Below are 56,277 nucleotides of genomic sequence, written 5' to 3'. Positions count from 1 at the left end.
ACGGCGTCCTGCAGCGGCACAAGCAGTTCGTCACCTGCGACGTGTGCCGCCGCGTGTTCTGGGAAGGCACGCATTGGCAGCGGATGCGCGCGTTGATGGACAGCGTCGCGGCAAGTCCGGCAGTTTCGGACGCGTGCGGCGCAGGCGCTGGTGGAGCCGATGGGACAGACAGAGCTAATGGAACTGGTATCGCTGGAAAGGATGCGGCGGCTGGAAGGGCTAGTCGGCGTAAAGGCGTTGATGGCTGATGGCTGATGGCTGACGGCTGACCGCTGACGGCTGACGGCTGACGGCTGACGGCTGACGCTAACGGCTGACGGTTGATGGCGTTGACGCCGTTGACGTCATGATCGCTCTGCCCGCACCGATACCCCACCGCTAACGCCGTCGACGGCTCACCCTCCCCCCGCGCCGTGACTCGGCTCCCGGCGCGCTCGCCCGTCACAACGCACCCTGCGTACAATGCAGGATTACCTATCTGGCAGAGGCCTGACGTATGGCGATGAAAAAGACCGACCTTGAAAAGAACAAGGCACTCAAGCTCAACAATGCAATGAAGCAAGGCACCGCCGAGCGCTTCGGCAAAGCCGCGGCCGCAGCGCCAAAAATCGACCGGCGCGAACAGCGCAAGCTCGATCAGGCGCAGGGTCTCGTCCCGTTCGCGTGCAAGCTGAACAGCGATCTGGTGGAGCAGCTCAAAGAGCGCGCCGCCGAGCATCCGCAGGGCATGACCGGGCTGCTGAACGAAGTGATCACGCGCGGTCTCGCGCAGTGAGCGTCGCTGGCTGATGCCGTACGCGCGTAGCATGCGCGCTCGCGGTGGACATGCGTTGGGCCGGACGTTGCCACCCTACCGTCAACTGCCGCGGCGAACGGACCCATAAAACGAAAAGGCCAGAGCACGAACTCTGGCCTTTTTGCTTGCTGCAACTGCATTCAACCCGGCTGACACGCGCCGCACGAGCGGCACGCGCAAGCGGCGAAGCAGTGCTTGCGGCAGGACACGCCTGCTTAGTTCTGCGTGCCCTTGTCGTTCGTGCCCGCTGCCGATGCCGCTGCTGCGACCGGAGCGCGCTTGCCGTGCGTCTTCAGCTTCTTGACGTGGTGCTTCTTCACTGCGCTAGCTGCAGCAACCGGAGCGGCTGCGTCCGATGCCTGCGCGAAAGCCTGAACCGAAACCAGCGCGATAGATGCAGCTGCGAGCGAGACGATAACTTTTTTCATGTGTTGTTCCCCAAACCTCAACGACTGAGTCAGTGTGAATGAAATAGCTGCACGGTGAAGCAGGTAGGGCTCAGGAGCCTTACCGCTCCCCGCGGGAGAGTATTACCTGGCGTAGGCGGTTTGTCATGCCCAAAACCGGATATGTATTTTCCGGGAGACAGCTTGCTTTCGACATGCTTTCACTCATAAAACTGGTATACGGGAAATCACCTAACCGACGTCAGACGAGGTTGCGCAGCAGGCTGGCGGTGTCGAGCAGCGTCGGCAGAACACGGTGCAGAGCGGCGTTTGCCGACTCTTCGCCAATCGGCATGCTCACGCTGATCGCGGCGACCACAGTGCCGTGCCGGTCACGCAACGGCACCGCGACGCCGCGCACGCCGAGTTCGAGTTGCTGGTCGGTGACCACATAGCCGTTGCGCCGGATTTCGCCCAGCACTTCGCGCAGCCGTTCGACGGTGGCATACGTGTGCGGGGTGAACACCTTGATCGGATACGACGCCAGCCATTGCTCGATGCTCTCCGGCGCCTGGAATGCGAGCAGGACCAGCCCCGCCGACGACAAGGGCGCCGGCACACGCGAGCCGAGCACGAAGCCGACCGCCATCGCGCGATTCACGCCGTTGCGGGCCACGTACACCACGTCGTGTTCGTCGAGGATCGCGACCAGCGCCGTTTCCTGAAGCGTGGCCGTAATGCGCTGCAGGAAGGGCTGCACGGTGCGCGGCAAACGCGCCGAGTCCAGATACGACTGGCCGAGGCGCAGCACACGCGGCGCAAGCCAGAACAGCTTGCCGTCGGTATCGACATAGCCGAGCTCGCGCAGGGTCAGCAGATAGCGGCGCGCCGCCGTGCGCGAAAGCCCCGCGCGGCCGGCCACAGCAGTGGGCGTCATGCGCGCGTGTTCTTCGTCGAATGCCTCGATGATCGCAAGGGCCTTCGCGGCGCCGGCGATCCAGTCTTTGTCGTCCATCGGGTTGCCTGAGATGTGGCCGGCTGATGAGGTGTTTGCCGCTTGCGTGGTCGGCGTCGTCGGCGTCGTCGGCGCGTTTGTCGCGGCGTCGGAGCGCCACGTCGTCACGTTCGCCGTGTGCGTCGGGTGGCGAGGCGACGGCAGCCAATGCGGGAGGCACCGGTCATTGCGCGCAATTGTGCCCGAAGCCGGACCGCCGTTGCGCGGTTATCGCGCGCAAAGGGCTAAGGTAGGGTGACGGTGCGGCTCGCCGTGATGGGAACTGGCGCGCTTCTTACCTGCGAGGTCCGCAAGACGGCGGGCAGGACGCCCGTCGCTTCTGCCGCGCTGGCGGCGCTCAGGCGGCCTGGGGATGCGCGTACAAGTGGTGCTGGGCGTCGCCAGTCGGCGGGAACACGCACCAGCAACCGTCGTCATGACGGAAGAAGAAAAGCCCGCGTGAGCCGCTGCCAGCAGAGGTTTCCACGCGAACGTAGCGCCGGCCGCCCACGCGAGTGCGGCTGAATTCGGTGACATGCACGACCGCGGAAGGCGCGGGCGCTAGCCACTTCTCGACCAGGAAACGCAACGACTGTTCGTTCGCGCCTCTCATGACCCGCTCCTCGTCGGCTTGTTTACGGGTGCTTCGCGCGTCGCGTCCGGGGTGTCGTCAGCTTCGTGACTGTCGGTCGGGCTGTCCTGCCGCTCGGCCGACGCAAGCGCCATCTCCCGGTTAGTGGCTGCTGCCCGCAGCGTGCTGCAATGAGCCGCATGCCGGATATCCGAAAGGAGACGGACCAACTGTCGTGCTGTTCTGCGCTTCATTCCACACCCCCGCACTGCACCAATCACTTCAGAAAACACTTTAACTCTATGCCCAGGTCGGGCATTACCAAAGCTGATTTGACTAAATAGCAACAGCTGCGCTTGCAAAAAAGAGAGACGCAATCTTCGTACCGTCGGCTCTCACCTTGCGCTCGGCGCGGAAAGCCATCTGTTCGCTCACGAGCAAAGGGCAGACAAAAGCCCAGGCCGTCGGCAACGGACGCTGCGTGTCACTTATCCACACTGGCCTTTGCATAACGTTGGGATAGCGCAAGGAACAGCCTGTGAGCCGAATCTTGATAAATGGGCTCCGGCGTCGGTATCGGCGAAACTTATCCCGGTCTGGTAGCTTTTCTACAGAAACGTCCCTTACGGTTATCGGCTTCGCATTACCTTGAAGTAACGGAAGAATCCGTCGTTATCCACAGGGCGGGCTTTCCCTTGTTAACTACTACTACGTATATATATGAAGAAAGTAAACGACATAGGACAACTGTGGCCGCGCGCCGCTTTTGCAAGCGGAACGCGCTGCGCACGGGCGATACCGATTGAGGCCGTGGCTTAGCGAACGGCGCCGGTTTCGCTGGCTGGATGGACAGCGGCGGCTTCGCCGATCAGGTCCGGTGTGTCTGTCGCGTTAGACAATGACGTCGGCGTCGGCGTGGAAGAGGAAGTTGGAGTAGACCCAGGCGCCGTAGCTGTTACCGGCGCCGACGTCGGTGCCGGTGCCGGTTCCGGTGCAGCCACCTCGACGGGCATCGGCAACAGACGGGTCTCGACGCGGTCGTTCACGACAGGCTGTGTCCGCACGACCGTCTGCAGATAATGATCGACCAGCCCGAAGAAGCGGTCGTAGAACTTGCCCGAGGGAATCGTCTCGCTGGAAATTTTCACCATCGCGTCGCTGTTGGAGCGGATGGGTAGCGACAGGGAACCGAGCACGCTCAACCCGACGCTCGCCGACGTATCGCTCTTCTTCAGCGCGAAGCCGTTCTGCACCGCGTTCACGTAGACGATGCTCGTACTGCTCGCCTCCTCGCCCGGCGTGCACACCACGTGAAATTCGACCACCACGTGCGTATCGCCGGATGGCTGGAAATTCTTCGTGCCGTCGACGGTATCGTTGCGCGTCATCGTCGTCAGATAACCCTGACTCAGCAACGCGCGACGCGCGGCTTCGCAGGTGTCGGTCACGCTCGAATTGAAATTGCGTGCATAGGGGCTCGCACCCGTTTCAAACAGCTCCTGCTGGAACTTGGGGGTGGGCGTGCTGCTGCAAGCGGCGAGCATCATCAGGCCGCAGAACGAGGCGACGGTGGTCTTGAAAAGCGAGATAGACATGGTCAATCGAGAAAACGCTGCTTAGGTGCGCGAGGAACCGCGGAGGAAATGCATTGTAGAGCGGTTGAGGTGCGTGCGTAAAAAGCGTGCAGCGAAGCCGACGGCGCGCGCATTGCGCCATCTTTCAAAATGCAGTGCGTGGCGAGATGGCAACCCTCAATGCGAACGAAGTGGGCGAAATCTGCGTTGCGGGCGTGGCTGCTGCCGTGTGCAACGCGAGGTGGCACGCGACGGGCAGCGCGTGAGCGACCTGCCGATGCGAAAGGCTGCCGCTGCTCGAATGGTGACCAGGCAGGCGTCCGCCGAAAAAACAGATCGCCGATGTTCAGTTCGACGGCGCAGCAAGCGGGGCCGACGTCTGCGCGCCAGGCGAAGCTTCATTGCCGCCCGCCTCGCGAGCGGACGGAGCGGCGAGCGCACTGGTCCGGTTGCCGACCGCGTCCGGGCAATGCGCAGCCACGCGGGCGTCGCAAACATCCGTCTGCGCGTTAGGCTTTTTCGCCAGATCGGGATGGGGCGCGACGTTCGAGAAGTCGCCAGCACGTAAGCTGACTTTCTGCGCGTAGGCTTGGGATCCGCCGTAGCTCTTGAGCGCGGCGTTCATGTCGCCGTTGGCCGAGCGCATGTATCCGTACAGGATTGCGGACCCGACCTCGATGTTGGCCGTCGGCTCGGTGAGATCTTTTACGTTCCTCAACAGCCCGCGATGCGCGCTCGGCACGACCTGCATGAGCCCGGTCGCGCCGTTTGCGCCCTTGGCCTTTTCCTTGAAGCGCGACTCGATAGAAATAATCGCCAGCAACAGCGCAGGCGGCAACGAATATTTCGATGCGGCGGATTGCACGGCATCCGAGATTTTCTCCGCCTTTTCCTTCGCGATGCCGAACTTCTGCGTGAGATACGCGGACACGCGATCGCCGTTTTCCTCAGCCACCGCGGATTGGGCGAGGCCGAGCGAAAGCAGAAACAGGCAGAGTAACCGGCTCATGGGAAAAGGTCTGAGGAAAAAGTCCCGGCATTATAACGCTGCCTCAAAAATAGGCACCTACTGGGTTGAATGCGGAATCAGACGGTCGGAACGACTGGCGGCGCCGCATGGCGCGCGCTTGGGCCCCCAGCGCGGGTTGCAAGCAGGGCTCTTGGAGGCTGCACCGCACGTCAGTTAGTTGCGATTCGGCTCGTGCGGTTGTACGTCGACACCGGGCGCGGGGCGAAAAGATGCGGCTTCCGCGGATTTGAGACAATGGCGGTCGCACGGCCGACGAACAGCCGTTCGCGACAATTGCAGGTTTATCGAACGAGACGTCCTTTGTATGAGCAAGACCGCATTCATCCCCAGTGTCCCCGCAGCGTCAGAGGACGATTTCGAGATTTCCGCTATGTCGAGGCTCGTCGGCTATCGGCGCTTTTTCGGCGTATTGAAGGTGGTCCGTACCACGGACGGCCGCGTGCTGTTCCCGTTCGACGGCGCGCCCGAACTCGGGCCGTACCCGACCAAGATGGAAGCGATCGCTGCCGCTCAGGTGTACGGTGAGCATATCGTCGCTAGTGACCTGGCTCGGCCGGAGTTGTGAGTCGACGCTCTGCGTGGAGTGTGGGCGGTCGGAAGCACGCGGCGGTGTTGTGTCGTGGTTGGCGGCGGGTCCTTTCATTTGCCCATCGCTGGTAAGCCCCGCCGGCTGCATATTGCAATAAAAGTACAGATGCCCCGAGGTCGGACCCGGCGATATAAGCAACGGACCGACAGCCGTCGAGAAAGGCAGTCCACGTTGCGCCGATCCTTTAGTCCGGCGCAGTCAGGTCGAAAACAACCTGCCCGGAAGATACACAACCACGTCGTATGCCTCTCGAGCCGGGCCGCAGTCGCCAGAGTCTTCGCGTAACCGCAAAGCGCCGACCTCGCTCAAGTCTTTCCCAGTTTTGCCGACAAAGAATTGCCGGACACTACAGGGAAACGTTCATTGTGGTCATTAAAGCTGTTCTCGCATCCGCGTATGCCGCGCTGATGCTATCCGCTTGTGCACCGTCGATACCGGTACAGAGCACAACTCATACCGGTGACCGCGACGCAGCAGCGCTTTCGGGTGGCCAGGTCCGTTACCGTCAAGCTCTCGTCGGGCTATTCGCGCGAGGTGCATGGCGGCTCTTTGTGGCAGCCCGTCGGAACGATAAAGCAGGGCGTTGTTCTCCGGCCGATGGGCGAAGTGTTCACCATTGAAGGCCGTCAGGTTCACGAGGCGTACCTGGTGACAAAGGAAAACACCGTAGTGGGGTTCTTCCTTCCCGGCGAGTCCAATTTTTCACCGCTTGTCCCCCCACAATCCATAACAATCGAGAGAATCAATGACTAAGTTGCTCAAGGCATTAGTAGGCAGCGCCCTCGTGGCGCTCGTCGCGTCCGGCTGCGCGAGCGGTCCTCAGTACAAGGAGGTCGCGTCCTCTATCCCGACCTTGAAAGAGGCACAGGGCCGAATCTATTTCTATCGATCGAACTCAATGTTTGGCGCTGCCTTGCAGCCGGCCATCAACCTGAACGGCACACCGGTCGGGAAATCCCAACCGGGTGGTTTCTTCTATGTCGATGAGCCCGCCGGCCAGTATGTCGTATCGACCGCCACGGAGACGGAGAAGACGGTGTCATTCAAGCTTGATGCCGGCGAAACCAAATACGTCAAGACAAGCGTTGGGTTTGGCCTGCTGGTGGGTCGGATAATCCCATCGCTGGAGTCCGCTGACGAAGCTGTGAAGAATCTGGAAGACCTGCATTATGTTGCTACCCAGACCACTGCAGCAGTGAAGAAAGGCGGCAGAAACGCAGTGGGCACCACCGAATGAGCTAACGGCCAACGGTTTCGGGTCTGCTGAAACCTTTTGCTGTTCGTCAAGGCACCGCAGACTGCTGATGCGCTTTAGTCGGAAAAACAAATCCTGCGGGCGGGGAGCTGCGAGGTCTTTGTTTTGGGCTCCGCGCGCGCAGGCATCGTCGCTGCGCGTCTGCATCTTGCCGCGCCGTCGTCAGAGACGCTTCTGTGGCGGCTGACTTTCTGCGATTGCTCTCATAAGCGGGGGCGCGATTTTTTGCTGGATACACGCAGCACAGTAAAAGCGTTCCGCGCTTGGTCCTGCACGGGTCTGATGGGATTTTGCCCCCTTCACGGGACGCTTCTAAGAGCGGGTACCGAACGCTTTCATTTGCTGCCAACAACACACACGCTCGCCCCCTCCCCTCACTCCACCGTCACCGACTTCGCAAGATTCCGCGGCTTATCCACATCCGTCCCCCGCGCACAAGCCGTGTGATACGCCAGCAACTGCAGCGGCACCACATGCAGAATCGGCGAAAGCAGCCCATAGTGCTCCGGCATGCGAATCACATGAATGCCGTCGTCGTTGACGATCCTGGTATCCGCATCCGCAAACACATACAGTTGTCCACCCCGGGCGCGCACTTCCTGAATGTTCGACTTGAGCTTCTCGAGCAACGCGTCGTTCGGCGCCACAGTCACTACCGGCATCGCCTCCGTCACGAGCGCGAGCGGCCCGTGCTTCAACTCGCCAGCCGGATAAGCTTCCGCGTGAATGTAGGAGATCTCCTTCAGCTTCAACGCGCCTTCAAGTGCAATCGGGTAGTGCATGCCGCGTCCGAGGAAAAGCGCATGTTCCTTGCGCGAAAATTCCTCCGACCACGCGATGATCTGCGGCTCCAGCGCCAGCACGCTGTTCAGCGCAGCGGGCAGATGGCGCAGTTGCCGCAAGTATTCGGCTTCCTGCTCGGGGCTCACGCGCCCGCGCAGCTTCGCGAGCGTGACGGCCAGCACGAACAGCGCGACCAGTTGAGTGGTAAACGCCTTCGTGGATGCAACCCCGATCTCGCGGCCCGCATGCGTGAGAAACGCCAGTTCCGTCTGGCGCACCATCGCGCTCGTGCTGACGTTGCACACGGCAAGCGTGTGCCGATGCCCCAGCTCCTGCGCGTGCTTGAGTGCGGCGAGCGTGTCCGCCGTTTCGCCCGACTGCGAGATCACCACGACCAGCGACTTCGGATTAGGCACCGACTCGCGGTAGCGATACTCGCTGGCAATTTCCACCTGCGTAGGAATCTTCGCAATCGATTCGAGCCAGTACTTCGCGGTGAGCCCTGAGTAGTAGCTCGTGCCGCAAGCGAGAATCAGCAGATTGTCGATGTCCGCGAACACCTCGTCGGCGCCTTCGCCAAACAACGACGCATCGAACGAATCTGATTGCGGAATCGTGTCCGAGATCGCGCGCGGCTGCTCGAAAATTTCCTTCTGCATGAAGTGACGATACGGGCCGAGCTCGACCGCGCCGCCATAGGCCGCAACCTGGCGCACTTCGCGCCGCGCTTCGTTGCCCTCGCGGTCGGCAATGCGCACACCGTCGAGCGTCAGCTCGCACACGTCCCCTTCTTCGAGGAAGATGAAGCGCTCGGTACTGCCCGCGAGCGCCAGCGCGTCCGAAGCGAGGAAGTTCTCGCCATCGCCGAGTCCCACCACCAGCGGCGAGCCCTGCCGCGCGCCGACCACGGTATGCGGCTGATCCTTATGCAGCACTGCAATCGCGTAAGCGCCGTGCAGCTGGGCGACGGCCTCGCGCACCGCGGCGAACAGATCACCGCGATACAGGCTGTGAATCAGATGCGCAATAACCTCTGTGTCGGTCTGCGAGACGAACGTGTAGCCCTTGCCTCGCAGCGTTTCGCGCAGCACTTCATAGTTTTCGATGATGCCGTTGTGTACCAACGCAAGCGCATCTTTCGAGAAGATCGGATGCGCGTTGTCGGTCACCGGCGCGCCATGCGTGGCCCAGCGCGTATGCGCGATTCCGGTGATGCCGCCCAGGTGGCTGTCGCGCACCTGTTCGTCGAGGTCGGCAACGCGCGCCACGCTGCGTGCACGCGCCGGACCGCTGTCGCCGAGCACCGCGACGCCGCACGAGTCGTAGCCGCGATATTCGAGGCGCCGCAGTCCTTCAATCAGGACAGGGACGATATTACGTTGCGCTGCCGCGCCAACAATGCCGCACATGGTCTATTCCTATTCAGTGCTGGAATCTCGCGGGGCACGCGTCGCGCCGCCCTCGCCTCTTCGTCAACTCTTCTTTTTGGTGGGGCGCACGTAGCCCGTCTTGCTGGTTTGCGTCTTGTCGTTCAGCACGAGCGCGTCGGCTTCGACGTCCTTCCAGACCGTCGTGCCCGCCGCGATCGTCGCGCCGCGCTTTACGCGCACCGGAGCGACCAGTTGCGTGTCGGAACCGACGAACACGTCGTCTTCAATGATCGTGCGGAACTTGTTCGCGCCGTCGTAGTTGCAGGTGATGGTGCCCGCGCCGATATTCACGCGTGCGCCGATATCCGAGTCGCCGATATAGGTGAGGTGATTGGCCTTCGAGCCGTGCCCAAGCACCGCGTTCTTCACCTCGACGAAATTGCCGACGTGCGTTTCGTCTTTCAGCGACGCGCCAGGCCGCAGCCGCGCGTAAGGCCCGAGCACGACGTTCGCGCCGACTTCCGCGCCTTCGATATGCGTGAACGCATCGACCCGCGTGCCGGCGCCGATGCTGGCATTGCGGATCACGCAGTTCGGCCCGATGCTCACGTTATCGGCCAGCGTAACGCGGCCTTCGAACACGCAGTTCACGTCGATTGAGACATCCCGGCCGCAGTCGAGCGCGCCGCGCACGTCCACGCGCGCGGGATCGGCAAGCGTAACACCGGCCACCAGCAGCGCATCGGCCACATTGCGCTGATGAATCCGCTCGAGTTCGGCGAGCTGCTGCTTGCTGTTCACACCGAGCGTTTCCCACTCGTCCTGCGGCTGCGTGGTAACGACTTCGAGACCTGCCTCGATTGCCATTTCCACAGCGTCGGTCAGATAGAACTCGCCTTGCGCGTTGTCGTTCTTCAGCGCGGCGAGCCAGCCCGACAGCGGCTCAGTCGGCGCAACCACGATGCCGGTATTGATCTCGTCGATGAGAAGCTGGTCGGCGCTCGCATCTTTCTGTTCGACGATGCGCGAGACGTTGCCCTGCGGATCGCGCACGATGCGGCCGTAGCCGGTGGGGTCAGCGAGCGTGACCGTTAGCACGCCATAGGCGCGCTCACCCGCGCGCTCCACGAGCGCCTGCAAGGTGCTCGCACGCGTAAGCGGCACGTCGCCGTACAGCACGAGCGTGGGCACGGACGGATCGAGAAGCGGCAGTGCCTGCTGTACCGCGTGGCCGGTGCCGAGCTGTTGCTCCTGCACGGCGAATTGCAGGTCGGGCGCGGTAACCGCTTCGCGCACCGCTTCGGCACCGTGGCCGATTACCACGACGAGGCGCGTGGGCTTCAGCGTGCGGGCAGTGTCGATGACATGAGCGAGGAGCGGCCGGCCAGCGAGAGGATGGAGCACCTTGGGCAGCGCGGAACGCATGCGCTTACCGGTGCCTGCCGCCAAAATCACGATGTTCATGGCGTCGGCAAATAGACGAGTTTGGAGCCGACGATTCTATCACGCACCCTCTTGTGGAAATGGCCGCGAAAGCGGCCATATTGCAAGCGCAAGCAAGTGCCGAAACGCCCTTTTTGCGGGATTTCCGGTCAGATATCGTCGAACTGCACGATCGAGATCGGCCTCGCCGCGCCAAGCGTGGCGCCCTCGTTCACATCGGTGGAACACGGTTCTTCGTCGAATGCGATGTCACCCTGCGGATCGGCCTCGCCGGTCGCGCGCAGGCCCGCAAACGGAAACAGCTTGTGATCCATCAAATGCGAAGGCACGACGTTCGACAACGCATTGAACATGTTCTCGATGCGGCCAGGAAAGCGCTTCTCCCAGTCGCGGATCAGCGCCTTCATTTCCGCGCGTTTCAAATTCGGCTGGCTACCGCACAGATTGCACGGAATGATCGGGAATTCGCGCAATTCCGCGTACTTTTCCAGATCCGTTTCCTTCACGTAGGCGAGCGGGCGGATCACGATGTTCTTGCCGTCGTCCGACTGCAGCTTGGGCGGCATGCCCTTCAGCTTGCCGCCGTAGAACAGGTTGAGCAGCAGCGTTTGCAGAATGTCGTCGCGATGATGGCCGAGTGCGATCTTGGTCGCGCCGAGCTCGCCCGCCACGCGGTACAGAATGCCGCGGCGCAGTCGCGAGCACAGCGAGCAGGTGGTCTTGCCCTCGGGCACCAGCCGCTTGACGATGCTGTACGTGTCCTGATTCTCGATGTGAAACGGAATGTCGAGCTGCTTAAGATACTCGGGCAGCACATGCTCGGGAAAGCCCGGCTGCTTCTGGTCGAGGTTCACCGCGACGATATCGAAGTCGATCGGCGCGCGCTCGCGCAGCCGCATCAGAATGTCGAGCATCGCGTAGCTGTCTTTGCCGCCCGACAGGCACACCATCACCTTGTCGCCGTTCTCGATCATGTTGAAGTCGCCAATCGCCTGGCCGACCAGGCGCGCAAGCCGCTTGAAGAGCTTGTTGTTCTCGTACGCCTCTTTCTGTTCGCGGCGCGTGAGCGGTGACTTCTGGCGTGCGGCGGACGTGGCGTCGTCCATGATTTCGGGAGCGTTCATGCTCAGTCCTCCTTGATGCGGAAAACTTCGACGCCCACCGCGTCGCAGTCGGGATAAACGTCGGGCTTTTCGGTCGAAACGCGCGCGGCCCGCACTTGCGGATGTTCCAACATGGTCTTCACGAGGTCGTCGCAGAGCGTTTCCTGCAAGTGAATGTGGCCTTGCTCGACGCGGCGCGAAATGGTCGAACGCATGAAGTCGTAGTCAACCACCTCTTCGAGCTTGTCCGCTACCGGCGTGGAAAGCGCGAGCGGCACGTACAGTTCGACGTTGATCACGACGCGCTGTTCGCCGCGCTTTTCGAAATCGTGCACGCCAATGTTGATGTGCACTTCGTAATTGCGCAGAAAGAGCCGGCGGCAATCGGCGAGCCGGGGATGCGAAAGAGCGGCAAACATGTTCGTTCCAGTCGAAAAAAAGCGTGCGTGGCACGCAAAGGGGCGCAGATGTTTCAGGCGCCCGTCAAAAACATTACGTCGCGCGGCAGCGGCACGAGGTGCTGCCCGCCGTCGACCACCAGCGTCGTTCCGGTGACGCCGGTTGCATCCGCGAGATACAGCGCGGCGGCGACAATATCCTCCGGTCGCGACGCACGGCCCAAGGGCGTCACGCGGTGAGCCGCGGCGAAACTTTCCGCCGTCTGGTCGGCGGACTGCATCGTGAGACCCGGTGCGAGCCCAACCACCCGGACCTTCGGCGCCAAGGCCTGCGCGAGCGCAACCGTCGCAGTCTGCAAGGCCGCCTTCGACAACGTGTACGACAGGTAGTCGGGGTTCATGTTGTACAGCTTCTGGTCCAGCACGTTGATCACGACGCTGCGCTGGCTTTCGTCGGCGAGCGCGGCCTGCGGCGTCGCGTCGTACAACATGCGCGCGAGCACGAGCGGCGCGCCGAGGTTCATCGCGGTCAGCTTCAGCAGCAGCTCGTAGCCGACGTTGTGGGGCGTGTCTTCCTCGAAGCGCGACGCATTGTTGATGATGCACACCGGCCGGCCAAGCGCCGCGCTGCAGGCCGGCAACAGACCCGCGACTTGCGCCTCGTCGCTCAATTCCGCGTGCAGGGCCACGGCCTTGCGGCCCATCGCGAAGATTTCCTCGACCACCTCTTCTGCTTCGCGCCGCGAGGCGCCATAATGCACTGCCACGTCCCAGCCTCGCGCGGCAAAGCCGAGCGCGAGCGCGCGTCCGATGCGGCGCGCGGCGCCGGTAATCAGCACGACACGCGGCGTTTCAGGCGCTCGGGCGGCGGTGTACGTAGAAGCGGTCATTTACAATGGGAATGAATCCGAAAGCTCACCAACCTGATAGTTTACCTGCTCCCGGCCCGAGCGCGCTGGCGCAGTCCGAAACACTCGTCGCGCGGATTCGCGCCGAGTTGCAAGAGGCCGGCGGCTGGATGCCGTTCGACCGCTACATGGAACGCGCGCTGTACGCGCCGGGACTCGGCTATTACAGCGGCGGCGCCCGCAAATTCGGCCTGCGCGGCGACGACGGCAGCGACTTCGTCACGGCGCCCGAACTATCGCCGTACTTTGCAGCGGCGCTCGCGCGCCCCGTTGAAGAAGCGTTGCAGGCAACCGGCACGCGCGAGGTGATGGAGTTCGGCGCCGGCACCGGCAAGCTCGCCGCGGGTTTGCTGAACGCGCTGTCCGCGAAGGGCGTGGAGTTCGACAGCTACTCGATTGTCGATCTGTCAGGCGAATTGCGCGAGCGCCAGCGCGAAACTATCGAAGTCGCCACGCCTGAGCTCGCGAATAAAGTGCGCTGGCTCGACGCGCTGCCCGAGCGCTTTGAAGGCGTGGTGATCGGCAATGAAGTGCTGGACGCCATGCCGGTCCGGCTTTTCGCTTCGGTCAACGGCGCGTGGCATGAGCGCGGCGTGGTCTGGCGCGACGGGTGGTTCGCATTCGAAGACCGTCCGGTGACTGCGCCCGCCGATCTGGCGCGGCTCTGCGAAATCGACACGGGGGGCGGCGACTACATCGCCGAAATGCACGACGCCGCGTGCGCCTTCACGCGCACCGTTTGCACGATGCTCGCGCGCGGCGTGGCGTTTTTCATCGACTATGGCTTTCCGCATCACGAGTACTACCATCCGCAGCGCGCCGAAGGCACGCTAATGTGCCACTACCGGCACCGCGCGCACGGCGATCCGTTTGTTTATCCGGGCTTGCAGGACATTACCGCGCATGTGGAATTCACCGGCATCGCCAAAGCGGGTGTGGAAACCGGCGCGGACCTGCTGGGCTTCATGTCGCAAGCGCGCTTTCTGATAAACGCCGGCATTACGGATGCACTCTTCGAAATCGACCCCGCCGACACCGCCCGCTTTGTGCCGGCGTCAAATGCGGTGCACAAGCTGCTGTCGGAGGCCGAAATGGGCGAGCTCTTCAAGGTGATTGCGTTCTCGCGCGGCCTTGTGGCCACGCTGAAGACATTCCTCTACGGCGACCGGTCGCATACGTTGTGATGCGAGGACTCGCGCGATGATCCGCTGGCTGCTCACCACTTTCGTCGCCCTGGCCGTGCTGTCGGCCTGCTGGCCGTGGCTTCGCAAACTGGGCATTGGGCGCATGCCCGGCGACGTGACCGCGCGCCTCTTTGGGCGCGAATATCATTTCCCGTTCATGTCGACACTGTTGCTGTCGATGCTGCTATCGTTTATCGCGAGGCTTCTTTAAAGCGGAGTTTCCCGCCCGCGAGCGGCGCCACTCACGAGTCGCCGCTCACTACGCCCTCCAGCGCCGCGGCCACCGCCCGCACACGCTCCTTGTGCACGGCGTCCTTGATGCCGGCCGGCGCATCGGCGAAGCGCTTTGCAACCGCGCCGGCATCCACGCCCCGCGCGGCGACGAGCGCAACTCTCAACCGTTCGGCCTGCGGGTACTCGCGCGCCTCGAAACCCAGCCGCCCGCGCGCGTCGGCCTCGCAAGCCTGCAACGCTTCGGCAAAACGCGAAGGCTTGCGAATCGCGTCGCTGCGCTCGAGCAGGCGTACGAGCGCAGCAGCCCCCATTTCCATCACGCGATGAATGTTGCCGTGCTCACGCGCCACCAGCAAAGCCAGATCGCGGCACTCGTTCGGCACGCGCAGGCGCTCGCACAAGGGCTTGAGCAGACCCACGCTGCGGCCTTCGTGACCGATATGGCGCGGCAGAACGTCTTGCGGCGTACTCGCCTTGCCGAGATCATGCGTGAGCGCGGCAAAGCGCACCGGCAGCGCGTAGCCCTGCTGCGCGGCGTGGTCGACCACCATCATCACGTGTACGCCAGTGTCGACCTCGGGGTGATAGTCGGCGCGCTGCGGCACGCCGAACAGTGCGTCGATTTCCGGCAGAATTCGCGCCAACGCGCCGCACTCACGCAGTACCGCGAACATGCGCGACGGCTTCTTTTCCATCAGACCGCGCGACACCTCCTGCCACACGCGTTCGGCGACGAGCGCGTCCACCTCGCCGTCGGCGACCATCTTGCGCATCAGCGCGAGCGTTTCCGGCGCGACCGCGAAGTCCGCGAAACGCGCCGCGAAACGCGCGATCCGCAAGATGCGCACGGGGTCTTCGAGAAATGCGTCGCTGACATGGCGGAACAGCTTCGCCTGCAAGTCGCGCTGGCCGCCGAACGGATCGATAACCGGCCCGGTCAGCTCGCCGTCGGGGCGCACTTCGCGCGCCATCGCGTTGATGGTGAGATCGCGGCGCGCGAGGTCCTCTTCAAGCGTCACATCAGGCGCGTAGAAAAACTGGAAGCCGTGATAGCCGGCCGCGGTCTTGCGTTCGGTGCGCGCGAGCGCGTACTCCTCGTGCGTCTGCGGATGCAGGAACACCGGAAAGTCTTTGCCCACCGGACGATAACCCTGCGCGACCATCTGCTCGGGCGTAGCGCCCACCACCACGTAATCGCGGTCCTGCACCGGCACGCCCAGCAATTCGTCGCGAATCGCTCCGCCTACTGCATAAATATTCATGGGCATTCGTCTAGATACGCGACGGCGTGGGTCTCGCGCAGCGCGTCGTCAATCCACGCTTTTACCGCCGGCTGCTCCGCGAGCCGCTCTACATAGGCGCGCGATGTGTCCGACAAAGCGGGCTGCCAGGTGTTGAAGCGCATGGCCACCGGCGCATACATCGCGTCGGCAATGCTGAATTCGCCGAACAGAAACGGGCCGCGCGAGCTGTTGAGGCAGTCGCGCCAGATCGTCTCGATACGCGCGATATCGGCCAGCACGCCCGGCGTCGCATTCTTGCCGGGAAACGACGCGCGAATGTTCATCCACATGTTCGAGCGCAATTCGCCGAAGCCCGAATGCATCTCGGCGCTGACGCTGCGCGCACGCGCGCGCGCCGCAGCGTCGCGCGGCCAGAACGCGTGTTCGGGAAAGCGCTCGGCAAGCGTTTCGGCGATGGCGAGCGAGTCCCATACGGCCAAGCCTGCGTCGTCCACCAGGCACGGGATTTTGCCCGGACTGTCCGGCGCATGTGCGAGCACCGCCGCATTGGTGCCGGGCTGATTCAGATCGATCAGCACTTCGTCGAATGCAATGCCGAAATGCTTGAGCAGCACCCAAGGCCGCATCGACCATGATGAGTAGTTCTTGTTGCCAATAAGCAGCTTCATGCCTGTTTGTCTGAAGAGTGAAGTTGAGTAGACAAAGGATCAGCGGCCCGCGCTCGCGCGAAACGCATCGAACCGCGAGCGCGACGACGCGCCTGTCAGATACACAGGCGCGATTGTTTCGATGCTGGCCGGCTCGATCCCAAGCTCGGGCGCGAGCGGGCGGCTCAACACGTTGTCGTGTTTCATCGAGTCGAGATTGTCGCGCGTGATGACCGGTTCGCCCGGCGCCATTTCGAAGGTCATCGCCTGCATGCGCGCGAGCGCGTGAGGCAGGCGGATGATGCTCGCGTGCCGGCCGATCACGTCGCCGCAGTATTTGACCAGTTCTTCCAGCGTATAGACGCTCGGGCCGCCGAGTTCATAGGTCTTGCCACTGGCCGCGTCGAGATCGAGCACGTTGACGATCGCCTTGGCCACATCGCCGACATAAACCGGCTGGAACTTGGCGTCCGGCATGGCGAGCGGAATGACCGGAAAGATGCGCTGCAAAAACGCGAACTTGTTGAGAAACTGATCTTCGGGACCGAATACCACGGACGGCCGGAATACCGTCCACGCAAGATTGGCCGCGTGAACCGCCTTTTCGCCATCGCCCTTCGAACGCGAATACATGCTCGGGCCGTTCGCGTCCGCGCCGAGCGCGCTGAAATGAATCAGCCGATGCACCCCCTTGCCTTCGCAAGCCGCGACAATGCGCGTAGGCAGCTCGACGTGCGCACGCGCGAATTCGGGACCGTAGGGCGTGCGGCGTTTGCCATGCAGCGTGCCGACCAGATTGATCACGCAGTCCGCACCTTCGACAAAGCGCGCGAGCTGCACCGGATCGAACACATCGGTTTCGATCACGTCGATGGGCAGGAGCGTGAGGTGGCGCGCGTTGTGGCGCCGCCGTGTGGCGATGCGTACGTCTTTGCCCACTTCGACGAGGGCGTTGACGAGGTGGCTTCCGATAAACCCGGAACCGCCAATGATCGCAATGGCTTTGTGTCGCATTTTCGACTCCCTGGTGGAAGCCGCGGCAACGGCTGGCGTGGCGCGCCGCTGCCGTGGCAGCGGCGGCACGGCGCTTACGGTGCGATATAACCCAGACGCGCCTTCAGCGATTGCGGACGGCCTTCGAACAATGCCGCATAGTAGACCGTGTTGGACAACACATTCTTAACGTAGTCGCGCGTTTCCTGGAACGGAATCGACTCGGCGAAGATCGCACCTTCAACCGGCCGCTGCAATGACTGCCGCCAGTTGCGCGGCCGGCCCGGACCGGCGTTGTAGCCCGCCGTGGCGAGTACGGCCGAACCATCGAACTGATTGTAGATCATCGACAGGTAGTTCGTGCCGAGCAGGATGTTGGTGTTGATGTCGTTCATCTGCTCGCGCGAAATCGGGCCGAGACCGATCTTCTTGGCGACCAGTTGCGCGGTGCCCGGCATCAGTTGCATCAATCCGCCCGCGCCGACTTCGGAGCGCGCGTTGATGATGAAGCGCGACTCCTGACGAATCAGCCCGTACGCCCACTCCACGTCGAGTCCGGTGGACTGCGCATCGCGCTCCACGATGTCGCGGAACGGCGACAGATAACGCAGCGAAAAGTCGTGTTCGGTTTTCGTGCGGTCCGCCGTGTTGACGGTGCGGTCGTACAGCTGGATACGGCGCGCGTATTCCGCCGCCGCGAGCAACTGACGGTCGCTCATGCCGCGCAGCGGCCAGTTCCATTCGCGATTGCCTTCCAGCCGCAGATTCAGCGCATAGAAGCGCCGCGCGAGGTCGAAGCCCGGCGTCTCGCCGGCCTGCTGGATTTCGGAGTCCGTGACGGTGGTTCTCGGCGGCACCGCAATCTTCTGGCCCAGTTCTTCCGCGGCAAGCTGGCCGTAGAAATTAAAGCCTTGCGAGATCGACTCGAATTCCTGGTTCGCGGTGACAGTGTCGCCCGCCTGCTTGAGCGCGCGGGCATGCCAGTACACCCACGACGGCTGGCTACGCAGCGCAGCCGGCATCTGCTCGATCGACCAGCGCACCATGTTCCAGTCGCCGGCGAGAAGCGCCGTGCGCGTGCGCCATTCGTAGGCGGGGTTCGAGAGCGGCGCGTTCGCCGACAGTCTGTACCAGTCCACCGCACTCGGCATCTGCTTGGCGGCCGCCTGATAGGCAATCGTGCCCCAGCCAATGGCGCGCTCCGGCGAATTCAGCGAAGGCGCGACCGACGCGAACGTGGCCGCGGCCATCGCCGGGTCGTTGCGCGCCATGCGCGTGATCGCGAGCAACGCGAGTTGATGCGCTTGCGGATCCGCGCCGACACCGCGCGCGAGCAGCAGTGGCGGTGTATTCGCGGCCTGCCCGAACAGCACCGGATCGGGCGCCTGATTGCCGAGCGCATCGACGAGCTTGCTGCCGGTGTTCGTATAGTTCTGTTCGTAAGCGAGACGGATCTGCTGCCAGATGTCGTCGCTACTGAACTGCTTGTTGACGCCAAGCACAGTGATCAGATCGACGCAGCCGTCGCCGTACCACTTCGGATCCACGAGCAGCGCGCGCGCCGCATCCGCCACGTTTTCGCCGCGCGACGCACGCGATTCCAGCGCGTAGCATTTCACCTGCGTGTCGTCGTTCAGCACGAAACGCGCGTATTGCTGATCGAAGTTGCGCCAGTCGTGGCGCGCGCCGAGCACGGTGAGGTAGTCGTTGCGCATGCGGTCGGCAATGGCCTGACCGTCGTATTTCTGCAGGAACGCGAGCACCGGCGCGTCGGGCGCGTCGACGCGCGCGTGGCCGGACGAATCGAACAGTTGCGGCTTGATCTGGAAGTACTCCAGATACGAGGGCGCCGGGTAGCCCGGAATCATGCTTGCAAGCTGTGCCGCACGTGCTGCGTCGTTATTGCGGGCGGCTTCGCGCAACTGGACGAAAATCTGATCGTCGTTGGTGAGCTGCGAAATGGGAAGTGGCTTGACGGCTGACGCGGTGCTGCATGCAACGAGCGCGGCTGCGGCAAGCGCCATACCGGCCGCGCGATATACTCGATAAAGACTTTTTGACATCGTTGTTTCTGGAGCGCGAATTGAACCCAAGCATAGCATGCAACCCTGTGACGGAATCGAAAAAGGCGCTGCGTAGAATGCTATTGGAAGCAAGGCTGCAAGCGGCTTCCGAGCCGGCGAACAACGCCGCGCTCGGGCGTCGCGTGCTCGACGCGTTGAAGCATTTCGACGTGATGAGCGTGGGGTTCTACTGGCCGCTCGCAGGCGAGTTCGATGCGCGCGCAGCGATCTCTGTGTGGCTCGCGGGCGGCTCGCGGCGCGAAGCCAGTCTGCCGATCATCAGGGAACGCGGCTTGCCGCTCGAGTTTCACGCATGGTCGCCGGATACGCCGATGAAGATCGGCCATCACAAGATCACGGAGCCCGCAACCGAACGTCTGGTGATTCCCGAACTGCTGCTCGTGCCCTGCGTGGGTTTCGACGCCGACGGCTACCGGCTCGGCTACGGCGGCGGGTACTATGACCGCACGCTCGCCGGCTGGCCGGGCGCGGCGCGGCCGATCACCGTGGGCGTCGCATATGAAGCGTGCCGCACGCCGGCGCTGCAGCGTGAGGCGCATGACATTCCGCTCGACATGATCGTCACCGAGACGGGTCTGCACGCGCGGGCGGCTGGCTAAGCGCAGGCGAACCACATGGCGCGAGCGCATTCTCCAGAGTCGCGCGAGGCGCGCGATGCACGCCGCAACGCACGGCCGGGCGCCGCCGCGTAGTCCTTTGTTATAGCGACGCCGCCGCGCGCGCGGCCGTGTCGTACATGCCCGACGCATTGCGCATCAGCTGCGCGGCCTCGCCGATCTGTTCGTTGGTGAGGCCGCTTTCCTTGAGCGTCGAAATCAGGCAGCTCTCGCGCACCTCGCGGTACTTCAGGCACAGCGCGCGGCCGGCCTCGGTCGCCGAAAAGAACACTTCCTTGCCGGTCTTTTCGCTTTTTACATACCCTCTAGCTACAAGCTTCTTCAACGCATAGGTCGCGACGTGCGTGTCTTCGATGTTCAGCACGAAGCAGATGTCGGCGAGCTTCTTGCGGCGTTCGCGATGACTCACGTGATGCAGCAGCGAGACTTCGATGGCGGTCATGTCCTTCTCCCCAGCCGCCGACATGCAGCGCACCATCCATCGGTTGAATGCGTTGCCGGCCATGATGAGCGCGTATTCGAGCTCGGACAGCTCCGCGCTCGTATCGGACACGAGATGTTCCGACGAGACGATCTTGGTGGGATGCCGCGACATGTGAATTTCTCAGGAAACAGGATGGAGAGTGTCCGGAGTGTACGACGAGCGGCCTCGGGCTGCGAGCCTGGCGAAAACTCTTATTGAGAAATTGTTGATATTTTATTGACAATGTATGCTCCAAACACCGCCTAACGGTCTTCCAATGCTTTTGCCGACGGTCGCGGTGCCGAACTCTTCGACTTCTTCGGGTCTTCTAGCCATGAGCCAACCCAAAATCTTTCCGCTCGGCGACGCCGCGCTGGTCTGCGAGGCACCGCCGCCTGCGACGCTCGATTGCCAGCGCCGCGTGTGGGCGGCCGCTGAACTCGCGCGTGACTGGCCGCATGTGCTGGAAGTGGTGCCGGGCATGAACAACCTGACGCTCGTGTTCGATCCGCTGGAAGCCGACCACGACGCGCTGTCAAGCCGCCTGCAGCACGCGTGGGACGCCGCGGGCGAGGCGCCGGCGGCGGGCCGCGAGGTCGAGATTCCGGTTCAGTACGGCGGCGAGTTCGGCCCCGACCTCGGCGCGGTGGCGAACCACACCGGCCTGAGCGTGCGCGAAGTGATCGAGCGGCATTCTGCTGGTCAGTACGTGGTGTTCTTTCTCGGCTTCCAGCCGGGCTTCGCCTACCTGGGCGGGCTCGACGAGGCGCTGCATACGCCGCGCCGCGCGTCGCCGCGGCTCGAAGTGCCGGCGGGCTCGGTCGGCATTGGCGGCGAACAGACGGGCATCTATCCGGCCACTTCGCCCGGCGGCTGGCAACTGATCGGCCGCACCGAGCTGCCGCTTTTCGATCCCGCGCGCCGCCCGCCCACCCTGTTGCAGCCCGGCGACCAGGTGCGTTTCACCATTGCGGGGATACACGCATGATCGACGTGATTCGCGCAGGTCTTCTGACCACCATCCAGGACCTCGGCCGCCACGGCTACCGGCATCTCGGCGTGGCGATGGGCGGGGCGCTCGACCGGCTGTCGCTGGAAGTCGGCAACCGGCTTGTCGGCAACCGTCCTGACGCGGCGGGGCTTGAAATCACCTTCGGCCCGACCGTGCTGCGGTTTCTGCGCGCGACGCGGGTCGCCATCACCGGAACGGAATTCGGTGCGACCCTCGACGGCAAGCCGGTCTATTCGTGGTGGAGCCTGCCGGTGAAGGCCGGCCAGGAACTCGTGCTGAATGCAGCCAGGCGGGGCATGCGCGGCTACGTGTGTATCGCCGGCGGCATCGACGTGTTGCCGATGCTGGGCTCGCGCAGCACCGACCTCGCCGGCCGCTTTGGCGGCCTCGGCGGCCGGGCGCTGCGCGACGGCGACCGCGTGCCCCTCGGCGCGCCGCCGCAGCGTGGTCACGTCGGCTTTTCGCCCGAGGCGCCGGAGTTCGGCGTGAAGGCGCCCGCGTGGTGCAAGTTCGTGCTCGTCGACGAGCCGCTGCGGCGCGGCCGTCATCCGGGCGGCGTGCCCTGGGCGGTGCCGATTCGCGTGCTGCGCGGCCCGGAATACGACAGCTTCACCGAAGAAGCGCACGAGTCGTTCTGGTCCGACGAGTGGCTCGTCACGCCGAACAGCAACCGCATGGGCTACCGGCTTGCCGGCAGCGAACTGAAACGCAAACAGAAGGCCGACCTGCTGTCGCACGCGGTGCTGCCGGGCACGATCCAGGTGCCGCCGAACGGCCAGCCCATCGTGTTGATGAGCGACGCGCAGACCACCGGCGGCTATCCGAAGATCGGCGCGGTCATTCAGGCCGACCTGTGGAAGCTCGCGCAGGTGCGGCTGAACGCGGCTGTGCGCTTCATCCCGACCACGATTTACGAGGCGCGCCAGGCGTTGCTCGAAGAGCGCACCTATTTGCGGCAGATCGACGCCGCCATCGCCATGCATGAAGAACGTTGCGCACGCCAAACGGCCGTTGCGACGTTGTGACTGGCAAGAACCGAGTAGAGGAACATCATGGAAATCGATTTGAACGCCGATCTCGGCGAAGGCTGCGGCTCCGACGAGGCGCTGCTCGACCTCGTCAGCTCCGCGAATATTGCCTGCGGCTGGCATGCGGGCGGCGCGAAGGCCATGCGCGACTGCGTGCGCTGGGCGGTGCAGAAAGGCGTGTCGATCGGTGCGCATCCGAGCTTTAACGATCCGGAAAACTTCGGCCGCAAAGAGATGGACCTGCCCGCGAGCGAAATCTACGCGGGCGTGCTGTACCAGCTCGGCGCGCTGTCGGCGATCGCGCAGGCCGAGGGCGGGCGCATCGCGCACGTCAAGCCGCACGGCGCGCTCTACAACCAGGCCGCGCGCGACCCGAAGATCGCGGATGCGATCGTTTCGGCCGTGCATGACTTCGACCCGTCGGTCGCCGTGTTCGCGCTCGCCAACAGCGGGCTCGTGACGGCCGCGCGCGAGGCGGGCCTGACCGCCATCGAAGAAGTGTTTGCCGATCGCGGCTATCGCGCCGACGGCTCGCTCGTGCCGCGCAAGGAACCGGGCGCGCTGCTCGACGATGAAGACGAGGTGCTGGAGCGCACCCTCGCGATGGTGCGCGAGCAGCGCGTGCGCGCCGTGGACGGTCAATGGGTGCCGCTGCACGCGCAAACGATTTGCCTGCACGGCGACGGCCCGCACGCACTTGCGTTCGCGCGGCGCATTCGCAGCGCGCTCGAACAAGCCGGTATCGACGTGCACGCGGCCGGTGCCGCGAGCGTCTGACGCTGGCGAGCGCCTTCTCCCGTCATGCCTTGAAACGCCCAGACGCCCCGCTCCACGCGGGGCGTTCGCCAGGTGCGGGAGGCTTTGCCGTGCCTTCGGCCCGTGCTTTCCATTTAACGCAGTAGCAGTAGCAGTAGCAGTCGTAGTAGCAGACGAAGTTGCAGTGCGTAGCAACGCGGTCGCCAAGAGCCGCGGGAAACAAGACGGCGCGCGGATCGCCACGCGCCGGCCCATGTTAGCCGCCACGAGCGGCGAGGTATGAAACCTGTTTGGAGATCCAGATGCAGACAACAGTCAGTTTATGGCCGCTCATCGGCGTGGCCATCATCATCGTTGGCTTTTTATTGCGGTTCAATCCGATGCTGATCGTGGCGGTTGCCGCCATCGGCACCGGTCTCGCCGCGCACTTTCCGCCCGAAAAGATTCTGGCCGAGATCGGCACCGGCTTCATCAAGACACGCAACATTCCGTTGATCATTCTCCTGCCGCTCGCGGTGATCGGCCTGCTCGAACGGCACGGCCTGCGCGAGCGCGCGCAGACGTGGATTAGCGGCATCAAGGCCGCCACGGCCGGGCGTCTGCTGATCGTTTATCTGCTCGTGCGCGAACTGACCGCGGCGGTCGGCCTGACGGGTCTCGGCGGACATCCGCAGATGGTTCGTCCGCTCATCGCCCCCATGGCCGAAGGCGCGACCGAAACGCGCTTCGGCAAGATCAGCGACGCGGTGCGCTTCAAGCTGCGCGCGTTCTCGGCGGCCACGGACAACGTGGGCCTGTTCTTCGGCGAGGACATTTTCGTCGCGTTCGGCGCGATTGTGCTGATGACCACGTTCCTGAAGGAGGCCGGCATTATCGTCGAGCCGATTCATGTGGCGGTGTGGGGCATTCCCACTGCGATCTGCGCGTTCCTGATTCACGGCTTCCGTCTGTATCTGCTCGACCGCAAACTCGACCGCGAATTGCGCGGCAACGCCAGCGCGGGTAACGCCGCCGTATCGCCGGCACAATCGGCTGCAGGAGACAAAGCATGACGCTCACGATTACCTATCTGTTCTGGTTGCTGGGCGTGGTGCTGCTGATCATCGGCGGCATGATCGTCACCGACAGGGAGCATCCGCGCCGCCTCACGGCCGGCGGTTTCTGGATTCTCTACGCGCTGATCTTCCTGATCGGCGACAAGCTGCCGCCCGCCGTGGTCGGCGCCGCGGTGATCGTGATGGCGCTGATCGCCGGCTTTGGCGGCGTCACGGCGGGCAAGCCGAAAGTGCTGTCGCTCGAAGCGCGCAAGGCGAGTGCCGCGCGCCTTCGCAACAAGCTTTTCGTGCCCGCGCTGACCATTCCGGTGATCACGGTGATCGTCACGTTGTCGGCCAGCCACCTTGTGTTCGGCGGCATGCCGCTGATCGAAAAAGCCAACGTCACGCTGATCGGCTTCGGCATTGGCTGTGTGATCGCACTTGCCATTGCCTGCGTGCTGACGCGCGACACGGTCGGCCAGTCGATGAAGGAAGCGCGCCGCCTCGTCGACGCGCTCTCGTGGGCCGCGGTGCTGCCGCAGATGCTCGGCATGCTGGGCCTCGTCTTTTCGGACGCGGGCGTGGGCAAGGCCGTGGCGCACGTGACGACCGCGTACATCAGCCTCGACTACCGCTTCATCGCGGTGGCCGTGTACTGCATCGGCATGGCGCTCTTCACGATGGTCATGGGCAACGGCTTCGCCGCTTTTCCGGTGATGACGGGCGGCGTCGGCGTACCGATTCTGGTCGGCGTGTTCCACGGCAACCCGGCGGTGATGGTGGCGATCGGCATGTTCTCCGGCTACTGCGGCACACTGATGACGCCCATGGCCGCCAACTTCAACATGGTGCCGGCGGCGCTGCTCGAACTGCCGGATAAGAACGCGGTGATCAAGGCGCAGATTCCGACCGCGCTGACGCTGCTGGTGGTGAACATCTTCCTGCTCAATTTCCTGATGTTCAGATAAGACATCGAGCAAGGAAAATCAGCAGTTTCCGACGTGCCGCGCGACGTTTCCGCGGCACATCGACGAAGTCCCTCGAACCGGAAAAGCCTGCAATGGAAATGGGATGCATCCGAACGTCGGCCCGTGAGACCGACCATAAGATGCTGGACGATCTCCCATCCACACGCGCGGGCGCGTGCAACGCGCGCCGCCGTGATTCTTCCTGCAGGACTCCATGGAACGCCAATCACAGCGTCCCGGCGGGCGCACCGCGCCGCCACCGTCGTCCAACGTCGCGTCGCTCGTCGATGCCGCGCTCCGCGCGCATGAGGCCGGCCGCTTCGACACGGCCGACTCCATCTACCGTGAAATACTCACGCTGGATCCCGCCAACACCCGTGCCTTGCACTACTTCGGCGTACTGCATTATCAGCGCGGACAGCACGAGGCAGCCGCCATCCTCATGAGCCAGGCGCTCAAGCACGACCGTCAGGACGCGGCGTGCTGGAGCAACCGCGGTCTTGCCGCCGCCGCGCTCGGGCGTCTGGACGAAGCCACCATCTGTTACGACCAGGCGTTGCAGCTACGGCCCGATTTCGCCGATGCCCGCAACAACTTCGGCGTGGCCTTGCAGGCGCAAGGTGCGTTCAATGAAGCGGTCGAACAATACCGGCTAGCGATCGCGTCGAACCCCGCGCTCTTCGACGCGCATCTGAACCTCGGCACGGCGCTCGGCAAGCTCGGCCGTTTCGCCGAAGCGCTAGCCTGTTATCACGACGCGCTGCAGCTCGATCCGGCTTCGGCAGAAGCGCACTTCAACGCGGGTAATGCGTATAACGCTCGGGGCGAGCATGAGGCCGCGGTGGCCAGCTTCGAGCGCGCGCTCGCGCTGCGGCCGGATTACGCCGAGGCGCACGTCAACCTCGGCAGCGCGATTGGCAAGCGCGGTGACTATGCGGGCGCCGAGGCGCATTACCGGCGCGCGGTCGAACTCAAGCCGAATCCGACTAATCTGGTGTGCGTGGGCGGCTCGCTCGGCGCGCAGGGACGGCTAGCCGAAGAAGAGAGGTTCTATCGCGAGGCGCTGGCGCAAGATCCGAACTACGCCGACGCGCATCAGAACCTGGCATGGCTGCTCCTCAAGCAGGGCGACTACCGTCAGGGCTGGGCCGAGTTTGCGCGGCGCTGGCGCAAGAGCGATTACGACGCGCTCGCGGTGCGTGGCGTGGCCGAATGGCATGGCGAGCCGCTCGAAGGCCGGCGCTTGCTGATTGTCGGCGAACAGGGCTTCGGCGACCACTTCCAGTTTCTGCGCTACGCACGCGTGCTGCACGAACGCGGCGCGACCGTGGATGTGTGCGTGCGCGAGCCGTTGCTGCGTCTTGCGCAGCGCGTGCCCGGCGTGCGCCGCGCGTTCGCCGGCAAGCCGGGCGCGCAATACGACTTCTGGGTGCCGATGATGAGCGTGCCGTCATGCGTCGGTACGGAACTCGCCACCATTCCGGCGGAACTGCCGTATCTCTTTGCGGACACCGCGAAGGTTGAAGCCTTGCGAAAGAAGCTGCACACAAGCGGCAACGCGAACCGCAAGGTCGGCCTTGTATGGGCGGGCAGCCCCACCTTCGGCAACGACCGCTACCGGTCGATGGCGCTTTGCGACCTGCATCCGCTTGCCGGTGTAGCGAACGTCAATTGGTATCCGTTGCAAAAAGGCCCGGCGCATGCGCAACTGGCCGACGCGCCGCAGGCGTTGCGCGAGCATGACTTCAGCGGCGAACTATATGACTTCGAGGACACCGCAGCGCTTGTCATGAACCTAGACCTGGTCATTGCCGTCGATACCGCTGTCGCGCATCTGGCCGGTGCGCTCGGCAAACCGGTGTGGCTGCTGCTGCCGGCCAATTCCGACTGGCGCTGGCTGCAAGCACGCAGCGACTCGCCGTGGTACCCGGGAATGCGGCTCTTCAGGCAGCAGGAGTTGGGAAATTGGGCGGGGCTGGTGCGGGAAGTGGTGCAAGCGTTGGAAGCTTTAGAGCGAGCTTGAGCAATCGCGCTGGCGCGGTTGGATGAGCTGGGCCGGCCAGTATTCGCCGCTCCGGTTTAATTCGATTCTGTTCCGTCGCGCCAGCGCCGCCGCCCTGGCCCCCTCCTCCTGTCATCCCGCCTCCACCACGAAGCCGTGCTGGCGCAGCAACTGCAGCACGCCCTTGCGTCCGCCCAGATGCAATGCGCCAATCGCGACGAACACGGGCTTGTTGGGCGCGGCGATCTGCAGCATTCGGGAGACAAAGCGCCGGTTGCGCGCATAGACGATTCTTTCGTCGATCGAATTTGACACGCGCTTGTCGCGCGCCAGTTTTTCCCCTTTCGCGGCCTCCCACGCGGCGATGGCATCCGCATCGCCCACCCGCCACAGGCGGTGCAATGTGCGTACGTCTTCCACATTCTGCGCCGGCGTCTGCACGAGGTCCTGCGCGAGCATTTCGCGTTGCTGTGCGAGCGTGAGGCCGGTGAACCCGCGCATCTGCTGCGGCAACGTTTCCAGGCCGACAATCTTGCCGCGCGTGCGCAGATAGACATTCTGCAATTGCGCTTCCGTGCCGTATTCGGTCTGCAAACCGGCGCTCAGCGAATCGTAGGTTTCCACCAGCAGCGAGGCGAGCCACGGCCGCATTTTCTTGATCTCATCCAGCGCCGCGGGATTGCCGCGCAGACGCAACGCGAGCTTGCGCCACAGCGGCTCCGGCAACAGGCCAGGCAGACAGTCGCGCCGGCATACGCCGTACTTGGAGACGTCGTCTTGCGAGACCAGCAGTTCGTCGGGCGAAAGCTCCAGCGCAAGCGTGGGCGAGGCGGCCAGCGCGCCCATGATCGGCGGACGAAACGGCTGGGCCGCCGGATAGTCGACGGGGTCGCCCACATGCAGCGTGCCGAGCACGTAAACGGTGGTATTGCCGCGCGTTGCGACATAGAACGGCATGCGCGCCGGTTGCTGGCGCACGGGACCGCTCGCGGTCGTGCCCGGCGTGGCGGGCGGCGGATTGAAGCCTGGCAGCGCGGCGCGAGGCGGTGGCGGCGAATGCGGCAGCGGCGCCGTCGGGCGAGCGCCTTTGGCGTTCGCATCGGTGGATGCCGCGGCGGTATTGGCCGAGGCACCGGCCGCATCGGCGGTGTCGGGCAGCAGGGCACAACAGCAGAGAACGCCGACGAGCGCGGCACCATTCAGTGCACGCGCCCGCAAGCGTCGCATGAAGGCAGCGCGGCGGCCGCCTTCACGCGAGCGGCGCGCAGGACGACGCGCCGCCAGCGCATCAGGCATCCACGTCCCCCACCTCCTCGGCGCGGTGACACGACACCTGACGGCCATCCACTTCGCGCAGCTTCGGCTCCTCGCTGCGGCAGCGGTCGATCACATACGGGCAGCGCTGATGGAACGTGCAACCCGACGGCGGATTCAGCGGCGAGGGCATTTCACCTTGCAGCTTGATTTTGATGGTGCGATCCGCCTCGAAGATGGACGGCGTCGCCGACATCAGCGCGCGCGTGTACGGATGCCGCGGCTTGGAGAAAATCCGCTTCTTGTCGCCGAGTTCCGCCACGCCGCCGAAGTACATCACCATCACGTCGTCAGCAATATGCTCGACCACTGACAGATTGTGCGAGATGAACACGTAGCTGGTCTTGAACTGCTGCTGGAGATCCATGAACAGATTCAGAATCTGCGCCTGGATCGACACGTCGAGCGCCGACACCGGCTCGTCAGCGACGACGATTTGCGGGTCCAGAATCATCGCACGCGCAATCGCCACGCGCTGACGCTGCCCGCCCGAGAACATATGCGGATAGCGCTTCGCGTGCTCAGGCCGCAGACCCACCGTGCGCATCATCTGCGCGATGCGTTCGGCGCGTTCCGTGGCGCTCAGTTGCGTATTGATGGCGAGCGGCTCGCCAAGCGTCTGCTCGACGGTCTTGCGCGGATTGAGCGACGCAAACGGGTTCTGGAACACCATCTGCACGCGCCGCCGCAGCGCCGCGATCTTCGCGTGATCGGCGCCGGCCACGTCTTCGCCGTCGACCAACAGACGGCCCGCACTGGGCGATTCGATCATGGTGAGCTGGCGCGCGAGCGTCGACTTGCCGCAGCCGGATTCGCCCACCACGGCAAGCGTCTTGCCGCGTTCCAGCGCAAACGACACGCCGTTCAGCGCCTTGACCGTGCCCGTGGCGAACATGCCCCGTTTGACCGTGTAGTAGCGCGCGAGCTTGTCGGCGACCAGTACGTGGTCGCCCGCATGGTCCGACTGGCGCCGCGTTTCGGGTACTGCGTTCATCGTGCGCCTCCATGAGTGTGAACGTTCGCGTCGCCGGCGAGGTTCAAGGGTTTGATGCAGCGCACGCGCGCCACTTCCGCATGGCCCTGCATGGGGGCGAGCGCGGGGCGCCCCTTGTTGCAGTCATCGACCATGTACTTACAGCGCGGCGCGAACAGACAGCCCCTGGGACGGTCGTCACGCCCCGGCACCATGCCCGGCAGCGCGGCAAGCCGCACGGCGCCCACGTTGTGCTCGGGAATCGCCGCCAGCAGCGCTTCCGTGTATGGATGATGAGGCGCGGCGAAAATGTCCGGCACCTTGTTGGTTTCGATCACTTCGCCAGCGTACATGACCGCGACGCGCTGCGCGACCTCGGACACCACTGCCAGGTCGTGCGAGATCAGCACGAGCGCCATGCCGCGCTCCTTCTGCAAACGCATCAGCAGTTCCATGATCTGCGCCTGGATCGTCACGTCGAGCGCGGTGGTGGGCTCGTCGGCGATCAGCAGCTTGGGGTTGCAGGCAATGGCCATGGCGATCATCACGCGCTGGTTCATGCCGCCCGACATTTGATGCGGAAACGCGCCAATGCGGTTCTTCGCGTCCGGAATGCCGACCTGGTCGAGCAGTTCGAGCGCGCGCCTGTCGAGCGCCGCGCCGCGCAGACCTTCGTGCAGCTTCAGCACTTCCTTGATCTGATAGCCGACCGTGTAGCTCGGGTTCAGACTGGTCAGCGCGTCCTGGAACACCATCGCGATGTCTTTGCCGATGATCTTGCGACGCTCCTTCGCCGATGCCTTGAGCAGGTCGCGGCCGTTGAACGTGATCTCGTCGGCGGTGACCTTGCCGGGCGCGTCGATCAGGCCCATCAGCGCCATCATCGTCACGCTCTTGCCCGAGCCCGATTCGCCGACGACGCCCAGCACTTCACCGGGCGCAACGTCGAGATTGATACGGTCGACAGCGGGCAAGCCGTTGAAGTTCACCGCGAGATTGCGGATGGTTAGTAGGTTGTTGCTCATTTATGCCATCCGCTTGAGTTTCGGATCGAGTGCGTCGCGCAGCCCGTCGCCGAGCAGGTTGATTGCGAGCACCGAGATCAGGATGGACAAACCAGGCATCGTGACGATCCACCATGCACTGTCGATGTAGTCGCGCGCCGAAGCGAGCATCGCGCCCCACTCGGCCGATGGCGGCTGCACGCCGAGGCCCAGAAAGCCGAGAGCGGCCGCATCCAGAATCGCCGACGAAAACCCGAGCGTGGCCTGCACGATCAGCGGCGCCGTGCAGTTGGGCAGCACTTGCGAGAACATGAGCCGCAAGGTGCCGGCGCCCGCCACGCGCGAAGCCGTCACGTATTCCTTCTGCAACTCGCCTTGCGCCGACGCGCGCGTCAGGCGCACATAGCCCGGCAGCGCGACGATCGCAATCGCCAGCATCGTATTGACGAGACCCGGACCGATGATCGCCACGACCGCCACCGCGAGCAGCAGCGAAGGCAACGCGAGCAGCACGTCCATGATCCGCATGATGGGCGTATCGGCCCATTTCTCGAAGAACGCCGCGATCAGACCGAGCACGATGCCCGGAATCAGCGCGAGCACCACCGAAACGAAGCCGATCCAGAACGACAGCCGCGCGCCGTACATCAGACGCGAGAGGATGTCGCGGCCCGCTTCGTCGGTGCCGAGAATGAACTTCCAGTTGCCTCCTTCGAGCCATGCAGGCGGAATCTTCACGAAGTCGCGGTACTGTTCGATCGGGCTGTGCGGCGCGATGAGCGGCGCGAAAATCGCCACGACGATCAACAGCAGGACGACGATTCCGGCGCCGACCGCGCCGCGATTGCGCGAGAAGTTGGCCCAGAATTCGCGGGCGGCAATGGCGCGGCCACTGGGCGGCGTGACTGCGGTGGGGACTGTGTTTTGTATGTCTGCCATGGTCGTGATTACCTCGTATGGCGGATGCGCGGGTTGAGCACGCCGTACAGCAGATCGACGACGAGATTCACGAAAATCACCAGCGTCGCGATCATCAGGATGCCGCCCTGCACGACCGGATAGTCGCGACGGCCAATTGCGTCGATCAGCCACTTGCCGATGCCGGGCCACGAGAACAGCGTCTCGGTCAGCACCGCGCCCGCGAGCAGCGTGCCGACCTGCAGGCCGATCACCGTCACGACCGGAATCAGCGCATTGCGCAACGCATGCACGACGATCACACGCCCCGGCGACAAACCCTTCGCGCGAGCCGTGCGAATGTAGTCCTCGCGCAGCACTTCGAGCATCGACGAGCGCGTCATGCGTGCGACCACCGCGAGCGGAATCGTGCCGAGCACGATGGCCGGCAGGATCAGATGGCTCAATGCCGATTTGAACGCGCCTTCGTCGGTGGACATCATCGCGTCGATCAGCATGAAGCCGGTCTGATGAATGTCGTATTCGACCGCAATGCGGCCCGACACCGGCGTCCAGCCGAGCTTGACGGAGAACACCATGATGAGGATCAAGCCCCACCAGAAGATCGGCATCGAATAACCAGTGAGCGCCGTGCCCATCACGCCGTGATCGACTGCCGTGCCGCGCCTGAGCGCCGCGAACACGCCCGCGGGCAGGCCGACGATCAGCGCGAACAGCATCGCGCAAATCGACAGTTCGACGGTCGCGGGAAACCGGCCGAGGAATTCGCCCATGACGCTGGTGTTGGTGATGATGGAGGTGCCGAGGTCGCCGTGCAGCGCTCGGCCGATGTAATGGACGTACTGCAGCGGCAACGGCTCGTCGAGCCCCAGCCGGTGCATCGCTGCCGCATGCATGGCCGGATCGACGCCGCGCTCGCCCATCATCACTTCGATGGGATCGCCCGGTATCAGGTGAATCAGCGCGAATGCCAGGATCGTGATGCCGATGAACGTCGGTATCACCATGCCTATGCGGCGCAAAACAAAGCGGAACATGGTTCGTCCCTATGGTCTTGATGAAGAAAAAACGCAACCGGCGACGAGGGCTCGTGACCCCGGTCGCCGGACCATTTCGACCAGTTTTCTAACCGTGCGAAAAGCGTACTGCGCGAATTTTACGACTTGCCCGACATCTGCCGGGTGCCTTACTTGACGCTCACGCCGTCGAAGCGGGCATAGCCGAGCGGCTCGATACGCATGTCGACTACCTTCTTGCTGACAGGCTGATAAACGGTCGAGTGCGCGATCGGCGAGAACGGCAGTTGCTGCGCGAAGATTTCCTGAGCCTTGGTGTAAGCGGCGACGCGCGCGCCCTGATCGGACGTGGCGCGGCCCTTCTGGATCAGGTCTTCGAAAGGCTTGTGGCACCACTTCGAGAAGTTGTTGCCGTTCACCGCGTCGCAGCCGAGCAGCGTGCCGAGCCAGTTGTCCGGATCGCCATTGTCGCCCGTCCAGCCGATCAGCATCGTGTCGTCTTCACCGGCGTGCGCGCGCTTGATGTACTCACCCCACTCGTACGTGACGATTTTCGCCTTCACGCCGATCTTGGCCCAGTCGGCCTGGATCATTTCCGCCATCAGGCGGGCGTTCGGGTTGTACGGGCGTTGCACCGGCATGGCCCACAGCGTAATGTCGAAGCCGTTCGGATAACCAGCCTTCGCGAGCAGCGCCTTGGCCTTTTCCGGATCGTACGATGCGCTCTTCAGGTTCTTGTCATAGGACCATTGGGTCGGCGGCATCGGATTCGTTGCGGCCTGGCCGGCGCCCTGGTACACCGAGTCGATGATCGCCTTCTTGTTGATTGCCATGTCGAGCGCCTGACGCACTTCGACCTTGTCGACCGGCTTGTGCGACACGTTGTACGCGAGATAGCCGAGGTTGAAGCCCGGCTGCGACGGCATTGCGACGTTGGCTTCCGACTTGAGCGGCGCGATGTCGGCCGGACGCGGATAGCTCATCACCTGGCATTCGTCGCGCTTGAGCTTCTGCACGCGCACGCCGGCGTCCGGCGTGATCGAGAAGATCAGCTTCGAGATCTTGACCGCATTCGGCTTCCAGTAATCGGGATTGCCGTCGAAACGGATGGTCGCGTCTTTCGTATAGCTGCGGAAGATGAACGGACCCGTGCCGACCGGGAACTGGTTGATGTCGGCGGCCTTGCCGGCCTTCAGCAGCTGGTCGCCGTATTCCGCGGAGAGAATCGACGCGTATTCCATCGCCATGTTCTGGATGAACGGCGCGTTGACTTCCTTCAGCGTGAACTTGACCGTGTACGGGTCGACCTTCTCGACCTTGGTGATCAGCTTGTCGAGGCCCATGTCCGTGAAGTACGGGAACTGCACGGGGTAAGCCTTGCGGAACGCCTGATTCGCGTCGAGCATGCGCTCGAACGAGAACACGACGTCATCTGCGTTGAATTCGCGTGTGGGCTTGAAGAACGACGTGGTCTGGAACTTCACGCCATGACGCAGATGGAAGGTGTACGTCTTGCCGTCTGCGGAGACATCCCACTTTTCTGCGAGGCCAGGCTCGACCTTGGTGCCGCCGCGTTCGAATTCGACGAGACGGTTATAAACGGTGAACGTATTGGCCGTGAAATCGGTGCCCGTGGTGTATTGGGCCGGATCGAAACCCGCGGGGCTGCCTTCTGAGCAATAGACCAGGGTTTTATTCGGAATCTCAGCCCGCGCGACGCTTGCGCCCAGCATCGATGCCGCTGCAGCTGCGACGAGCGTCGTAACACGCGCGGCGCGCAACAGATTGTTTTGCTTCATGTTTCCTCCAGGTTCGGGGCTGGCTGACGCCAGCGTAGCGCGATATTACTGAGCTTTCCCCGGCCTCACAAGCAGAGGAAATTATCCGCGACGCCGCAGCCAGTGCGCCTCGGCGCATATTGAGATGCCTCTTTCGGATGTCTTTCAGGGTAGGACATGCGAGCCGCCCAGGCGAATCGGTCTTCGCTTTTCTGATTGGGTGCTTCCGCACGGGGCGTCGGACAAAGACAACTGCCGGAGCCGCCGCGCATAGATCCGCGCGACGCTCCGGCAGCACAAACATCAGGACAGCGCGAGCGTGGTGGCCGCTCAGCCCTTCAACCGCTCACAAATCGCCTTGGTCGCCGCCGCGCCGTTGAGCGTATAGAAATGCAGACCGGGCACCTTCGCGTCAATGAGCCGTTGACACAGGTCCGTCACCACGTCCAGCCCGAAGGCGCGGATCGACTCCCGGTCGTCGCCGAAGCTCTCCAGCCGGCGCGCGATCCAGCGCGGCACTTCCGCGCCGCACATCTCCGAAAAGCGCATCAGTTGCGAGAAGTTCGTGATCGGCATGATGCCCGGCACGATCGGCACGTCGACGCCGAGCTTTCTGGCGTCGTCGACAAAACGGAAGTACGCGTCTGCATTGAAGAAGTACTGCGTGATCGCCGAATTGGCGCCGGCCTTCACCTTGCGGGCGAAGTTTTCCAGATCGTGACGCGGCGAGCGCGACTGCGGGTGGTATTCCGGATAGCCGGCCACCTCGATCCAGAACCAGTCGCCGAACTCCGCGCGAATAAAGCTCACCAGCTCCGACGCGTAACGCAGCTCGCCGACCTCGCCCATGCCCGACGGCAGGTCGCCGCGCAGCGCGACGATATGGCGGATGCCATGCGCGCGGTACTGGTTGAGGATCGCGCGCAAGCTCTCCTTGGACGAGCCGATGCACGATAGATGCGGTGCCGCCTCGAGCCCTTCCTTCGCCATATCGACGACGGTATCGAGCGTGCCCTGTTGCGTCGAGCCGCCGGCGCCGAACGTGACGGACACGAACTTGGGCTTGAGCTGCGCAAGCTGCGCACGCGTCGCGCGCAGCTTGTCGACGCCTTCCTGCGTCTTCGGCGGGAAGAATTCGAATGAAAGTTCGATCGGGTTCATGATTCAGTATGTCAACCGAGACTGCGGTTGCCGAAAATGAGCGCGGACAGCAGCCATGAAACGATGCTGTACAGAATCGAGCCGAAGAACGCCGACCAGAACCCCGATACTTCGAACCCCTTCAGCAGCGACGCGCAAAGCCAGAAACACAGCGCGTTGACCACCAGAATGAAGAGCCCGAGCGTGAGAATCGTGACGGGCAGCGTCAACAGGATCAGCACCGGCCGCAGGATCGTATTGATCAGGCCGAGCACCACCGCGACAATCAGCGCGGTGCCGAAACTGCGGATATGGATCGACGGAACGAGGTAGGTAATGATCAGGAGCGCCAGCGCATTGATCAGCCAGGTCAGCAGCACGGTCATGTAAAGCTCCTTGCAGGCAGAATGTCCGCTTAACGATGGTTTAACGATGGAAAGCAGGCATGGCGAACAAAGCGGCGCATGCGCGCCGCCCCGTCGTCATACCGTCATGCTTTCCGGCCGCCCGCGCGCTCGCGCGCGGCAGGCGTACGGCAACGCACGTGCTTAGTAGCGGTAATGGTTCGGCTTGAACGGACCGTTCTTTTCGACGCCGATGTAGCTCGCCTGCGCGTCCGACAGCTCGGTCAGGTGTGCGCCAATGCGCGCGAGATGCAGGCGCGCCACCTTCTCGTCCAGGTGCTTCGGCAGCACGTACACGCGGTTTTCGTACTTGTCGCCCTGCGTGAACAGTTCGATCTGCGCGAGCGTCTGATTGGTGAACGAGTTCGACATCACGAACGACGGGTGGCCGGTCGCGCAACCCAGATTCACGAGGCGGCCTTCGGCCAGCAGGATGACGCGCTTGCCGTCCGGGAAAATGATGTGGTCGACCTGCGGCTTGATGTTTTCCCACTGGTACTGGCGCGTCGACGCTACGTCGATTTCCGAATCGAAGTGACCAATGTTGCAGACGATCGCGTTGTGGCGCATCGCCTTCATGTGGTCGTGGTTGATCACGTGGTAGTTGCCGGTCGCCGTCACGAAGATGTCGGCCTTGTCAGCCGCATATTCCATCGTCACGACGCGGTAGCCTTCCATTGCCGCCTGCAATGCGCAGATCGGGTCGATTTCCGTGACCCACACGGTCGCGCCGAGGCCGCGCAGCGACTGCGCGCAGCCCTTGCCCACGTCGCCGTAACCTGCCACGACCGCAATCTTGCCCGCGATCATCACGTCGGTTGCGCGCTTGATGCCGTCCACCAGCGACTCGCGGCAGCCATACAGGTTGTCGAACTTGGACTTGGTGACCGAGTCGTTCACGTTGATGGCCGGGAACGGCAGGCGCCCTTCCTTTTCCATCTGATACAGACGGTGCACGCCGGTCGTCGTCTCTTCCGTGACGCCCTTGATGTGCGAAAGACGCGTGGAATACCACGTCGGATCGGCATCCAGATGACGCTCGATCGACTTGTACAGCGCAACTTCTTCCTCGTTGGTCGGCTTGGCGATCACCGAGCGGTCTTTCTCCGCTTTCGAGCCGAGAATCAGGAGCAGCGTCGCGTCGCCGCCGTCGTCCAGAATCATGTTGGCGAACTCGCCGTTCGGCCATTCGAAGATGCGGTGCGAGAATTCCCAGTATTCGTCGAGCGACTCGCCCTTGAACGCGAACACCGGCGTGCCGGCCTTGGCGATGGCGGCGGCCGCGTGGTCCTGCGTCGAGAAGATGTTGCACGAGGCCCAGCGCACGTCCGCGCCCAGCGCGGTCAGCGTTTCGATGAGCACGCCGGTTTGAATCGTCATGTGCAGAGAGCCGGCGATGCGCGCGCCCTTCAGCGGCTGCTGCGCCTTGTATTCGTCGCGCGTTTGCATGAGACCGGGCATTTCGGTCTCGGCAATCGTGAGTTCCTTGCGGCCCCAGTCGGCAAGCGACATGTCGGCAACGAGGTAGTCCTGGGAATTTTTGGAATCGATAACTGCGGCGTTCATCACGCCCTCCTTTCTAAGTAGTGACTAGAAATTTGACGTGAGCGCGGTTCGATGCGGTTGGCGGACAGCGCGACAGCGCATCCGGACCCTCCGATTGAAGCCTTCGAGCCTGGCGGGCGGCCGGCGAATATGCGGAATTCGCGGTACCCGTCGCAACGCTCCTCGAAGACGAACGGCGATTGTAGCAAATCGGGATGGCGGTGGGGCGCGCGGATTCTTGGGCGACACGTGGTTTTTCTTGACGACGCACGGATTCTCGTCACGATCAGCGGATTCTCGTGACGACACGCGGACTCAGGTGCGGCGTTGGGGTTTGCCGGCTTTGTTAAGCGCCTTGTGTGCCGCTTTGCCTCACGCTGCCCGCAGCGCCTTGTCCAAAGCCGTGCTAGTGCCGCCCAGAGGCAGAACCCGCGGGCAAAAGCGGTCCCACCGCCATTCTTACCCCGCGCTCATCTACCCCGCTCACGCCGCCGGAGCGCCGCTGGCCGCATGCGCAGCCGCCTCCGCCTCCACGCACGCGCGGCGCACCTGGCCGATTCCCGCTCGCGCCCTGTCGAGAAAGCGCTGTGAAACGCAGAAGGCGTCGGCGACGTCGGCGGGATCGGGCTTGAGCCAGCCGAACGCGATCCGGAAATAGCGCTCCGCGTGAATATTCGTGTGGTAATGCATGCGCACGCGCTTGGCGTCCTGCAAACGCGGATTGCCGAAAACCTCGCGCAGCGCCCACGAAAACGCGCCGTCCTCGCCGCCCAGACGGCGAAACGCCTGATCCATCGGAAAGCCGCCGAGCGCGGCGAATGCAGCCCGTCGCACGACCAGGCTGCTAGGGACCGTGTTGCTCAGGGTGGCCGCGTGCTGGGCAAAATCGGGGTGCGCGCAGATTTCGGCCGGGAACCCCGCATAGTCGACGTCGAGCCGCACCGACACCCGTGCGGGGTTATGCGCGAAGAATGCGCGGGCCGCCGCGAGCGCGCCGGGCAGGTATTCGTCGTCGGCATCCAGAAAGGCGAGTAGATCGTGCGACGCGTGCAGCGCGCCCCAGTTGCGCGCCCGCGCCGCGCCGCCGTTCTCGGGCATGCGCAGCAACTGAACGCGCGGATCGCAGCGCGCATAGTGCAGAACGAGCTGTGCGGACGCATCGGTCGAAGCGTCATCCACCACGATGATTTGCGCCGCCTCCGGCTGCGCGCTGCAGCTTTGCAGCGCGCGAGCAAGAGTCGCCGCGCCGTTGTAGCAGGGAATTACGATGCAGATGCCGGAGTCAGGCGTCATGGGCGGAATGCGGCGGACGGCGAGAGCGGAAAGCGCCGATGGTAGCGCGCGGGGTGCGCCGCTCATCCCGATAAAGCTCGGCAGCTTGAGTCATGTCGAAAACGCGGCGTTGCGGCCTCGCGGCCATAAAAGGCATGACTTACAATCGTCCGGTTCATTCCAATATGGAATCTGGAGCCGACCGTGGAACTGCGTGCGCTGCGCTATTTCGTCGAAGTCGTTCGTCAGCAGAGTTTCACTGTCGCCGCCGAGCAGATGTTCGTCACCCAACCCACCATCAGCAAGATGGTGAAGTCGCTCGAAGACGAAATCGGCTCGCCCCTGCTGCTGCGCGACGGGCGGCAGATGGTCTTGACGGACGCCGGCCGCATCGTCTATCAGCGCGGCCAGGAGGTGCTCGCCGCGCACGCGCAGTTGCAGGCGGAGCTCAACGACCTGGGCACGCTCGGCCACGGCGAACTCACCATCGGTATTCCGCCGATGGGCGGGTCGCTGTTCACGCCGGCCATCGCCACGTTCCGGCAGCGCTACCCGAAAATCGAACTGAAGCTGTTCGAGCAAGGCTCGCGCGCCATCGAGACCGCGCTCATCAACGGTGAACTCGAACTGGGCGGGGTGCTGCAGCCAGTGGACCCGGACAACATTGAGGTGCTGCCCATCACGCGCCAGTTGCTGTGGCTCGTGGCGCGCACCGGCTCGCGCTGGGACGAATTGCGCGAAGTGCCGCTCGCGCAACTCGCGAACGAGCCGTTCGTGTTCTATGGCGAGAGCCTCGCGCTCAACGACGTGGTGCTGGGCGCGTGCCGCACGGCCGGCTTCACGCCGACTATCGTCGGGCGCAGCGGACACTGGGATTTCATGGCGGCGCTGGTGCTCGCGGGCGTCGGCATTGCGCTGTTGCCCGCGCCTTATTGCCGCCGCCTAGATGCCGCGCAGTTCACCTGCCGGCCGGTCGTGGAACCGGAGATTCCGTGGGAAATGGCAATCGGCTGGCGTCGCGACGGTTATCTATCGCACGCCGCGCGCGCCTGGCTGGAGGTCGCCCGCGAGACGCTGCCCGGCCGCGCCGGCGACGATCTGATGCTCGGCCTGACGGGCATCGCCGCGCCGCTTCAGGCGGTACGGCCGGAATGACGGTTTGGGTGGCGCGCGGCCGGGCGCTCATGCGGCGTCGGCTGTCGGCACCGTCGGCCGCGCCGCCGCGCCTTGCAATTGCACCGCGTCCACCGCGTCCACCGCTCGCGGCTGCTTGCGGCTCGCCGTGATCAGTTCGGCTGCGCGTTCGCCGATCATCACCGTAGGCGCATTCGTATTGCCGCCGATCAACGTCGGCATTACCGATGCATCGACGACCCGCAGCCCCGCGACGCCTCGCACGCGCAACTGCGGATCCACCACCGAGCGCGCGTCGCCGCCCATCCGGCAGGTGGCGACCGGGTGATAGATCGTATCCGCATGCTCGGCGATGGTCCGGCGCAATTGCTCGTCGGTCTGGCCCGGCCGCGTGTACAGCTCGCGGCCGCCGTGCAGCGCGAGCGACGGCGCGTCGAGAATGCGCCGCGCCATGTGTACGCCCTCCACCAGCAGATCGAGATCGCGCGAATCGCTGAAAAAACGCGGGTCGATCACCGGCGCCGCGCGCGCATCGGCGTTCGCGAGCGTCACCGTGCCGCGGCTGAACGGCCGCAGCACGCACACATGCAGCGAATAGCCGTGGCCCCAATGCATGTGCCGGTTATGGTCGTCGACCAGAGCCGCGCAGAAGTGCAGTTGCAGGTCGGGCCGCTCGAGCGTGGGCCTGCTCTTCAGAAAGCCGCCCGCCTCGGCAACATTGCTCGACAGCATGCCGCGGCCATGGCGCATGAACGAGACGAACTGCGGCACCATTCGCGCAATGCCGCGCACGGAAAAGCCGGTCGGCTCGATTGACGAGACCCGCTTGTTGATTGTGAAATCGACGTGATCGATCAGATTCTGGCCGACCTCGGGCGCGTCGTGCACGACTTGTATGTCATGCGCCTGCAGATGCTCGGCTGGTCCGATGCCCGAGCACATCAGCAGTTGCGGCGAATTGAACGCGCCGGCCGCCAGTATGACTTCGGCGCGCGCGCTCAGCGTTTCGCGGCGGCCGCCGCGCACCACATCCACGCCGCTCGCGCGCTTGTCCCTGAAGACCACGCGCAGCACGGTGGCGTCCGCGATGGTGTGGAGATTGGCGCGCTCGCGGTCGTAGATATACGCGCGCGCCACGCTGCAACGCCGGCCGTCGCGCTGCGTGACCTGATAAAAGCCGATGCCCTCCTGATCCGCGCCGTTGAAGTCGTCGTTCGGCTGGTAGCCCGCTTCCAGCGCGGCCTGCACGAAACGTTTCGAAAACGGATTGCGGTACCGCAGGTCCGACACGGTGAGCGGGCCGCTGTCGCCGTGCCACGCGCTCGCGCCGCGCTCGTTGCCCTCGGCGCGGCGGAAATACGGCAGCACGTCCTGCCACGACCAGCCTTCACAGCCGAGTTGCGCCCATTCGTCGTAATCCAGCGGATGGCCGCGCGTGTAGATCATCGCGTTGATCGCACTCGACCCGCCCAAGCCACGCCCGCGCGGCTGATAACCCTGGCGGCCCGCCAGACCGGGCTGCGGCGTCGTCAGATAGCCATAGTTGGTTTTGAGCCGGTACGGCACCACCGCGGCGACGCCCACCGGCATGTTCACGAAGAGGTTGCGCTTCGTGTGCGGGCCCGCCTCGATCAGCGCGATTGTCGCGTCCGGACAGTTGTCCGCGAGACGGCTCGCGAGCGCGCAGCCGCCCGACCCGGCGCCGACGATGATGTAGTCGTATTCCATCGCTCCTCCTGATGGGCTGCGTTGTCCGCACGCCCTGTCTCGTGCACACTTGTCTACGTGTGTTTCCCGGCATTGTAGGGAGGCTTCCAGTGCCGCGGCAGCTTCGCGTCAGAGCGATTACTCTAAACGCAAGCGCCCTCGCGCCCCTATGATGAAAGACCCGCAGGCGCCCGCCGGAAGGCCGCTGGCGGCATTCAAACAGCGGCTCGCGCACAGCGCGCCGGCAGCGCGCGGCAGACACGCGGCGATCAAACGACGCTCGAGCAACGGTCGAACGGCACTCAATCGGCGCAGCCCGAACCCTGCCGGCCACCGCGTGTGCAAAGCGCATCGAGGGCACACCATGCCGCGCGGGAAACGCGCCGACGAGCCTGCCGCGACCTGCGGCGAACGGAGACAGCAGATGCAACGCCATAGCTTCGGCCAGACTCACGACGTCACCAATCAGGTGCCGCCGCTCGCGGACTACAACCTTTTTTCCACCGACGCCGCGCTCGCGAACGCACTCGAACGCGACGGCGCTGCATGGCATCGCGACGCATTGCTGCGCCACGGCGCGGCGCTCACCGCGCCGGACACGCTCGCACTCGCCGAGCTTGCCAATCGTCACACGCCCGAACTGGTCACGCATAGCCCGCGTGGCGAGAGGATCGACGCGCTCGAGTTCCATCCCGCGTGGCACGAGCTACTCGCGCTGTTGCGACGCGAGAGGCTGCACGCGCTGCCGTTCTCCGACCCGCGGCCCGGCGCAATGGCCGCACGCTGCGCGGGCTACTTTCTGCACGCGCAGATCGAATCGGGCTCGCTGTGTCCGTTGACCATGACGTTCGCGAGCATTCCGGTATTGCAGCGTGAACCACAACTCTTCGACACGCTGCGCGACAAGCTGTATGCGCGCGAGCACGACCCGCGCGACCTGCCCCTCGCGCAAAAGCATTCCGCGATGATCGGCATGGGCATGACCGAAAAACAGGGCGGCTCGGACGTGCGCAGCAACCAGACCCAGGCGCGCGCGATTGCCGCCGGCGGGCGCGGCGGCGCTTATGAACTCATCGGGCACAAATGGTTTTTCTCGGCGCCGCAATGCGACGCTCATCTGGTGCTGGCGCGCACGCACGATCACGTCGGGCTCTCGTGCTTCTTCGTGCCGCGCTTCACGCCCGACGGCAGCAAGAACGCGGTGCAGATCCAGCGTCTGAAAGACAAGCTCGGCAACCGCTCGAATGCGAGCAGCGAAGTCGAGTTCCTCGACGCATTCGGCATCATGATCGGCGACGAAGGGCGTGGTGTGCCGACCATCATCGAAATGGCGAACTACACGCGGCTCGATTGCGTGATCGGCAGCGCGGCGCTGATGCGGGCGGCGCTCGTGCAGGCGATCCATCATGCGCGCCACCGCAGCGCGTTCGGCCGCCGTCTCGCCGACCAGCCGTTGATGCGCAACGTGCTGGCCGACCTCGCGCTGGAGTCCGAAGCGGCCACCGTGCTGTTCATGCGGCTCGCGCACGCGTTCGAGCAGTCTGCGGACGCCGCGCGGGCAACCTCCACCGCCAGTTCCACGGCCAGTTCGGCGGCCAGTTCGGCGGCCAGTTCCACGGCGACGCTCGCCGAACGCGCGTGGCGGCGCATCGTGACACCCGCTGCGAAATACTGGGTCTGCAAGCGCACGCTCGAATTCACCGGCGAGGCGATGGAAGTGTGGGGCGGCAACGGCTATGTCGAGACCGGCCCGATGGCGCGCTTCTACCGCGAGGCGCCCGTCAACTCGATCTGGGAAGGCTCGGGCAACGTGATGTGCCTCGACGTGCTGCGCGCGATGGAGCGCGAACCCGAAGCGGCACAGGCGCTATTCGCGCAATGGCAGGCCAACGCCGCCGCGCATCCGGCGTTGGGCGCCGCGCTCGGCAAGCTCGCCGCGACCTTGAACGGGCCCGCCGAACATCGCGAGGCCTCGGCGCGGCGCATCGCGCAGCAAATCGTGCTGATTGCGCAGGCCACGCTGCTCGTCGCGCACGCGCCGGCCGCCGTGGCCGAGGCGTTCATCGCCACGCGTCTTGCTGACGGCTGCGGCGAAAGCGGCCGCGTGTACGGCACGCTGCCCGCTACGCTCGATCATGCGGCAATTATCGAAAGGGCTTTTCCGGCTTGAGATTCAAACACTGACAACATCTATAAGCGCGCGGCCCGAGCGCGCCTCTTTCATCAGGGAGTAGTGAACAATGAAGAACGATCTGACGGAAGTCGCCGCGCTCGAAGCGCTGCTTTGCGAGCAGCGCCAAGCGTATTGGCGCGCGCCGTATCCGTCGTGGGAAACACGCGCAGCACACCTGAGAGCCCTGCGCAAAGTGCTGCTCGACAATCGCGACGCGCTCGCCCACGCGATGAGCGCCGACTTCGGCAATCGCGCGAGGCAGGAAGTGCTGCTCGCCGAATTCCTGCTGCTGAAGGGGGAAATCGACGCGGCGCTGCGGCACGGCAAACGGTGGATGAAAGCGCAGCGCCGCAGCACCAACAAGTGGCTGTTGCCCGCGCGCGCGAAGGTGGTGCCGCAGCCGCTCGGCGTGGTCGGCATTATCGTGCCGTGGAACTATCCGGTCCTGCTGGCCGCCGGGCCGCTCATCAGCGCGCTCACTGCCGGCAATCGCGCCATTATCAAGATGTCGGAACTGACGCCGCGCACGTCCGCGTTGTTCGAGAAGCTGATAGGCGAGACCTTTGCTCGCGACCATGTCGCTGTGGTGAACGGCGACGCCGCGCTGGCCGCCGCGTTCAGCGCGCAGCCATTCGATCATTTGCTGTTTACCGGGTCGACGAAAATCGGCCATGAAGTAATGCGTGCGGCGGCCGCCAATCTGACGCCCGTCACGCTGGAGCTCGGCGGCAAATCGCCTGCGATCATCGGCGCGCACGCGCGTTTTGACAATGCCGTGGATAACCTCATCGCCGGGAAAACGCTCAACGCCGGGCAGACCTGCGTCGCGCCCGACTACGTGCTGGTGCCGCGCGGCAAGGAGCAGGCTTTCATCGACCGGGCGCGGGTCCGAATGGCGCAGATGTATCCGGGCTTCGCGCGGAACCCGGACTACACGTCGATCATTTCCTCGCGGCACTTCGAGCGGCTCGAGCGTCTCGCAGACGAAGCCGCAGCCGCGGGCGCGCAACTGCATCCGTTGACCGACTGCGGGCCCGATGCCGCCAGCCGGCGCTTTGCGCCTGTGGTCGTGACGAATACTCCTGAAGGGTGTGCGCTGATGCAGGAGGAGATCTTCGGCCCGCTGCTGCCCATCGTTGCGTACGACACGCTCGACGAAGCCATCGCCTGGATCAACGCGCGGCCGCGCCCGCTTGCGCTCTACCTGTATGCGGACGACGCCGCGACCATCGAGCGCGTCACGCATGAAACCGTCGCGGGCGGCATGGCAATCAACGAAACGCTGATGCACCTCGCGTGCGAAAGCCTGCCGTTCGGCGGAGTGGGCGCAAGCGGCATGGGCGCGTATCACGGCTACGAAGGCTTCGTGACGTTCTCGAAGATGAAGCCGGTGCTCACGCAGGCGCGTCTGAATGCGCGCGGATGGATCGCGCCGCCCTATGGCAAGCGCGTCGACGCGCTGCTCAAACTGATGATGCGGTTCTGAGGGGCGAGCTGCGGTGCGGAAGCGTGGGGCGGCGTGCCTGATGTGGCCCGATCAGCGCCCGCCCGCTCCTCCCTCCACATCGACCGCGACGACATCGGTGACATCGTCGGCGCGGCCCTTCGCGCCGCCCGGCGCGGCATGCGGCGGCTCGTGCTCCGCCCCGCTTTCCAGCCGATGCAGCCACGCCAGCAATTCCGCCACCGCCTGATACAGCTGCGGCGGAATGCGTGCGTCGAGGTCCACCTGCATCAGCAGCGAGACCATTTCCGGCGCCTCATGCACGTACAGCCCGGCTTCCTTCGCGCGCTGCACGATCATCTCGGCCAGCATGCCGTAACCCTTGGCGATCACGCGCGGAGCGGCGTCGCCGCCGTGGGCGTCGTAGACGAGCGCAGCCGCGCTGCGGCGATGTTTGCGGCTCATCACATGTCCCAGTCGAAATCGTCGAGCGGAGCGCGCGAATTCCTCGCCGACGCCGCGCTGGCAGCGGCCGACGCCGCAGCCGCAGCCCTGGCGCCCGCCGAAGCCGAACGCGCATACGCCGACGCCGCCGCCTGAGCCGTCGCGGCCCCCGCTGCAGCGCCCGTGGCAGGCGCGCCGCCGCCAATTTCGCGAATCGTCAAACCATGCAACTGGATGCCCGCCGCCGCGAGCCGCTGACGAAAGTTCTCGCCCTGCACCGCAAGACGCGCCGCGCCCTCGGGGCTCGCCTGCACGCGCGCGACGAGGCGCATGCCGGTCAGGGTCAATTCGGCGTCGACGGTGCCAAGCGTGGGCAGGGAGAGCGTGAGCCGCGTGCGCCACGGCTGATCGTCTTCGCTCGCCGCACCGCCGCCGCCGCGGTCCCACTCGTCGCCTTCCTGTTCGATGGTCCAGTCGAGTTTCGCGCCCGGCCAGGCTTCGCCGGTCCAGCGAAACTGCCCCGTTGCGAGCAGGTCGAGCTGCTGACGCACCAGCGGCACCGTGGCCGGATGAACCGCGGCGGCTTGCGCCGTCTGCGCCGTGCTGCCGTCGGCGGCTGCGGAGGCCGCGTTGTGCAGATCCGCATGCGTGGACTGACCGTTCAGGTCGGACAGCGAGCTCGCCAGCACCTCACCCGCGACAAACCGCGCGGCGTGCGCGGTGTCGATCGACGGCATGGCGCGCGCGGCGCTCATGCCGGCATTTGCATTGGCAGCGTTGGCGGCATTGGCGGCGTTCGGATTCCCCGCACCCGCCGCGCCGGCCGGGCCGTTCTGCGCCGCACCCATGCCCGGCCTGCCGGCGGCGGAAGCAGACGCCGCCTCCCCGGCCGTGCCGCCCAGGTTCAGCGGCAATTGCGCGGCCGCCGCCACGAGCTTGTTCTGCGCCTCGCCGGCGAGCGTTTCCGGTGCGCGCTGGCCGCTTAGCCATTGCGAAAGATGCGCTTCGTAAAAGAGACCGCTGTCGCTGACTGTCTGCGAAAGGGCAGCCGCAAGCGCCGCCACGGGCACCTGCGCCGCCGCGACATTCGCTGTGGCAGCAGAAGCGGCGGGGTTCGCAGCAGTGCTGGAAGTCGCGGGCGCGCCGAACGGCGGCGCGGCGCCGACTTCGACGTCGAGCGCGGGCGCGGCGGGCCAGATCGGCGTCTGGCCGACTATCGCGGGCGTCGCCTCGCCGCCCGAACGCACGATCGCGTTCAGCGTGAGCGCGACGGCGGACAGCGCCGTCTGCGTGGAAGGCTGGGGTGGTGCGGGCGGGGCGACGGGAGCAACGGTGGTCGGCGCCTCCCCGACGTCCGCCGCGCCGGTCTGCGTGGTAGCGGCGCTGCCAGGGCCAATGTTCAGCAGGCTGTCGATGCGGGTCGCAAGCAGCGATGCGAGAGCCGTGTCGATTCCGTTCATGCCGATTCCTTGGTCACATTGGCGGCGGCGCGCTCAAATTGGTTCAGTTGGACGCCGTGGGACTATCTCGCGGCCACCTTCAGCGCGCCCCGTACAGCTCCTTGAGCACCCGCGAGGGCCGCCCGCCGAACAAGGCCGACAGCTTGGCAAGGCTCGGATTGGCCAGATCGCGGATCGCGGCGTCGTCGGCGAGAATCTGCCGGATCAGCGCGTACTTGCGCAGGCGCTCCGTCTCGTCGAGCTTGACGCCGGTCTCCGCCTCTTTCAGCGCGTCCACCAGTTGCCGGTATTCTTCCTGCAGGTGAACCAGGTCGTTCCACAACGCACGTCGGGCGGCCGTCAGCATGCGGCACGACAGCGCTGCGATGGCCTCGTAGCGGGCAAAGTATTCTGCGTTCGATGTCATCTCATGCTTTCCGCGGCCGGCTGGGCCGCCATCCGCGCGATCTCCGGGGCAATCCCGATCCATGCTTCTTCAAGCGTCGCCAGAAGACCGTCGACCTCGACCAGCATTGCCTCACTCGCTTTTATATTGGCTTCCAGCAGCCGGCGCGACATGTAGCTATATAGCGCGTTCAGCCGCTGCGCAATCTCGCCGCCAACCTCCAGGTTGAGCGACTGTTGCAGCCCGCTTTCGACGATCTGAATCGCCTTGCCGATCGCCTCTCCACGACCGGATACATTGCCCTGCTGCACGTGCATGCGCGCTTGCGCGATGGCTTGCCTCGCCCCCTGATACAACATCACGATCAGACGATGCGGACTCGCGCCCATCACCCCTGTCTCGACGCCCACGCGTGCGTACGCATTGGCTCCAGAGTGTCCTGGGGAAAACATCGGCGCTCCTCCTCAATTGCAACTACGGTTGGTCGTGGCAGCCCACCCGGATGCGTTGCCGCAACCCGGATTCATGCCTGTATCTGGTTATCGGATACGCAGCGAAAAAGCTTTAGGCCAGTGTAAGGAGGATTAAGGGCTCAGGCGGCGCGAGCACGCCTTGTGGCGCGCATGCGCGTGCGGACGGGCGTTTGCGGCCACAGCGGGCAGAAATTCTTGCCGCCGTGGACCGCAGTGGCGTTCAGACCTGCATCTGCATGATGTCGTTGTAGGCGGAGACCAGCTTGTTGCGCACCTGCAGGCCGAACTGGAAGCCCACGTTGGCCTTCTGCATGTCGACCATCACGTCGTTCAACGACACGTTCGAGGCGCCCATTTCGAAGGCTTGCGATTCGCCGATCGCCTTCGTCTGGTCGCCGCTGATCTTGTCGAGCGAGGCCTTCAGCGCCGACGCAAAGCCGCCGGCCGTGGCCGCGCCGGACTCCCCTGCGGCCGAGGCGCCGCTCGCCGCGGTGCTGCCGCCGGCCGCCTGGGCCGCCATCGAATGCAACTGTTGCAGCGCCGACGAAATCGCGTTCACGGGCAAAGTCATGTTCTCTCCAGTAATGACGAGCGGCACGACCAAACCGTACCGATCTGGACGAAAGCATAGCAGCGGCCTTACGGCGAAAGCCCCGAAACTAGGGGGGAAACCCGGCTCTATTCAAGCAATCGGGCGCGCCTGCCGTGCGGATAATTTCAGTCGTGAAAGTATCTGTCCATACTCCCGCCGGCCGTCGGCGCGGTAGCGCGGCAGAACGCAAAGGCATCCCGGAGAAACCCGACGCATGGATTCGTCAGCCAACTCTTTGATTAACCCCGACGCCCGCATGGGGCTCGCCGGCGCACAGCCCGGCGCGGCCGCGGCGGGCGCCGGCCAGCCCGGCGGCAACGCAGACCTGGGCGGCCTCGGTGGCGGGCTCGGAGGCAATTTCGGCCAGCGCCTGTCGGGCCTCGCGCAGATGCGCGGCAACCCGCGCGCCCCGCTGATCTTCGCGGTGGCGGTGCTCGTCGCGGTGGTGGCGGGCCTGTTCCTGTGGTCGCGCGCGCCGGACTACAAGGTGCTGTACAGCAACCTGTCGGACCGCGACGGCGGCGCCATTATCACGGCGCTGCAGCAGGCGAACATTCCGTACAAGTTCTCCGATGCCGGCGGTGCGATTCTGGTGCCTGCCGAACAGGTCCATGAGATGCGCCTACGCCTTGCATCGCTCGGCCTGCCGAAAAGCGGCTCGGTCGGCTTCGAACTGATGGACAACCAGAAGTTCGGCATCAGCCAGTTTGCCGAGCAGATCAACTATCAGCGCTCGCTCGAAGGCGAGCTGGAACGCACGATCCAGTCCATTTCGTCGGTGAAGTCGGCGCGCGTGCATCTGGCGATTCCCAAGCCCTCCGTATTTGTGCGCGACAAGGAAGCGCCGTCGGCATCGGTGCTCGTCAATCTGTACCCGGGCCGCGCGCTCGACGAAGGCCAGGTGCTCGCGATCACTCACATGGTGTCGTCGGCGGTGCCGGAAATGCCGGTCAAGGGCGTGACCATTCTCGACCAGGACGGCAATCTGCTCACGCAGCCGTCGGTGGGCGGCGGGCTCGACGCGTCGCAACTGAAGTACCGCCAGCAGATCGAGCGCAATACCCAGCAGCGCATCGACGCGATCCTCGCGCCGCTGTTCGGCGCCGGCAACGCGCATTCGCAGGTGAGCGCCGACATCGACTTCTCGCGCAGCGAGCAGACCTCGGAAGCCTATGGCCCGAACGGCAACCCGCAACAGGCGGCGATTCGCAGCCAGCAGTCCAGCACGGCGACCGAAATGTCGCAAGGCGGCGCCTCCGGCGTGCCCGGCGCGCTGTCAAACCAGCCGCCGCAGCCGGCCTCGGCACCGATCAATGCGCCGAATGGCGCGAGCAGCAGCGTCACCACGACGCCGGTGAGCGACCGCAAGGACATGACGACCAATTACGAGCTCGACAAGACCGTGCGTCACCTCGAGCAGCCGATGGGCGGCATCAAGCGCCTGTCCGTGGCAGTGGTGGTCAACTATCTGCGCGTGGTCGACGGCAAGGGCCGCGCCACCATGCAGCCGGTCAGCGCCGACAAGCTCGCGCAGGTCAACCAGCTCGTGAAGGACGCGATGGGCTTCGACGCGCAGCGCGGCGACTCGGTCAACGTGGTCAACAGCCCGTTCACCGCCGAGCTCGACCCGAACGCGGACCTGCCGTGGTGGCGCACGCCGGACATGCTGGCGCTCTACAAGCAGATCGCGACGTATCTCGGCATCGGCGCGGTGGCCCTGTTCCTCTACTTCGTGATGGTGAAGCCGGCGCTGCGCCGCGCCTTCCCGCCGCCGGAGCCGGTCGTGGCAGCCGCGCTGCCCTCGCCGGACGAGCCGATCTTGCTGGACGGCATTCCGGCCGCGGAGCGCGCCGCCAACGGCAGCGTCGAAATCGACACGGGCGACGCAGAACTGCTCGCGCTCGAAAACGCGAAACACAAATATGAGCGGAACCTGGAGTTCGCGCGCAGCATCGCGCGCCAGGATCCGAAGATCGTTGCAACTGTCGTCAAGAATTGGGTGACCGATGAGCGCTGAAGGCGTAATGAAGAGCGCGCTTCTGCTGATGTCGATCGGCGAGGAAGAAGCTGCGCAGGTGTTCAAGTTCCTTGGACCGCGCGAAGTCCAGAAGATCGGCGTCGCGATGGCCGCCATGAAGGCCGTGACTCGCGAGGAGATCGACGCGGTGCTGCACGAGTTCGTGCGCGAGGCGGAAAAGCACACCGGCATGTCGCTCGACTCCAACGAGTACATCCGTTCCGTGCTGACCAAGGCGCTCGGCGACGACAAGGCCGGCGCGATCATCGACCGGATTCTGCAGGGCAGCGATACGAGCGGTATCGAGGGCCTGAAGTGGATGGACTCGCCGGCCGTCGCGGAACTGATCAAGAACGAGCACCCGCAGATCATCGCGACGATTCTCGTACACCTGGACCGCGATCAGGCGTCGGAAATCGTCTCGTGCTTCACGGACCGTCTGCGTAACGACGTGCTGTTGCGCATCGCCACGCTCGACGGCATCCAGCCGGCCGCGCTGCGCGAACTCGACGACGTGCTCACGCACCTGCTGTCGGGCAGCGACAACCTCAAGCGCAGCCCGATGGGCGGTATTCGCACGGCAGCGGAAATTCTCAACTTCATGTCGAGCAATCACGAGGAAGGCGTTATCGAGAACGTCCGCCAGTACGACGCGGAGCTCGCGCAGAAGATCGTCGATCAGATGTTCGTGTTCGAGAACCTGCTCGACCTGGAAGACCGCGCGATCCAGCTGCTGCTGAAGGAAGTGGAATCCGAGGCGCTGATCATCTCGCTGAAGGGCGCCGCGCCTGCGCTGCGTCAGAAGTTCCTCTCCAACATGTCGCAGCGCGCTGCAGAACTGCTCGCCGAAGACCTCGACGCGCGCGGACCGGTGCGTGTTTCCGAAGTGGAGACGCAACAGCGCCGCATCTTGCAGATCGTGCGCAATCTGGCGGAAAGCGGCCAGATCGTGATTGGCGGCAAGGCGGAAGATGCATATGTCTAATCGCAACTCCGCGGCGAAGGAAAGCCTCTCGGCCTACCAGCGCTGGGAGATGGCCTCGTTCGATCCGGTGCCGCCCGCGCCGCCGAACTCCGAGGCCGACGAAGCCGCGCTCGCCGCCGAACTCGAACGCCTGCGCGAAGCCGCGCACGCACAGGGCATTGCCTCCGGCCATGTGGCCGGTCAGGCGCTCGGCTATCAGGCGGGCTACGAGCAAGGTCATGCGCAAGGCTTCGAGCAGGGTAGAAGCGAAGCGCGCGAGGAGGCCGCACGGCTCGCCGCACTCGCCGAAACCTTCAAGGCCGCGCTCGACGGCGCGCAAGGCGCCATTTCGGAGACGCTCGTCGCGCTCGCGCTCGACATCGCGCAACAGGTGGTGCGCCAGCACGTGCAGCATGACCCGACGGCGCTGATTGCCGCCGCGCGCGAGGTGCTGGCCGCCGAGCCCGCGCTCACGGGCGCGCCCGCGCTGATCGTGAGCCCCGCCGATCTGCCGGTGGTCGAAGCCTATCTGATGGAAGAACTGCAAACGCGCGGCTGGACCGTGCGCACCGATCCGGCAGTCGAGCGTGGCGGCTGCCGCGCGCAGGCCGGCAGCGGCGAAGTGGATGCGGGCATCGAGACACGCTGGGAACGCGTCGCCGCGGCGCTCGGCAAAGTGAGTACATGGTGAAGCCGACCCTCGAGGAAATTCGCGCAAGCGACCTGACGCCGCTCGAACGCGAACTGGCGCTGGCATCGTTCGGCGCTCAGGCGCCCGCGGATACGCTGTTCGCGCACGAGGCTTCGGCGGACGCGGTTGCAGCCGCCCCGGCGGGAGCTCTCGCAGACGCGGTGGCGATGGCAGATGTCGTGACGGGGAGCCACGCGCATCCGCTGACCGGCGCGGCCGCAAGCCGCGAGTCGGCACCCGCTGCCCATACCGGGGCCAGCACGCCGGGCGCCGCGCGCGCCGCGTCCCAGGCAGCGGCGGCCGCGCCGTACGACCCCAGGCTCGACAGCAATCCGCACGTGCAAGCGTGGCGCGGCCAGCTCGACGCCCTGCGCGCGCGCAACGCGATCGCCAAGCCGATGCGCGCCTGCGGACGCCTGACGCGCGCCGCGGGTCTCGTGCTCGAAGCGGTCGGGCTGCGCCTTTCGGTAGGCGCCGAAGTGATGATCGAGCTGCCGCCCGGCAGTTCTCTGCCGATGGCCGAAGCCGAAGTAGTCGGCTTCTCCGGCGACAAACTGTTTCTGATGCCGACCACCGAAGTGATCGGTCTATTGCCCGGCGCGCGGGTCTTCCCGCTCGAGAGCGCGCCCATCGCCGACCCGATGGCGGGCGCGAAGCGCCTGCCGGTCGGCTGGGAACTGCTCGGCCGCGTGCTCGACGCGTCCGGCCGGCCGCTCGACGGTCTCGGCCCGCTCGGCGCGCATGCCGATGCGCCGCTTTCCGCACCGGTCATCAATCCGCTGAACCGCGAGCCGATCCACAAGGTGCTCGACGTCGGCGTGCGCGCGATCAACGCGCTGCTGACCGTCGGACGCGGGCAGCGCATGGGCCTCTTCGCCGGTTCGGGCGTGGGTAAGTCGGTGCTGCTCGGCACGATGGCGCGTTACACCAGCGCCGAAGTGATCGTGATCGGTCTGATCGGCGAACGCGGCCGCGAAGTAAAAGAGTTCATCGAACAGATTCTCGGCGAGGAAGGTCTCGCGCGCTCCGTCGTGATCGCGGCTCCTGCCGACGTTTCGCCGCTTCTGCGGATGCAGGCAGCCGCCTACTCGACCTCGCTCGCCGAATACTTCCGCGACCAGGGCAAGCACGTGCTGCTGCTGATGGATTCGCTCACCCGTTACGCGATGGCGCAGCGCGAAATCGCGCTCGCCGTGGGCGAGCCGCCCGCGACCAAGGGCTATCCGCCTTCGGTGTTCGCCAAGCTGCCCGCGCTCGTTGAACGCACCGGCAACGGTCCGGCGGGCGGCGGCTCGATCACCGCGTTCTATACGGTGCTGACCGAAGGCGACGACCAGCAGGACCCCATCGCCGACTCCGCGCGCGCGATTCTCGACGGCCACATCGTGCTGTCGCGCTCGCTCGCGGAAGCCGGCCACTATCCGGCGATCGACATCGAAGCGTCGATTAGCCGGGCAATGACCGCGCTGATCGACGATAACCATCTGGACAAAACGCGTATGTTCAAGCAGATGCTGTCGCGCTATCAGCGCAACCGCGATCTGATCAACGTGGGCGCTTACTCCAGCGGGCGCGACGCGCTGCTCGACCGCGCCATCGCGCTGTATCCGCGGATGGAAGCCTTCTTGCAGCAAGGCTTTCGCGAGTGCGCGAACTTTGAACCGAGCATCGAGATGCTGGACGCGCTGTTTGCCCAAGGAGGCTGACAATGGCAAAACACTTTCCGATCAAGACGCTGATTGGTCTCGCGCAGGACGACGTCGACGCCGCCGCGCAACGTCTTGGCCGCGCGCAGCGCGAGCGCAACGAAGTCGAGGCGCAGCTGAATTCCCTCGTCCAGTACCGCGACGAATACCACGCGCGTTTCACCGCGACCGCCCAGGCGGGCATGCCCGCCGGCAACATGCGCAATTTCCAGGCGTTCATCGACACGCTCGACGCCGCCATTGAACAGCAACGCAAGCTGCTCGCCGCGGCGACTGCGCGGCTGGAGGCGGCCAAGCCCGACTGGCAGCGTCAGAAGCAGAAGCTCGGCTCGTATGAAGTGCTGCAGGCGCGCGGCGAAGCGGCCGAGGCGAAGACCGTGGCGCGGCGCGATCAGCGCGACGCCGACGAACACGCCGCAAGAATTCTGAGGATGCGCGCGGAAGGCGCCTGACGCCCGCGCCGCCCTTCACTTACTGACCACTGACTCGACACCGTACCCTTTGACGGATTGACAGGACACCTATGTCGTTTCTCTCACAGATCGGCTCGCTGCTCGGCACGAGCGGCAGCAGCTCCGCCAGCAACTCGAGCAATTCCAGCAACGCGGCGGCGCTTGCCGCTGCCAATGCAAAGCCGTTTTCGCGGACCCTGCAGCAAAGCATCGACCTGCAAAATGCTGCGGCGGCAAGTACTGCTGCCAGTGCGGCGGCTGATAACGCTGCCAGCACGTCGGGCGACGTGAACACCGGCGCAAGCCGGCCGTCCGCGGATATGTCGCAGGGCTCCAGCGTGCACGACGCGCCGCCGCCGGACGATTCCGCGACACAGAGCGCCGACGACGCGAAGAGCCACAGCGACGACAGCACCACGACGGACGCGGCGTCTTCCGCCGCGCCGGCGGAGAAGCCGCAACAGGCATCGACGGACAAGGCCGACGCCGCGCCCGCGAAGCCCGCCAATGCGGCGAGTGCCAACGACGCCGGCAGCGCGGCGGCAGCAGCAGCCGCACAGGCCCAGGCTCAAGCCCAGGCTCAGGCCAACGCAAACGCGGCCGCCGATCCGGCCGGCGTGGATCTCGCCGCCGCGACCAACACGGACGCGACGGCGACCGGCGCAGCTACGGATGCCACGGCCCCCGGCCTGCCGGGCAAGAAAGCGCCGACCGATCCCCGCTCGCTGCAGGACTCGTTGCAGGCGGCGTTGGCCGCGCTCGCGAACGGCCAGGCGGTGGTGCCGTCGCAGGCCTTGGCGAGCGGCGCGGCAGCGGCCGCCGCGGCGAACGGTCTGGCGAGCGCGAACGCTGCGCTCAACGACACGACCAGCAAGACGCTCGAAGGCGGATTGTCCGGCGGCGGCAAGGGTGCGGCCGCCGCGCGCGGCGCCATGACGGCGGCGACGACGACGGTTGCCGATCCCAACGCGGCGGCTTCGGCGGCTGCGGCGGGCGCGCTGACGTCGGCAGATACGGCGGGCGCGTTGCCGACGGATCTGGCGTCGTTCAGAAGCGCAACCGACGCGGCGACGGCGGCGCTCGCCGCGAGCCAGGCGGCGGCAAACGCGGCCGCAAGCGCGGCGAGCACGACTGCCGCGGTGCAGACCACGGGCAACGCGAGCGCGGCTGAAGCGGCGAATGCGTTGGGGCCCCAGGTGGGCACGGCCGACTGGGAGGAGGCGTTGAGCCAGAAGGTGGTGTTCCTGTCGAATGCCCATTCGCAGAGCGCCGAGCTAACGTTGAATCCGAAGGATCTCGGGCCGCTGCAGGTGGTGTTGCAGGTGGCCGACAACCATGCGCATGCGTTGTTCGTGTCGCAGCATCAGCAGGTGCGGGAGGCCGTCGAGGCAGCTTTGCCGAAATTGCGCGAGGCGATGGAAGCCAACGGTATCGGGCTTGGCAGCACGAGCGTCAGCGACGGGTTCGCACGCCAGGGCGGGCAGCAGCAGAATGCCGATTCCGGGAGGGCTGGTGGCCGCTCCGCGGGCGGTGGCGATCGGTTTGGGGGTCGTGCTGCTGGCGTGGTTGCCGGTTCTGACGGTGCCGCTGCGCGGCGGACTGTGGGGCTCGTCGATACGTTTGCCTAGTCTTGTTCTTTTCTGGATGGGGCTTTGGGCGTTGACCCCCTTGGCCTTTCCTTGAGGTCACGGTGGTCTATTGGCGTTGCCCCTGTGCGGGGCGGCACTTACTTTCTTTGCCGCCGCAAAGAAAGTAAGCAAAGAAAGCGGGCTCAAACCGCCAGCTCATAAGTGGGTCCCTCG

Annotated in this window: 54 protein-coding genes and 1 riboswitch (1 of these 55 only partly in view); of the genes, 23 read left to right on the top strand and 31 right to left on the bottom strand. The window is 64.8% G+C overall.

The features are described 5' to 3' along the window. Both F757_RS0124310 and F757_RS0124305 read left to right on the top strand, forming a co-directional pair. A protein-coding gene (locus F757_RS0124310) for a Mut7-C RNAse domain-containing protein (protein WP_027213653.1) crosses the window boundary here: on the top strand, positions 1-248 show its 3' portion. Its footprint begins 622 nt before the window's first position; the window shows 248 of its 870 coding nt (coding positions 623-870); its start codon lies beyond the left edge, outside the window; its stop codon occupies positions 246-248. Between the two features lie 248 nt (positions 249-496). Continuing rightward, a complete protein-coding gene (locus F757_RS0124305) occupies positions 497-775 on the top strand; it encodes a hypothetical protein (RefSeq protein WP_027213652.1) in 279 nt (92 codons plus the stop codon). A 236-nt stretch (positions 776-1,011) separates the two neighbouring features. Here the strand turns inward: F757_RS0124305 and F757_RS0124300 are convergent, their stop codons facing one another. The 5 genes from F757_RS0124300 to F757_RS0124265 all read right to left on the bottom strand — a co-directional run bounded on the left by F757_RS0124300 (position 1,012) and on the right by F757_RS0124265 (position 5,330). Further along, positions 1,012-1,224: a hypothetical protein gene (locus tag F757_RS0124300; protein ID WP_027213651.1), complete on the bottom strand. Its 213-nt coding sequence runs from the start codon at positions 1,222-1,224 to the stop codon at positions 1,012-1,014. Positions 1,225-1,444: 220 nt separating this feature from the next. Next, a complete protein-coding gene (locus tag F757_RS0124295) occupies positions 1,445-2,197 on the bottom strand; it encodes an IclR family transcriptional regulator domain-containing protein (protein ID WP_013340777.1) in 753 nt (250 codons plus the stop codon). Positions 2,198-2,534: 337 nt separating this feature from the next. Further along, entirely contained in the window at positions 2,535-2,789 is a 255-nt protein-coding gene (locus F757_RS0124285; protein WP_027213649.1) for a hypothetical protein, read from the bottom strand. A gap of 773 nt (positions 2,790-3,562) precedes the next feature. Beyond that, positions 3,563-4,342 carry a DUF2242 domain-containing protein gene (locus tag F757_RS0124275; protein ID WP_027213648.1) on the bottom strand — a complete coding sequence of 260 codons (780 nt, stop codon included), beginning with the start codon at positions 4,340-4,342 and terminating at the stop codon, positions 3,563-3,565. 325 nt (positions 4,343-4,667) lie between these two features. Further along, positions 4,668-5,330, bottom strand: coding sequence for a transglycosylase SLT domain-containing protein (locus F757_RS0124265; RefSeq protein ID WP_027213647.1), 663 nt, complete (start codon positions 5,328-5,330; stop codon positions 4,668-4,670). 325 nt (positions 5,331-5,655) lie between these two features. On the opposite strand from F757_RS0124265, the gene F757_RS0124260 reads away from it, so the two are divergent. From F757_RS0124260 to F757_RS0124250, 3 genes are all read left to right on the top strand, one after another. Further along, positions 5,656-5,916 carry a DUF6723 family protein gene (locus F757_RS0124260; protein WP_027213646.1) on the top strand — a complete coding sequence of 87 codons (261 nt, stop codon included), beginning with the start codon at positions 5,656-5,658 and terminating at the stop codon, positions 5,914-5,916. A 483-nt stretch (positions 5,917-6,399) separates the two neighbouring features. After that, positions 6,400-6,693, top strand: a complete 294-nt coding sequence (locus F757_RS34740; RefSeq protein ID WP_232221452.1) for a hypothetical protein — start codon at positions 6,400-6,402, stop codon at positions 6,691-6,693. After that, on the top strand, positions 6,686-7,177 hold the full coding sequence (locus F757_RS0124250) for a DUF2846 domain-containing protein (RefSeq protein ID WP_027213645.1): 492 nt from the start codon (positions 6,686-6,688) through the stop codon (positions 7,175-7,177). The genes F757_RS34740 and F757_RS0124250 overlap by 8 nt, the downstream gene beginning before the upstream one ends. A 392-nt stretch (positions 7,178-7,569) precedes the next feature. On the opposite strand, the gene glmS is transcribed toward F757_RS0124250, so the two are convergent. The 5 genes from glmS to F757_RS0124225 form a co-directional block, all read right to left on the bottom strand. After that, positions 7,570-9,387: a glutamine--fructose-6-phosphate transaminase (isomerizing) gene (glmS, locus tag F757_RS0124245; RefSeq protein ID WP_027213644.1), complete on the bottom strand. Its 1,818-nt coding sequence runs from the start codon at positions 9,385-9,387 to the stop codon at positions 7,570-7,572. 63 nt (positions 9,388-9,450) lie between these two features. Next, positions 9,451-10,812: a bifunctional UDP-N-acetylglucosamine diphosphorylase/glucosamine-1-phosphate N-acetyltransferase GlmU gene (gene glmU, locus F757_RS0124240; protein WP_027213643.1), complete on the bottom strand. Its 1,362-nt coding sequence runs from the start codon at positions 10,810-10,812 to the stop codon at positions 9,451-9,453. Between the two features lie 128 nt (positions 10,813-10,940). Continuing rightward, on the bottom strand, positions 10,941-11,915 hold the full coding sequence (gene ttcA / locus F757_RS0124235) for a tRNA 2-thiocytidine(32) synthetase TtcA (RefSeq protein ID WP_027213642.1): 975 nt from the start codon (positions 11,913-11,915) through the stop codon (positions 10,941-10,943). A gap of 2 nt (positions 11,916-11,917) precedes the next feature. Then, a complete protein-coding gene (locus F757_RS0124230; protein ID WP_013340786.1) occupies positions 11,918-12,313 on the bottom strand; it encodes a dihydroneopterin aldolase in 396 nt (131 codons plus the stop codon). 53 nt (positions 12,314-12,366) lie between these two features. After that, the gene (locus tag F757_RS0124225) at positions 12,367-13,182 is read right to left on the bottom strand and encodes an SDR family oxidoreductase (protein WP_027213641.1); all 816 of its coding nucleotides are present in this window, start codon (positions 13,180-13,182) and stop codon (positions 12,367-12,369) included. 11 nt (positions 13,183-13,193) lie between these two features. Here F757_RS0124225 and F757_RS0124220 point away from each other — a divergent pair, with 11 nt between their 5' ends. After that, positions 13,194-14,384, top strand: coding sequence for a class I SAM-dependent methyltransferase (locus F757_RS0124220; protein WP_027213640.1), 1,191 nt, complete (start codon positions 13,194-13,196; stop codon positions 14,382-14,384). Positions 14,385-14,400: 16 nt separating this feature from the next. After that, entirely contained in the window at positions 14,401-14,595 is a 195-nt protein-coding gene (locus F757_RS0124215) for a DUF2905 domain-containing protein (protein WP_027213639.1), read from the top strand. 31 nt (positions 14,596-14,626) lie between these two features. Here the strand turns inward: F757_RS0124215 and F757_RS0124210 are convergent, their stop codons facing one another. The 4 genes from F757_RS0124210 to F757_RS0124195 all read right to left on the bottom strand — a co-directional run bounded on the left by F757_RS0124210 (position 14,627) and on the right by F757_RS0124195 (position 19,565). Next, positions 14,627-15,880: a multifunctional CCA addition/repair protein gene (locus F757_RS0124210; protein ID WP_027213638.1), complete on the bottom strand. Its 1,254-nt coding sequence runs from the start codon at positions 15,878-15,880 to the stop codon at positions 14,627-14,629. Further along, on the bottom strand, positions 15,877-16,530 hold the full coding sequence (locus F757_RS0124205) for a glutathione S-transferase family protein (RefSeq protein ID WP_027213637.1): 654 nt from the start codon (positions 16,528-16,530) through the stop codon (positions 15,877-15,879). The genes F757_RS0124210 and F757_RS0124205 overlap by 4 nt, the downstream gene beginning before the upstream one ends. A gap of 39 nt (positions 16,531-16,569) precedes the next feature. After that, positions 16,570-17,523: a complex I NDUFA9 subunit family protein gene (locus tag F757_RS0124200; RefSeq protein ID WP_027213636.1), complete on the bottom strand. Its 954-nt coding sequence runs from the start codon at positions 17,521-17,523 to the stop codon at positions 16,570-16,572. Positions 17,524-17,597: 74 nt separating this feature from the next. Next, the gene (locus F757_RS0124195; RefSeq protein ID WP_027213635.1) at positions 17,598-19,565 is read right to left on the bottom strand and encodes a lytic transglycosylase domain-containing protein; all 1,968 of its coding nucleotides are present in this window, start codon (positions 19,563-19,565) and stop codon (positions 17,598-17,600) included. A 77-nt stretch (positions 19,566-19,642) separates the two neighbouring features. On the opposite strand from F757_RS0124195, the gene F757_RS0124190 reads away from it, so the two are divergent. Beyond that, on the top strand, positions 19,643-20,185 hold the full coding sequence (locus F757_RS0124190; protein WP_027213634.1) for a 5-formyltetrahydrofolate cyclo-ligase: 543 nt from the start codon (positions 19,643-19,645) through the stop codon (positions 20,183-20,185). A 100-nt stretch (positions 20,186-20,285) separates the two neighbouring features. Here the strand turns inward: F757_RS0124190 and F757_RS0124185 are convergent, their stop codons facing one another. Further along, positions 20,286-20,798: a winged helix DNA-binding protein gene (locus tag F757_RS0124185; protein ID WP_013340794.1), complete on the bottom strand. Its 513-nt coding sequence runs from the start codon at positions 20,796-20,798 to the stop codon at positions 20,286-20,288. Between the two features lie 202 nt (positions 20,799-21,000). Between F757_RS0124185 and pxpB the strand changes: the two genes are divergently transcribed. The 6 genes from pxpB to F757_RS0124155 all read left to right on the top strand — a co-directional run bounded on the left by pxpB (position 21,001) and on the right by F757_RS0124155 (position 27,490). After that, on the top strand, positions 21,001-21,654 hold the full coding sequence (pxpB, locus tag F757_RS0124180) for a 5-oxoprolinase subunit PxpB (RefSeq protein ID WP_027213633.1): 654 nt from the start codon (positions 21,001-21,003) through the stop codon (positions 21,652-21,654). Further along, complete coding sequence (locus tag F757_RS0124175; RefSeq protein WP_027213632.1) at positions 21,651-22,703, top strand: biotin-dependent carboxyltransferase family protein; 1,053 nt, start codon at positions 21,651-21,653, stop codon at positions 22,701-22,703. Before pxpB ends, F757_RS0124175 begins: the two co-directional genes overlap by 4 nt. Before the next feature lie 27 nt (positions 22,704-22,730). Continuing rightward, complete coding sequence (pxpA, locus tag F757_RS0124170) at positions 22,731-23,483, top strand: 5-oxoprolinase subunit PxpA (protein WP_027213631.1); 753 nt, start codon at positions 22,731-22,733, stop codon at positions 23,481-23,483. Positions 23,484-23,764: 281 nt separating this feature from the next. Beyond that, a complete protein-coding gene (locus F757_RS0124165; RefSeq protein WP_013340798.1) occupies positions 23,765-24,514 on the top strand; it encodes a DUF969 domain-containing protein in 750 nt (249 codons plus the stop codon). Next, a complete protein-coding gene (locus tag F757_RS0124160) occupies positions 24,511-25,467 on the top strand; it encodes a DUF979 domain-containing protein (protein ID WP_027213630.1) in 957 nt (318 codons plus the stop codon). The genes F757_RS0124165 and F757_RS0124160 overlap by 4 nt, the downstream gene beginning before the upstream one ends. A 214-nt stretch (positions 25,468-25,681) precedes the next feature. Next, a complete protein-coding gene (locus F757_RS0124155; protein ID WP_027213629.1) occupies positions 25,682-27,490 on the top strand; it encodes a tetratricopeptide repeat protein in 1,809 nt (602 codons plus the stop codon). Positions 27,491-27,601: 111 nt separating this feature from the next. Here F757_RS0124155 and F757_RS0124150 read toward each other — a convergent pair whose 3' ends face one another. The 10 genes from F757_RS0124150 to F757_RS0124105 all read right to left on the bottom strand — a co-directional run bounded on the left by F757_RS0124150 (position 27,602) and on the right by F757_RS0124105 (position 38,854). Next, positions 27,602-28,765 (bottom strand): TraB/GumN family protein, encoded by a 1,164-nt coding sequence (locus F757_RS0124150; protein ID WP_027213628.1) that lies wholly within the window; start codon positions 28,763-28,765, stop codon positions 27,602-27,604. Further along, positions 28,758-29,777 (bottom strand): peptide ABC transporter ATP-binding protein, encoded by a 1,020-nt coding sequence (locus tag F757_RS0124145; RefSeq protein ID WP_027213627.1) that lies wholly within the window; start codon positions 29,775-29,777, stop codon positions 28,758-28,760. The genes F757_RS0124150 and F757_RS0124145 overlap by 8 nt, the downstream gene beginning before the upstream one ends. Continuing rightward, positions 29,774-30,781, bottom strand: a complete 1,008-nt coding sequence (locus F757_RS0124140; protein WP_027213626.1) for an ABC transporter ATP-binding protein — start codon at positions 30,779-30,781, stop codon at positions 29,774-29,776. Before F757_RS0124140 ends, F757_RS0124145 begins: the two co-directional genes overlap by 4 nt. Beyond that, a complete protein-coding gene (locus tag F757_RS0124135; protein ID WP_013340804.1) occupies positions 30,782-31,699 on the bottom strand; it encodes an ABC transporter permease subunit in 918 nt (305 codons plus the stop codon). An 8-nt stretch (positions 31,700-31,707) separates the two neighbouring features. Continuing rightward, a complete protein-coding gene (locus F757_RS0124130) occupies positions 31,708-32,715 on the bottom strand; it encodes an ABC transporter permease subunit (RefSeq protein ID WP_027213625.1) in 1,008 nt (335 codons plus the stop codon). A 149-nt stretch (positions 32,716-32,864) separates the two neighbouring features. Next, positions 32,865-34,493 carry an ABC transporter substrate-binding protein gene (locus F757_RS0124125; RefSeq protein WP_027213624.1) on the bottom strand — a complete coding sequence of 543 codons (1,629 nt, stop codon included), beginning with the start codon at positions 34,491-34,493 and terminating at the stop codon, positions 32,865-32,867. A gap of 309 nt (positions 34,494-34,802) precedes the next feature. Continuing rightward, positions 34,803-35,633, bottom strand: coding sequence for a methylenetetrahydrofolate reductase [NAD(P)H] (metF, locus tag F757_RS0124120; protein WP_027213623.1), 831 nt, complete (start codon positions 35,631-35,633; stop codon positions 34,803-34,805). Between the two features lie 11 nt (positions 35,634-35,644). After that, on the bottom strand, positions 35,645-35,998 hold the full coding sequence (locus tag F757_RS0124115; protein WP_013340808.1) for a phage holin family protein: 354 nt from the start codon (positions 35,996-35,998) through the stop codon (positions 35,645-35,647). A 162-nt stretch (positions 35,999-36,160) separates the two neighbouring features. Then, entirely contained in the window at positions 36,161-37,582 is a 1,422-nt protein-coding gene (ahcY, locus tag F757_RS0124110) for an adenosylhomocysteinase (RefSeq protein WP_027213622.1), read from the bottom strand. Positions 37,583-37,614: 32 nt separating this feature from the next. Next, positions 37,615-37,752, bottom strand: a riboswitch (S-adenosyl-L-homocysteine riboswitch). 292 nt (positions 37,753-38,044) lie between these two features. Further along, on the bottom strand, positions 38,045-38,854 hold the full coding sequence (locus F757_RS0124105) for a glycosyltransferase family 2 protein (RefSeq protein WP_027213621.1): 810 nt from the start codon (positions 38,852-38,854) through the stop codon (positions 38,045-38,047). A gap of 183 nt (positions 38,855-39,037) precedes the next feature. On the opposite strand from F757_RS0124105, the gene F757_RS0124100 reads away from it, so the two are divergent. Continuing rightward, positions 39,038-39,988 (top strand): LysR family transcriptional regulator, encoded by a 951-nt coding sequence (locus tag F757_RS0124100; protein ID WP_027213620.1) that lies wholly within the window; start codon positions 39,038-39,040, stop codon positions 39,986-39,988. A 27-nt stretch (positions 39,989-40,015) separates the two neighbouring features. Here the strand turns inward: F757_RS0124100 and F757_RS0124095 are convergent, their stop codons facing one another. Then, positions 40,016-41,695: a GMC family oxidoreductase gene (locus tag F757_RS0124095; RefSeq protein WP_027213619.1), complete on the bottom strand. Its 1,680-nt coding sequence runs from the start codon at positions 41,693-41,695 to the stop codon at positions 40,016-40,018. Positions 41,696-42,098: 403 nt separating this feature from the next. Between F757_RS0124095 and F757_RS0124090 the strand changes: the two genes are divergently transcribed. Both F757_RS0124090 and F757_RS0124085 read left to right on the top strand, forming a co-directional pair. Continuing rightward, positions 42,099-43,844 (top strand): acyl-CoA dehydrogenase family protein, encoded by a 1,746-nt coding sequence (locus F757_RS0124090; protein WP_027213618.1) that lies wholly within the window; start codon positions 42,099-42,101, stop codon positions 43,842-43,844. Between the two features lie 70 nt (positions 43,845-43,914). After that, positions 43,915-45,333, top strand: coding sequence for a coniferyl aldehyde dehydrogenase (locus F757_RS0124085; protein ID WP_027213617.1), 1,419 nt, complete (start codon positions 43,915-43,917; stop codon positions 45,331-45,333). Between the two features lie 51 nt (positions 45,334-45,384). Here F757_RS0124085 and F757_RS0124080 read toward each other — a convergent pair whose 3' ends face one another. From F757_RS0124080 to fliE, 5 genes are all read right to left on the bottom strand, one after another. Next, a complete protein-coding gene (locus F757_RS0124080; protein ID WP_027213616.1) occupies positions 45,385-45,756 on the bottom strand; it encodes an EscU/YscU/HrcU family type III secretion system export apparatus switch protein in 372 nt (123 codons plus the stop codon). Then, positions 45,756-47,195 carry a flagellar hook-length control protein FliK gene (fliK, locus tag F757_RS0124075; protein WP_027213615.1) on the bottom strand — a complete coding sequence of 480 codons (1,440 nt, stop codon included), beginning with the start codon at positions 47,193-47,195 and terminating at the stop codon, positions 45,756-45,758. The genes F757_RS0124080 and fliK overlap by 1 nt, the downstream gene beginning before the upstream one ends. A 79-nt stretch (positions 47,196-47,274) precedes the next feature. Beyond that, positions 47,275-47,601 (bottom strand): flagellar protein FliT, encoded by a 327-nt coding sequence (locus F757_RS0124070; RefSeq protein WP_013340817.1) that lies wholly within the window; start codon positions 47,599-47,601, stop codon positions 47,275-47,277. Next, entirely contained in the window at positions 47,598-48,032 is a 435-nt protein-coding gene (fliS, locus tag F757_RS0124065) for a flagellar export chaperone FliS (RefSeq protein WP_013340818.1), read from the bottom strand. Before fliS ends, F757_RS0124070 begins: the two co-directional genes overlap by 4 nt. A gap of 241 nt (positions 48,033-48,273) precedes the next feature. Then, positions 48,274-48,624 (bottom strand): flagellar hook-basal body complex protein FliE, encoded by a 351-nt coding sequence (gene fliE / locus F757_RS0124060; RefSeq protein ID WP_027213614.1) that lies wholly within the window; start codon positions 48,622-48,624, stop codon positions 48,274-48,276. Between the two features lie 235 nt (positions 48,625-48,859). Here fliE and fliF point away from each other — a divergent pair, with 235 nt between their 5' ends. From fliF to F757_RS0124030, 6 genes are all read left to right on the top strand, one after another. Next, positions 48,860-50,662, top strand: coding sequence for a flagellar basal-body MS-ring/collar protein FliF (fliF, locus tag F757_RS0124055; RefSeq protein WP_027213613.1), 1,803 nt, complete (start codon positions 48,860-48,862; stop codon positions 50,660-50,662). After that, the gene (fliG, locus tag F757_RS0124050; RefSeq protein WP_013340821.1) at positions 50,652-51,647 is read left to right on the top strand and encodes a flagellar motor switch protein FliG; all 996 of its coding nucleotides are present in this window, start codon (positions 50,652-50,654) and stop codon (positions 51,645-51,647) included. The genes fliF and fliG overlap by 11 nt, the downstream gene beginning before the upstream one ends. Next, entirely contained in the window at positions 51,634-52,317 is a 684-nt protein-coding gene (fliH, locus tag F757_RS0124045) for a flagellar assembly protein FliH (protein WP_013340822.1), read from the top strand. The genes fliG and fliH overlap by 14 nt, the downstream gene beginning before the upstream one ends. After that, entirely contained in the window at positions 52,311-54,023 is a 1,713-nt protein-coding gene (gene fliI, locus F757_RS0124040; RefSeq protein ID WP_027213612.1) for a flagellar protein export ATPase FliI, read from the top strand. Before fliH ends, fliI begins: the two co-directional genes overlap by 7 nt. Before the next feature lie 2 nt (positions 54,024-54,025). After that, a complete protein-coding gene (fliJ, locus tag F757_RS0124035) occupies positions 54,026-54,475 on the top strand; it encodes a flagellar export protein FliJ (RefSeq protein ID WP_027213611.1) in 450 nt (149 codons plus the stop codon). Between the two features lie 71 nt (positions 54,476-54,546). Next, complete coding sequence (locus F757_RS0124030; protein WP_027213610.1) at positions 54,547-56,103, top strand: flagellar hook-length control protein FliK; 1,557 nt, start codon at positions 54,547-54,549, stop codon at positions 56,101-56,103. Positions 56,104-56,277 lie beyond the last annotated feature (174 nt).

The organism is Burkholderia sp. WSM2232, from assembly GCF_000472545.1.
In the GTDB taxonomy this organism is placed as follows: domain Bacteria; phylum Pseudomonadota; class Gammaproteobacteria; order Burkholderiales; family Burkholderiaceae; genus Paraburkholderia.
Note: the sequence above shows the minus strand (reverse complement) of the source record. Positions and strands in the feature narration are given on the sequence as shown.

Bases quoted from the DNA above. Each gene is read 5' to 3' on its own strand.
- F757_RS0124305 (WP_027213652.1), top strand. From the start codon at position 497: ATGGCGATGAAAAAGACCGACCTTGAAAAGAACAAGGCACTCAAGCTC.
- F757_RS0124300 (WP_027213651.1), bottom strand. From the start codon at position 1,224: ATGAAAAAAGTTATCGTCTCGCTCGCAGCTGCATCTATCGCGCTGGTT.
- F757_RS0124295 (WP_013340777.1), bottom strand. From the start codon at position 2,197: ATGGACGACAAAGACTGGATCGCCGGCGCCGCGAAGGCCCTTGCGATC.
- F757_RS0124285 (WP_027213649.1), bottom strand. From the start codon at position 2,789: ATGAGAGGCGCGAACGAACAGTCGTTGCGTTTCCTGGTCGAGAAGTGG.
- F757_RS0124275 (WP_027213648.1), bottom strand. From the start codon at position 4,342: ATGTCTATCTCGCTTTTCAAGACCACCGTCGCCTCGTTCTGCGGCCTG.
- F757_RS0124265 (WP_027213647.1), bottom strand. From the start codon at position 5,330: ATGAGCCGGTTACTCTGCCTGTTTCTGCTTTCGCTCGGCCTCGCCCAA.
- F757_RS0124260 (WP_027213646.1), top strand. From the start codon at position 5,656: ATGAGCAAGACCGCATTCATCCCCAGTGTCCCCGCAGCGTCAGAGGAC.
- F757_RS0124250 (WP_027213645.1), top strand. From the start codon at position 6,686: ATGACTAAGTTGCTCAAGGCATTAGTAGGCAGCGCCCTCGTGGCGCTC.
- glmS (WP_027213644.1), bottom strand. From the start codon at position 9,387: ATGTGCGGCATTGTTGGCGCGGCAGCGCAACGTAATATCGTCCCTGTC.
- glmU (WP_027213643.1), bottom strand. From the start codon at position 10,812: ATGAACATCGTGATTTTGGCGGCAGGCACCGGTAAGCGCATGCGTTCC.
- ttcA (WP_027213642.1), bottom strand. From the start codon at position 11,915: ATGAACGCTCCCGAAATCATGGACGACGCCACGTCCGCCGCACGCCAG.
- F757_RS0124230 (WP_013340786.1), bottom strand. From the start codon at position 12,313: ATGTTTGCCGCTCTTTCGCATCCCCGGCTCGCCGATTGCCGCCGGCTC.
- F757_RS0124225 (WP_027213641.1), bottom strand. From the start codon at position 13,182: ATGACCGCTTCTACGTACACCGCCGCCCGAGCGCCTGAAACGCCGCGT.
- F757_RS0124220 (WP_027213640.1), top strand. From the start codon at position 13,194: ATGAATCCGAAAGCTCACCAACCTGATAGTTTACCTGCTCCCGGCCCG.
- F757_RS0124215 (WP_027213639.1), top strand. From the start codon at position 14,401: ATGATCCGCTGGCTGCTCACCACTTTCGTCGCCCTGGCCGTGCTGTCG.
- F757_RS0124210 (WP_027213638.1), bottom strand. From the start codon at position 15,880: ATGAATATTTATGCAGTAGGCGGAGCGATTCGCGACGAATTGCTGGGC.
- F757_RS0124205 (WP_027213637.1), bottom strand. From the start codon at position 16,530: ATGAAGCTGCTTATTGGCAACAAGAACTACTCATCATGGTCGATGCGG.
- F757_RS0124200 (WP_027213636.1), bottom strand. From the start codon at position 17,523: ATGCGACACAAAGCCATTGCGATCATTGGCGGTTCCGGGTTTATCGGA.
- F757_RS0124195 (WP_027213635.1), bottom strand. From the start codon at position 19,565: ATGTCAAAAAGTCTTTATCGAGTATATCGCGCGGCCGGTATGGCGCTT.
- F757_RS0124190 (WP_027213634.1), top strand. From the start codon at position 19,643: ATGCTATTGGAAGCAAGGCTGCAAGCGGCTTCCGAGCCGGCGAACAAC.
- F757_RS0124185 (WP_013340794.1), bottom strand. From the start codon at position 20,798: ATGTCGCGGCATCCCACCAAGATCGTCTCGTCGGAACATCTCGTGTCC.
- pxpB (WP_027213633.1), top strand. From the start codon at position 21,001: ATGAGCCAACCCAAAATCTTTCCGCTCGGCGACGCCGCGCTGGTCTGC.
- F757_RS0124175 (WP_027213632.1), top strand. From the start codon at position 21,651: ATGATCGACGTGATTCGCGCAGGTCTTCTGACCACCATCCAGGACCTC.
- pxpA (WP_027213631.1), top strand. From the start codon at position 22,731: ATGGAAATCGATTTGAACGCCGATCTCGGCGAAGGCTGCGGCTCCGAC.
- F757_RS0124165 (WP_013340798.1), top strand. From the start codon at position 23,765: ATGCAGACAACAGTCAGTTTATGGCCGCTCATCGGCGTGGCCATCATC.
- F757_RS0124160 (WP_027213630.1), top strand. From the start codon at position 24,511: ATGACGCTCACGATTACCTATCTGTTCTGGTTGCTGGGCGTGGTGCTG.
- F757_RS0124155 (WP_027213629.1), top strand. From the start codon at position 25,682: ATGGAACGCCAATCACAGCGTCCCGGCGGGCGCACCGCGCCGCCACCG.
- F757_RS0124150 (WP_027213628.1), bottom strand. From the start codon at position 28,765: ATGCCTGATGCGCTGGCGGCGCGTCGTCCTGCGCGCCGCTCGCGTGAA.
- F757_RS0124145 (WP_027213627.1), bottom strand. From the start codon at position 29,777: ATGAACGCAGTACCCGAAACGCGGCGCCAGTCGGACCATGCGGGCGAC.
- F757_RS0124140 (WP_027213626.1), bottom strand. From the start codon at position 30,781: ATGAGCAACAACCTACTAACCATCCGCAATCTCGCGGTGAACTTCAAC.
- F757_RS0124135 (WP_013340804.1), bottom strand. From the start codon at position 31,699: ATGGCAGACATACAAAACACAGTCCCCACCGCAGTCACGCCGCCCAGT.
- F757_RS0124130 (WP_027213625.1), bottom strand. From the start codon at position 32,715: ATGTTCCGCTTTGTTTTGCGCCGCATAGGCATGGTGATACCGACGTTC.
- F757_RS0124125 (WP_027213624.1), bottom strand. From the start codon at position 34,493: ATGAAGCAAAACAATCTGTTGCGCGCCGCGCGTGTTACGACGCTCGTC.
- metF (WP_027213623.1), bottom strand. From the start codon at position 35,633: ATGAACCCGATCGAACTTTCATTCGAATTCTTCCCGCCGAAGACGCAG.
- F757_RS0124115 (WP_013340808.1), bottom strand. From the start codon at position 35,998: ATGACCGTGCTGCTGACCTGGCTGATCAATGCGCTGGCGCTCCTGATC.
- ahcY (WP_027213622.1), bottom strand. From the start codon at position 37,582: ATGAACGCCGCAGTTATCGATTCCAAAAATTCCCAGGACTACCTCGTT.
- F757_RS0124105 (WP_027213621.1), bottom strand. From the start codon at position 38,854: ATGACGCCTGACTCCGGCATCTGCATCGTAATTCCCTGCTACAACGGC.
- F757_RS0124095 (WP_027213619.1), bottom strand. From the start codon at position 41,695: ATGGAATACGACTACATCATCGTCGGCGCCGGGTCGGGCGGCTGCGCG.
- F757_RS0124090 (WP_027213618.1), top strand. From the start codon at position 42,099: ATGCAACGCCATAGCTTCGGCCAGACTCACGACGTCACCAATCAGGTG.
- F757_RS0124085 (WP_027213617.1), top strand. From the start codon at position 43,915: ATGAAGAACGATCTGACGGAAGTCGCCGCGCTCGAAGCGCTGCTTTGC.
- F757_RS0124080 (WP_027213616.1), bottom strand. From the start codon at position 45,756: ATGAGCCGCAAACATCGCCGCAGCGCGGCTGCGCTCGTCTACGACGCC.
- fliK (WP_027213615.1), bottom strand. From the start codon at position 47,195: ATGAACGGAATCGACACGGCTCTCGCATCGCTGCTTGCGACCCGCATC.
- F757_RS0124070 (WP_013340817.1), bottom strand. From the start codon at position 47,601: ATGACATCGAACGCAGAATACTTTGCCCGCTACGAGGCCATCGCAGCG.
- fliS (WP_013340818.1), bottom strand. From the start codon at position 48,032: ATGTTTTCCCCAGGACACTCTGGAGCCAATGCGTACGCACGCGTGGGC.
- fliE (WP_027213614.1), bottom strand. From the start codon at position 48,624: ATGACTTTGCCCGTGAACGCGATTTCGTCGGCGCTGCAACAGTTGCAT.
- fliF (WP_027213613.1), top strand. From the start codon at position 48,860: ATGGATTCGTCAGCCAACTCTTTGATTAACCCCGACGCCCGCATGGGG.
- fliG (WP_013340821.1), top strand. From the start codon at position 50,652: ATGAGCGCTGAAGGCGTAATGAAGAGCGCGCTTCTGCTGATGTCGATC.
- fliH (WP_013340822.1), top strand. From the start codon at position 51,634: ATGCATATGTCTAATCGCAACTCCGCGGCGAAGGAAAGCCTCTCGGCC.
- fliI (WP_027213612.1), top strand. From the start codon at position 52,311: ATGGTGAAGCCGACCCTCGAGGAAATTCGCGCAAGCGACCTGACGCCG.
- fliJ (WP_027213611.1), top strand. From the start codon at position 54,026: ATGGCAAAACACTTTCCGATCAAGACGCTGATTGGTCTCGCGCAGGAC.
- F757_RS0124030 (WP_027213610.1), top strand. From the start codon at position 54,547: ATGTCGTTTCTCTCACAGATCGGCTCGCTGCTCGGCACGAGCGGCAGC.